This window comes from Anabaena sp. CCY 0017 (assembly GCF_963920885.1).
Taxonomy (GTDB): domain Bacteria; phylum Cyanobacteriota; class Cyanobacteriia; order Cyanobacteriales; family Nostocaceae; genus Nodularia.
In genome coordinates this window covers 1-57,671 of record NZ_CAWUDG010000004.1, presented here as the reverse complement: position 1 = coordinate 57,671, position 57,671 = coordinate 1, and the positions used below count along the sequence as shown (strand labels likewise).

Genomic DNA, 57,671 nt, shown 5'->3' with positions numbered 1-57,671 from the left:
AGAGGTATGTTTGTTTTATTGTCAGAATCGAAACCTAACAGCGATTGTGAGGGCGAGGCAGGAATTTGTCCTGTCTGAACCGATACATCCAATTCAGCTTGTTGACTTGTTAATTGTGCCTCATCAGAGATTGGTTTATTTTTGTGCGCTTGTGTCCCATTGGTATTTTCAACTTCTGTAGAAATAGCAGAAGCTTGAGAGGGGAATGGTTCTGAAAAATTTTGGCTATTTTGGTGCGTAGAATACTCCCTAGCTGGATCTTGGCTATCAGCATTTGTATTTAAACCCTGCCGTAAATGGGTTATCAACTCTTGAAGTTTATCCCCTTGATAAAATTGAACCAATTTCTCAGCAGCTTTCTTTGGATTGTCCATTCGGATCTGCTTGGAACGGTCTTTAATTCCTAGCACGTCTTTGACGTAGCTATTAAGTTCGCGCCTGTAAGCTGGTTCTCTATCCTCATCTTCAGGAATTGGGTTAGTATGTATGTACTGTCTGAGTCTAATAACAATCAAATCTCGCTTATCTACATATTCTCGTTCTTCTGCTGTAAGATTTTCGGGGTCTTTTATGTCGCGTCCTAGTTGTGCTGCAACATCTATTGCTATTAATCCACGGTCTAACAAGTCGGCAACTTCTGGAATTGCTTCTGCTGCGCGGTTTGCGGCTCGAATGCGTTTTTGCTGGGCTGATTGTAGACTTTCATCTAACTTCGGATAGTCACTATCCGAAGTTTCATCAGACAGATCGGTTCTTTGTCCTTGCCGAGACTCATAGATAACTGCCCGAAACTTCCTTTGTACTTCAGGGTCTGCTTGTAGGACTCTATCTATCGTCTCTACACTCGTTTCTAGCCCATTAGGACGCTTGGCAGTGATAAACGCCCTAAAATTTTCAGCATCTGCGCCTTTTGTATAGCAACAGTAGTAGGGCGTGACAACACCTTTTGCAACATACAAACATTCCCACAACTTGTTATCAATAATTTCTCTGATAAAGTTAGGAATTTGATCCACAAAAGCCAAATCTTTACCAATCCCAGAAGCTATACCATCGGAAACAAAGAAAGCTCTGACTGCTTGATCATGCTGTTCGGTTGGTAGTCTGTCATTATCAGACAAAACTTTTTGAACAACAGCACTATCTGGTAAATGAGATTGGCTTGGATCGATAGTATGAAAATTGTTGAGATTCATAAATCCTCAATCCCTTTTATTCGTGTTGGTACTTCAGCGATTCGGTCTAATAGCCACTGATAAATCCTTTCCGAACCTTCATGTCCTATGTAAGTATTGTTGTCAAATCCATTTTTCCATTTGGCTATAGAGAAAATGTGTGCAATTTTTTCTTCTCTTTCCTCGTCAGTAGCATTACCGTATAAGAGGTAAGCTAAACGATTAACTTTTTTATGAACTTGCTTTCTGGAAAAAATATCTTTTTTAGTAGGTAAATAGTCCACATATTCTGAGGGAAATCCATCAGGAATAACTGTAGAGGAAGAATTTTGATTAGTTGGTGTTTGATCTACTACCTTTTCATATTTCTTGCGGTAAAGGTCAAATAAATCCTTTTCCTCAACTAGCAGTTGGGCTAAATGGGCAGGAGTTTTACTCCAATTTCTTCCAAGAGGTGTATTTGCCATAACCCATTCAGCAAGATTGGCATATTCAGATTCAATTTCCTCACCATCTACAATGTGTGTTCCAATTTCGCCTGTAGAAGCAATGGGCATAAAATTAGAATTCAGTTGCTGATTACCCTGGGAATCTCCTTCTCCCTCTGTTCCCCCTCTATTCTCACTGCCTTCTTGTTCTTCTTTTTTTCTGACAACGTGAGCAATTTCATTTAAGGCTCTTACAGCTAAATTTACCAACTGTGGATGAGCCGGAATTAGTGTTTCTACTGGCTCAGGAGCGTCTTCAGGAAAGCAACGTAACAAACGCCCTAAATCTTGCATAAATGTCAGCATGGCACGAATATTGGTGGCATGAATGCGATATTTCAGCCGTTTGATGGAAACGCCTTCACCTAACATTCCCACTCCAATAATCCAAGACCGCGCACTGTGTCCAGTTTCTGCGGCGAACCGTTCAATCTGTTCACTTGAGTCTTGCCCTAACCTAGAGTTAGAAACTGAATTGGGATCATCATCTTGAGATACAACTACTAGGGCATCTTCACCAGTAAGATTGCGAATACGTTCTTTCATCTGCCGTGCCGCAGCAATCGTTGGAACTCTTACATAAGTCGCACATTCAGGAAGTCCCTTAGCTCGGTCTAGTTTCATCCGTCCATGCGCCCACAAAATTGCTTCTTTAGCCCAATCACCTTGAACATCAATGGCTGTATTTAAAGCATCAGCTAAATCTTGCTCGTTAGTTGCATTAGTAAAAGTCCTACCGTTGTAAACAGCACAACCTCGACGGTAAGAAAATTCTCCTTTCATAGTTACAAATGAAAAAGGAGGAATTATTTCGTCACTGAGGGCATCGGCTAATCTATATTGAAAGTCAGGAATGCACTCATAAGCGTTTTCTTCTACTGGTGTATAAGTCAACCAGTTACCCAAAATCTTTTTGTTATCAGAACGGAATGGTGTGCCAGAAGTCATCAATCGGTGAGATATAATCGTATCTGGGAATGCCCTTTCGCAAGCTTGACCAAAAGCTAATCCACAACTAGCATGGTGAACTTCGTCAAGAATCAGAAATACTTTGCCAGATACAGTTTGGGACAAATCATTCTGAAGCAAGCTAGAGTTGTTGGAAGAACTGAGCCATTGATAACTGACCACTAAACCGTGATAGGATTGTTTTAACAACTCTTCTGGTGTGGGTAATCTACCTAAACTTTTAACAGTACCTGAGTAAAAAAGATTAAGACCGAAAAGGTTGAAAGCATCCTGAGCGTATTGCCGCATTAAGTGTTCGGCTGGAACAACAACAACTAAGAAGCGCCAGTCGAGAACATTTTTGAGATAATCAAAAGCGTGCAATGCTCCAGCAGTTTTCCCGGCTGACGTGCAGGCTTCAAGCAAAAAATTCTTTTTGAGATTTGTTTGATACGCTCTTACAAATCGTTCTTGCCAATCTCTTGGCGCAAATGCTTCAGGCATAGTCTTACTCACTTCTGTATTGGGCGTACTTTTATACAATTGTTGACGTGATAAAAATTTTGTATCTCAACAATATCACAATTGTATCTCAAAAGTAATATGTCCAAAATTAGTAAAGATAAAGCTATATCAATCAGATTGTCTCAAACTATGCTGGAAGCCCTGGATGCTCGCGCCATCCTTGATGATAAAGACAGGACTCAAGTCATTAGGGAGGCAATTGCTCTGTATTTGGAGTTACCACAAGATTTGGTTGAAAGCAGAGTGAACTCATTGGAGCAAGATATAGAGAAGCTACGCGAACAAGTTCAACTTACAGACGAAAGAACTGATTTGCTAGAAATGCAGTTGAGCGAGTTGAATCGCTTAGTAGATGTGTTTACAGGACGGCAAAAGAAATAAAATTTTATAATTACTCGTGGCAAGCTTATGATTCTAGCTAAGGCAAAGTTATGGGTAAAGTCACACTGCCTAGATGAACATAGGCAGGTTTAATTGTTTAAATGACTTTACTCAGGCGTTCGTCTAGGGAAGCTAGGGCTGCACCAGCAGTTTCAGCGATAATACTAATGAGACGATAGGAAGCGATCGCACCCAGTATAACCGCAGATGGAAAGCGGTGCTGCAAAAGAGCGATCGCTGTCACTTCAAATACACCCAAACCACCAGGCGCGCCCGGAACCACAAAACCTAACAACCAAGCAAAACTAAAAGCCCCCAGCAATAGAGGTATTTGACTCAGATGCAATGGAGTCAGGGCGAACACAGTTAAAATAAACCCAGTACCACGCAATCCTAAAAAACCTAATTCTCCTAACAAAGGTCGCAGGGGATAACGTTTAACCTTGAAGGGAATACTAGGCTGAGTAGTAACAGCAGACCTTTTCACCTTTAATTTATAAACAAAGCGAATCGCTGGATTCAAAAACCGGGGATGAATGGCACAAAGCACCACAGCCAAACTCAAAAATTGTAATATTTGTACAGACACAGTAGTATGAGTATCTGCAAATTGGCTGCCGAAAATCACAATAATCATTAAAGCCGCCGCCGCCATCAATAGCGGTTCTAGCAACACGCTTAAAGTAGCAGCCCCAGCCGGGATATTAGCATTTTTAGCTGCCACAATTCGCCCATAATGATGCCAGATATTACCAGGTAAATATTTAGCAATATTTGTTTTTAAGTAAACTTGAATAAATTCCGCAGATGGCACAGGTTGATTTAATTCATTGAGAATCCATGTCCATATCCAACCACCCCAAATATGTGCCAGTAAAGTGACACCTGTAGCTATGGACATAATTGCCCATCCGACCGCATCAATTTGGATTGCGATCACTTCAGACCAGTTATCCTTCAGGGCTTTCCCTAAAAAAAATAGCGATCCCCCTAAAATTAGCCAGCGTAAAAATTGCTTCATTTTTTGAAAAATAAAAATATTTTAAATCACCAGAATTTCGTTCATTAATGCCATAAATCTCTCTAGAGTTAGATAAAAGTCCGATTTTAGTAGCAACGATATTGTTACCTACGCTAGAGGCGAGCTTGTTTTTTTATTCGTAAGATTAGTGAGGGTTACAAAATATTTGCTAAGTCTAAAACCAAGGGAAAATTTGCTGAATATCCAAACTACTAAACTAAGCAAATTAATGACCTATTTTGCTGTAAGAGGAGGGCTAAATGAACACTGTAATAGCTTTCTGGAATAACTTAAAACTACGTCAGATTTTAACTATCTTTGTAGCTGGTCTATTATTGATAGTTACCACTGCTTGTAGTGGAGCAAATCCTCAAGGCGCAAATCCTCAAAATCCTGCCGTTCAAGCTGGTGGCGCTAACAATCCTTATAAGGGTGGTGGAGACAAATATACCAAATATAGAATGACCACCGATCCCAAAGCGATTGAAAGGGAAGAGAAAAAAGAAAGTAATCGAGCTAGTCTACAGTCAGATTTACAAGTTTTGATTGCCATAAATAGAGACTCGGAAATACTTTATCCCGGTGCTGAAACACCTGTAGGTAGAGTTGAAAAAGAAAGAGAATTGCCAATCATCACTGACAAAAACTTTCAAAGGCCTGCACCTGGTGGTTTGATTCAACGCGAACCGGATGTAGGAACTCGCATTCAAGAACGTGTTGAAACAGTGCAGGATTCAGTCAAAGAAGCTTCTAAATTTTTGCAAAACAAAGCAGAAGAAGCCAGTTCTCGACCTGAGTTGCAAAAAAATCCAGCCGTCGGTAAATAGAACTTTTGTTGTATACACAGATTTGAGATTTTACGTCAATCCCAAATCCTACCAAACAAGTGCTAAACATCAGATGCAATTAATCACGTCTGAGTGCAGCACAAGTTTAACTTAATCACAAGCATTCAAGGAGTAACACTATGAAAAAAGTCATTACTTGGCTAAAAAATATCCGTCCTGTTAAAATTTTAACAGTCTTTTTGGCAGCCACATTCCTATTGATGGCACAGGCGTGTAATCGTCCGGGAATAGCGCAACAGCCACCCCAACCAAATGCTCAACCACCTAATGCTCAACAATACAATCCCACAAAAAGTTATGAGCTGAATGCCCCAGAGGGTGGAATGAATAACTTTAGTGATGTAGATCCCAGAGCTAAAGCAGCTGAAAGAGCAGCGAATACGAGAGCCGCAGAACTGGCGAGAAATGCGCGGAGAAACGTGGAACAGAAGGGTATTGATAGTTCAGAGCAATATGTCCGTAATTATCGGGAAGGTACACCCTTGGATGAACGAGTCCAGCGCCTGGGAGAGGATATTGGTAGCTCTGCGGAAGAATTAGGTAAAGGTGTGACTAAGGGAACTCAGCGCGGAGTGGAAAATCTTCAGAAAAATACCGGACGCGCTGCTGAAGACTTGAGTAAAAATGTCAAACGCGGCACTCAGGACACCACAAATCAACTTCAACGCCAAGCTGAGGATACAGCTGACGCAGTGAAAAGGACAATGAGAGAAATTGATTTAGATTAATTAGTTTGAGTAAAAGAACCCTGGTTTATTCAATAAATCGGGGTTCTTTCGACTAACGACTCCGTGTAGCGGATTAATTTTGTAGTAAGTAGGTTGGGTTGAGGCTTTGCAAAACCCAACGCCAAAAAACCTCGCTTTTGTTGGGTTTCATTGCATTCAACCCAACCTACAAATATTTTATGTTTTCAGAGTCATATAAGAGCGTTAATGAATCCCCATCGCGGATTAATTTTGTCGATACCAAGTTTGTAATGCTAATCGTTGAACTTCACGCCAGGGAATATTGTGGTTGCGAGCTAACTCTGCACAATCTTCATATTCTGGCTGGATGTTAGCAATAGATTTATCTTTTTCTTGTCCGTTCCATGCTACTTTAACTCGGACTTGGCCATATTCAATTTCTACTGTTTGAATTTCCCGTTGTAAGATGGCGCGTTGTTGGGTACTCCGCCGAATTCCTAAAGTTGTGGTTTCGCGAAATAAAACCGCTTCACAAGCTAGTAAATTTTCAGGATGACAGATTACAGTTAATAAAATTCCTAGACGGGACTTTTTCATTCCTATGGGTTGGGTGAAGACATCCAATGCACCAACGGCAAATAAGGCTTCAAAGACATAGCCAATGGCTTGGGGATTTAAATCATCAATTTGGGTTTCAAGTACGGTGATGGTTTCTAAATTTGGACTGGTATCTTCAGAATTATTAACGCGATCGCCCAGCCAAAGACGTAATATATTAGGGATAGGTAAATTAATAGTTCCAGCTCCCAGTCCTATCTGTTTGATAATCATTGGTGGTGGTGAACAAAATTCTGTAGTTAGGGTAGTAGCGATCGCCGCCCCTGTTGGTGTCACCAGTTCCCGATCAATACCATTACTAAAAACCGGACAACCCCGCATTTCCCACAACTTCAATACTGCTGGTACTGGTACAGCCATCTCACCGTGGGCGGCTCTGACTGTTCCCCCACCTGTCGGCAACGCTGAACAGTATAGTAAAGGTAATCCCTGATGATTGCTATCAATCCCTAACCAATCCAACCCCAAGCAAGTACCCACAATATCCACAATGGCATCGACAGCGCCCACTTCATGAAAATGAACCTTTTCTGGCTCAATGCCGTGTACTGCCCCTTCTGCTACGGCTAGCTGTCGAAATACTGCCAAACTCCAAGCTTCTACCCGTGATGGCAATTCGGCTTTGAGGATCATTTTTTCAATTTCTGGCAGATGGCGGCCGTGATGGTGACTATGTTCGTGGTGGTGGTGATGGTGGTGAACTAAATCTACATGGACTTTCGTAGCCTGCTGACCATGACGTTGCACAAGTTCGACTCGGAGCTGATACTCCTGGGAAATTCCCAATTTATTGAGTTTTTCACTTAAATATTCCACAGGAACACCCAGACTCACTAAAGCCCCCAGACACATATCACCAGAAATTCCCGTCGGACATTGAAGATAAGCAACTTTAATCATATAGATAACTAAATCAACTTTATTTTTAGACTTTGCACGATTATTTCAATGTAAGTTATCGCCTATTTCCGAAAGCAGCTCATCCATCGGTGAAAATATGTGTAACAAGGAATTTTATATTTTCCCTGAAATCCACAGTTTCCCACCTCTCATTTAGAACTTGCTATGGCAAAAATTTTCGTTATCCATCCTGATAATCCCCAAACTCGCCGTATAGAGGAAATAAAGTCAGCGCTCTCCAGTGGCGCAGTTATGCTCTACCCTACAGACACAGTTTATGCTATTGGTTGTGATTTAAATGCCAAGTCGGCAGTAGAAAGGGTGCGGCAAATTAAACAGTTAGCCAATGATAAACCACTGACATTTCTGTGTCCCTCTCTATCCAATGTGGCAACTTATGCCTCTGTCAGTGATACAGCTTATCGGATTATGAAGCGCTTGATACCAGGGACTTACACGTTTTTACTGCCTGCTACGAAGTTAGTGCCAAGACTAGTACAAAGTCCCAAGCGAAAAACTACTGGGATTCGTGTACCAGACCATCCGGTATGCTTGGCATTGCTAGCAGCGTTGGAAAATCCGATTATTTCAACTTCGGCACATCTACCACCAGATGATGAAGCATTCGAGCTAGATTTAGAATCTAGACTATCACGGGTGGAGCTGTTTGATCGTTGGGATAACTTAGTAGATGTCATTATAGACACTGGTGAGGAACCGACTTATGAGGTGTCTACGATTTTGGACTTGACGGGAGACGAACCAATGATCACAAGGCAGGGTTTAGGTTGGGAAGCAGCAGCAGCGTGGGTATAAGAAACACACTTCACAGGCATCTCCTTGATTTTCGGAGAAATTTCCGCAAAAGGCTCCAGTTTTGAGATCGTCATACTTAACAACATCTGGATGTGATAAAACAGAATGGCGATCAATGTGGATAGAACAAGTCTTTTCACCACTTTTAAGGCGTGGCAGATATCTATGTGTCATACTCAATGAGGTTGCTTGTACAAAAAGCGACACACTACTTTCCCTGTAACTTTTTTAATTGCTTACAGTCTTAATATATGAGCAGTGCTTGCAGTGGGTTTTGAGAATGCTAAATACTTCTCCAGCCAAGGCTGGCCTGATTCGCTGTGTCTGCGTTGTAGTTACGGTGCAATACCACACTCAAAGAAAAGTCATGAAAGCCAATCTTGCAAATCTACCAATTTCTCAATCCGCTTTTTTCTGCAATGTTTCGCCGGAAGAATTGCTAGCGGACAATCACAATAGCTTGAGACAACTGCTATATCAAGAAATGCGATCTCAAGTTAAGGCGACATCTGAGTGTGTACAAGCCGTATCACAGCGTATAGCTACAGAAGTTAAAAGAATATGTGATAAAAGTTCCCGCATCCAACAATCTGGCGAAATCGAGTCATGGCAAGTTAATTTAGCGAAACATCGTCTGCAAAAGTGCCTGCATTACTACCAACTGGGTTCTAGACGGGGAAGAGTGGAATTACATAGCACTTTAGGTGCTATGGTTTACCGCCATGTGACTATTGCTGGTTCGGAGTTGGGATTTAATGCTCGTTACAGTCTGATTGAAGATTTTCTCCAAGCTTTCTACATCGAAGCTATTAAAGCTTTTCGGCGGGAAAATGAACTTGCAGATGATTATCAGCCCCGGACTCAATTAGAATTGGCAGAATATATTGCCTTTACAGAGCAGTATGCCAAACGCCGGATTAATTTACCTGGTGGCAATAATCAGCAATTGATTATTCTCCGCGCTCAAGGTTTTGCCCGTCGTCAGCCGCAGGAAACTACTGTGGATATTGAAATGGCGGTGGAATCGGCTAAGAGTGAAGAAGCAGAATCTTACCAGCGTAACTCGGCGGTGCAGCAAATCCGCTCACAGATGGTTGCCCAAACTAATTTCGATCCTTCGGAGGAGTCGGAACGCGATCGCGTGATTGCGGAATTGGCAAAATATTTGGATTCTCAAGGTCAATCTGATTGTGTGGACTACCTGACGCTGAAATTACAAGACCTCTCAGCCCCAGAAATTGACCAAATTCTCGGTTTAACTAGCCGCCAGCGCGATTATTTGCAACAGCGTTTTAAATACCACGTCGAAAAATTTGCTAAAAATCACCATTGGCAATTGGTTCATCAATGGTTAGGTGCGGGTTTAGAACAAAAGTTGGGTTTAACTTCTCAACAGTGGGAAACCTTTGTGAGTGTATTATCTCCTGAGCAGCAAAGAATTTTGCAGTTGAAAGTTAGCCGACAAAGTGATCAGGCGATCGCTAAAACTATAAAATGCACACCTAAACAGCTCCAAAAACGCTGGACTCAAATGCTAGAAGTCGCATGGGATATCCGTAATGGTCATCATGACGTTCAAGCAGGTTAAAACTGAATCTTCATCAGAGGCGCGTCGAATCGTGTCCAAACAAGGAAGACAGGGCTAAATCGAAAAATAGCCGCTACATCCGTGATCGATTTACGCAGTTGATCAGCGATAATTCTTTTCTATATGTGGGAAAATACAGGAATATATTTTCTGTAAAGATGGTGATTTATCGCGTTTCTCTGATCTGGTATTGAAAAAATTAGGAATTCATTTTAAGTAACCGAGCATTTCTTACCAGTTCCGTGGAATCATAGAAGAAATGAGAGTTTTGGCAAAAGGTTGAGAATGGCTCTAACTCAAGGTGGACGGGCAAATCAGGCAGGTAGGATTTTAGAAACAAATGTCGAAAGTATATTAATTGGACATAGTTATTTCCAGGTAGGAAATCATGTCAGCAAAGATTTTTTATTAACTGCTAATTTATTAAAAAAACGCTATGCCAAACAAGTTAGTATCGGTGCAGGAATTTATCAAACTATCCTGAAAGTCGATTTTTATGTAGTCGGAATACCTGTCATGCCATCAGGATTAATTATTGAATGTAAATGGCAAGAAAGTGGTGGTTCAGTTGATGAAAAGTTTCCCTATTTGAATCTGAACATTCAAAACATTTACCCAGCACCAACGATAGTAGTTATTGGCGGTGAAGGCATGAGAACAGGCGCAATTCAATGGCTTAGACATCAAGTGACAGCTAACAATAATTTATTAGCTGTACAAACTTTAGATAGATTTATCGCCTGGACAAATAAAAATCTTTAATATGATGTAATTAATAATTCGTAAATCATCCCCCGGTTTTTGATATTACAATTAATAGAACGGGATGCTGCTATAGGATAAATTTTAAAATTAATTTGATTGTAAAGTTTTCTCACTAGTTCACAATCAGAATTACATACCATAACTTTTACCCCACGTCTAGCCAATTCTGCACAAGTATCTCTCAAGCGTTCTTGGTCTTCCTCAAGAAAAGAAGTTCCATTATAACCTGTGAAATAGCTAGTATTACTTATAGGATGATACGGTGGATCTAAAAAAACAAAATCATCGCTGCTAGTTGCATGATTTAAGACATCTGTAAAATCTGCTTGTTTAATTTTCGCTGCCAAAAGTCCGGCTGAAGCGGCGCGGAGGACATCTTCAGAGCAAATATTAGGATTTTTATATCTCCCTAACGGCACATTAAATTTACCTTGGGAATTAACTCGATAAAGTCCATTAAAACAAGTTTTATTCAGATAAATAAACCGAGCCGCTTTTTCTAAATTACTACCACCAAGATAAGCTCTGACATCATAATAATAGTCTTTATTATGCCGTTTTTGATGTTCTTTTAACAGGTTAATTAATTCCTCAATCTGATCTCTCACACAACGATAAGTAGTAATCAGTTCGGCATTAATATCAGTTAATATGGCGGCTGGAGGATGGAGATGGAAAAAAATAGCTCCACCACCTAAAAATGGCTCATAGTAAGTTTTATATTGTTTGGGAAAATGGGTTTTATATTGTGGAATTAACCGACTTTTTCCCCCAGCCCACTTTAAAAAGGGACGTGGGCAAGTTTCTTTGGGGATTTGACCTACCATTTATTTACGGTTGAACTAAAACTCAGCTACTAAATATAACAAATATAGCGGACAAAGCATATTAGACATTTCCGAGCAATAATCTAGAGAGGTTGTATACAACGTCTCGACAAAGGTTCACCGAAGAGGCATATTTAAATTCCGTCGCTGTCAGTTTTAGATGATATTAGTAATTTTTTGGCTGCATAGATTACAATCGTATAGAATCAAAGCAAATGTAATTGTATAACAAGGCAGTCTATATTCAAATGTTTGACGGATTTTGGGATAACGTCTTTCGCTACCCCCGCTACTTCATTACAATCCTCTTGGGGGTGTTCCTCAACTCGATTGAGCCATTAATGCCACTGCTAAAACGCCCTGTCACCATGATCGCTCTGTTGGGTTTCTTTGTGGGGACTTTAGTTTTTGTGAGTCTGACCGTCCGGGCTATGCTGGGCTTGAGTGCAGTTTAAGCTACTCTAGGCAGCAGCTATGGGCGTTGAATGCGTCAAGCTCGGTTCTGCCCAATTTATATATTATTTATGTCGTACAACCTCTGTGAGGAGGCAAAAATTTATGGCTACTAATCGCCGCATTTCCCGCGTTGCTGAGTTGATTAAACGGGAAGTTAGCCAAATGCTACTCCACGGGATTAAGGATGATCGTGTGGGTACTGGAATGGTCAGTGTTACTTATGTAGATGTTTCGGGTGATCTCCAACACGCCAAAGTCTACGTCAGTATTTATGGTACAGAAGAAGCCAAGACAGAAACAATGGCAGGCTTAAAGTCAGCCACGGGTTTTGTCCGTAGCGAACTTGGTTCACGAGTCAGGCTGCGTCGCACCCCAGAAGTGATTTTTATCGCAGATGATTCCATAGAAGAGGGTAATAAGGTGCTGTCGCTATTGAACAAACTTGAGAATCAGCGATCGCCTGATAGTCTGACAATGGACGACAATATTACCGATGATGAATTGTAACTGATTAACAATGTCACTTTGGAACAATTAACCCCTAGTGAATTCGCTACGGAGTTTACAGACGGGATAATATCACGTCTGTTTTAATGTGACTATAACGAAATGTAAAGAGTTGTTAGTGATAAATAGAGCGCGGGACATTCTTTTGCAAGAAAGAGGAACGAAAAAAGCACCCCCGCTAAAAACCGCTAATACCCACCACGGCCTCTTCACACAGCGTCTCGTAGCAAAAAGTTTTGATCCGCAAGTTAGGAGTTCACAACAAAATCAAATATTTCATGGCTTGATAAATTTATGACTCGCATCAATGATGATTTCAGGCAAAATCTCTCATCCTCTCACTGACTATTTACGTAGCCTTTGGTTACAAATGAGCAGTCTAATCATGGTGATGATTATTTCACGCTAAGTTATGACTCAAATTAGTACTGCTTTGACCTAAATACTGTTATGGCAACCACCAAGGAGGTTAAAACATTGTTGATTACTTGAGTCTTTGAAGAAGAGGGAGCAGGGCTTTACAGCAAATACTACGCTATAACCTGACTATAAGGGCAAAGAATTATATTTTATGACAAGTGTTTACCGACATAAACCATTTATCGTGGGTGCTGTAATTTACAAGTAAAATTGTCTGTTTTCTTAAGCAATTATTCACAGATGTCACATTATGGAGTTTTTCTGATATAATCACACCTCATATTTTGTGAGAGTTGATCGCCACTTTCCTGCTGAAAATAGCCATAACTAAATCCCAGAATACCTCAGCTAGGCTTCTATGTGATTATTGTGTACATTAGCAGTCCACTCTGTGATATAATTCCGCCAACCAGATTATGGTTAAAATTAACAGCAGCAAGAACTTGAGATATATTGAAGATAAATCAAATCATCTTCCCCGCAAGTTAAGTTAATTACGCTCAGATCACAAATTCCAGTACATTTTTCATTAAAGTCAGGATTTGTTGACAATCGTAACATTTCTTTAGATAATTTGAAGGTGTATAGCGTCAAAATAAAATCAGTTCCGTATAGCAAACTACAAAACCCTAGCCACAAGTGTAATCGTTGTCATGTTTGTTCCCAGCATTTAATGGGAACACTATCTACTTGTAAACTTTGTGAGTCAAAACCATGAGTGTGAATACGGTGCCTTCTATCAACTACTACTCTTACTACTCTTTGGATGTCATCCAAGATGAAGCACGACGACTGGTGGAAAGGGGAATGGTCAGTCGCCAACAGCCAATATATACTCTCTGCCAATATATCCCAGCTAGAGAGTGGGTTTGTGTTGAATGTGAATTAGAGAAGTGTGACTTTTTACTACGCGATCGCATTGGCGATTTGATTGGCCGGGAACAATGGGAAAACGACTAATCAGTATGTGATTCAGATTTTGGATTGGGAGTCTATTTTGGATGTCTATATTTGACAGCAAGCAAGTAAATGCTTGATTCGAGGGCTAATCTCTAGTTTTGATGTATATTTCCCCATCCAGAATCTTTAGTGTTTCCATGAACGCAGAAGCATTAAAATCTGAATTTATAGAATTTTTCAAGTTATAAAGGCGTTGAGGCAATTATTGTCTAGACTCGCAGTGATAACTTGAGTAACTGAATATAGAGTAACTGATCGGGGTAGCTTAACATATTAAGCTGCCCCGGTAGTTTTTTCAACCTACTTGTTCTAGATACTGGTTAATATCTTCAATAATTCGCGTCAGTTCGGCTTCTGTAGTTAAGCGAATATTGAGATCGCGAACAGTCAGCAGGACTTTAGCAGCGAAGGGAGTAGGCCAAATATTAGGATTACAAAAAACTTCTAGAAATACATCACCAGTGTAGCGATACTCCACCGGAGGCTGAGGAGTCACTTTACCGCCGCCGGGAGTGGGTTTAGCAGCGACAGCTTTGAGGCGTTCCATTAATTGATCTGTTGCTGCCTTCAATTCCCGTGCTGCCTGGGGTGAAAAATTGAAGGAGACAGAACCTTCAAGCAGATTCAGTGTGAGAGGAGTTGAAGACATAAGTTATTTATAAAGACTGATTGATTTACCTATTTTACCGGAATAGGTAATTTACATCTGTCGTAGGGGCGCAAGGACTTGCGCCCCTACTTGAAAATACCTGTAATTGTGGTGTTTACCGCAGAGTTTTTTCTAGTCATTCCGCAAATTTTGACATGGTGGACTAAAAAAGTTACTCCCGAAAATTACTACTATTAATGATAATAATCGGCTGTTAGTTAACACCAAAAAATTAATTACTCAAACGCTGTAGGGTGGGTATGGCTCCGCTAAAGCAAGAGTGTAACCCACCATTCCTATAATTGAAAATTATGTCACTAAACTATTAAAAAAATAGAGCCTATAGAGATATATAATCCTTACTTCGTAAGACTTTGACACACTTAATCTGAGTTTTAAGTTTTACATTAGTAGTCAAGGCACGGGCAAAAACGACTTGCAGAAATATTGCGCTGTACTTGCGGCGAACTTTCCCTTTGCTAATGAACTTAACTCAATGGCTCGTCAAGCTTCTGCTGAACGAGCTTGGTCTTCTATCTCTAGGTTTTATGACAACTGCAAAAAGGGTATTCCAGGATTAAAGGGATATCCTCAATTCCAGAAAGATTGTCGTTCGGTTGAGTACAAAACGTCAGGATGGCGGATTGCCGATGACCGTAAATCAATAACTTTCACCGATAAAAAAGGTATTGGGCGATTAAAACTTAAAGGTACTCGTGATTTGCACTTCTACCAAATCAACCAAATTAAACGGGTGAGATTGGTAAAACGTGCGGATGGCGTGTATGTTCAGTTTTGCATTGATGTAAACCGTTCCCAGAACATAGAACCTACGGGTAATACAGTTGGGTTAGACGTTGGGCTGAAAGAATACTACACTGATTCTGATGGAACGATGGTTGAAAACCCTAAGTTTCTTCGTGTTGGTGAAAAAGTTCTCAAGCGCTCACAACGTCGAGTTTCCAGAAAGGTAAAAGGTTCAAAAAATAGAGGCAAGGCAAGACTTGTTTTAGGAAAACGCCACCTCAAAATAAGTAGGCAACGTAAAGACCATGCTGTGAAGTTAGCACGGTGCGTAGTTCAGTCTAACGACTTGATAGCCTATGTTCGCGTAGCGTGCGCGTAGCGCATAGATTTGAGGATTAAAAATCTGGTGAAAAATCATTGTTTTGCTAAGTCTATTAATGACGCATCTTGGTATCAGTTCCGTGTCTGGATTGAATATTTTGGCAAGGTATTTAAACGCGTCACGGTTGCGGTTAACCCGCAATACAGTAGCCAGGAATGCTCTAGCTGTGGTGAAATTGTCAAGAAAACACTATCCACTAGGACACACGTTTGTAAATGTGGCTGTGTGATGGATAGGGATGAAAACGCAGCTAGGATAATCCTTAGTCGAGGGTTGGGTACGGTAGGGCATACCGGAACCTTTGCGCTAGACACTTCGGCTCGGCTCAGTGCAAGCGCAAGCAACGCTTGGGGAGATGAAACCTCTACTCATGTTGGTGAAAACCTGCATGAGCAAGTTATGTCTTAGATCCAAGAATCCCCGTGCGTTCACGCCGGGGAGTGTCAAGAACGTCGTGTAGGTAAGCGTGTGGGTAGCCCAATTTTGATTGCTGATGCTGCACATACCATGAGTGATGTTTGGGTAACTATAACTGTAATTGGCGGTTTGATTGGGGTTTGGCTAGGTTATCAATGGCTGGATGTGGTGTTAGCTTTTCCTGTGGCTTTGTTAGTATTTTGGACTGGTATATCAGTTGTCAAAACCAATTTACCTTGGCTGGTAGACCAAATGGCGATCGCCGAAGGCGGGGCTTTGCCCATCGCACCAGAAAAAATTCAAACAATTGTTACTGCTGTTCCAGGAGTAATTAATTGTCATCAAATCGCTTCAAGGGGTGTTCTCGGTCGCCAAGTCTTCATAGAAATGCACTTAATCGTCGATGCACCAGATGTGGAAACCGCCCACCGCATTACCGAAGCGGTAGAAAGCCAACTAGAAGAACGTTTTAGTCCCGTGAGGATTTTAATTCATCTCGAACCGCCAACATACCAGTCCGAGCAGATTAGCTTTTAAAAGCGTGATTGCTATTCACCAAACTGACCAAATTTGCAATTGTTATCACTAATTCTTCGGGATCAACTGGTTTAGCGACATGAATCTGAAAGCCAGCCTCTAAAGCCTGGAGACGATGCTCAGTATCAGTATAGGCTGTTAAAGCCACTGCGGGAATTTGTCCACCTTTGTCTTTTGTTAACGCCCGAACTTTCCGGATGAAGCTGTAGCCATCTTCCATAGGCATAGCAATATCACAGATACAGACATCTGGCTGCAACTCAGGTAAAACTTCCAATGCGGCGGCGGCTGACTCAACTGTTGTCACATTGGCACCATCGGCTGCTAACACAGTAGTAATATAAACGCGGCTATCCTCATCATCATCCACTACGAGAATCCTGAAGCCAGCAAGAGCCAGAGACGCTGGAATAATTTCTGTCATTAGTGTTGGCAAAGTAATAATTATTTGTAACTGATTGCTTGTGTTTTTTCTACACACCATGCCATTGGCAATTGTACTGCGATCGCGTCAAACAATTATTTTAGATTTCGGATGATCAAGTCCACCAAAAAACTTAGCTTCAGTAGATACTCGCTCACTAGCAGTTTTGCCTAAAAGTTTTAGTTACTTATGATACATAAAACTTGATACATCAATTTTTTTATGAAAACGTAATATTAGTTAATGTTATTTAGATTTTGTTTACACAATTATAAACAAGGATTTACGCGAAAATACAGCAATTTTAAATGAATTGTGAACAGCCAATCCAGGCAGTCAGAACTCTTTAGTATCAACTCCATCATTATCTCTGTACTATAGTTATGCTAGGAATGAAACTATTTAATTATTAAGGGTATTTAATAAATTTAACTAGACTGCTATGGGAAAATATTAAGTAGGTGGGCGCGAAAAAAATTTATCACTTTGTCATTGCGTTAGGCGTAGCTATAGCCAAAGGGCTGGACGGAGCAACACGGAGTTAAGCAGTCCCAAGGGTTTTAGACAATTTACATTTTGTTATTTTATTAGTGCCTACTTACTTAGAAGATGTTTCCAAACAACTTGTAATCACCAGGTTTCAAACGTGAGTACTAACGATATTACCATCCCTATACCAATTGACCTCAGCAACTGTAATAAAGAGCCAATTCATATTCCTGGCTCTATTCAGCCTCATGGAGTTCTTTTTGCGCTCCAAGAACCAGATTTAACCATTCTACAAGTTAGTGATAATACATTCAATTTATTTGGTTTGCCAGCCGAAGAATTACTAAATAAAAACCTCAGCGATTTTGTTGAATTAGACCAAATTAATTTACTCAAAGATTCTTTAAATCAAGACGATTTATTAATTGTTAATCCCATTGAATTAACCATAAAACATGGCAATAATCAGCCTGTGCAGTTTGATGGGATTGTTCACCGTTCTGATGGATGTTTAATTTTAGAATTAGAACCGACAAATTTAGATAAAGGTAATTCTTTTTTCAAGTTTTACCATTTAGTGAAAATAGCAATGACAAAGTTACAATCTGCATCTACTTTAGCAGAAATTAGTCAGATTATTGTCAAAGAAGTCAAACAAATTACTGGTTTTGATAGAGTTATGCTCTATCGATTTGATGAAAATTGGCATGGAACAGTTATTGCTGAGGAAAAGCCAGAATATCTGACAGCTTATTTAGGGTTGCGTTATCCAGCTTCTGACATTCCCACACAAGCCAGAAAACTCTACAGCGAAAACTGGCTCAGACTGATACCAAATAGTGACTATCAGCCTGTAGCCATTGTGCCAACCAATAATCCTGTGACTGACGAACCTTTAGATTTAAGTCGCTCAGTTTTACGCAGTGTCTCGCCTTTACACGTTGAGTATATGCACAATATGGGCGTGACGGCATCGATGTCAATTTCCATTATGAAAAATGGCAAGCTGTGGGGACTAATTGCTTGTCATCATCAATCACCTAAATATATTCCCTACGAAATTCGGAATGCTTGTGAATTTTTGGGGCAGATGACATCTTTAGAAATGGCGGCTAAAGAAGATAGTGAAGATGTGGAATCTAAGATACAGGTAAAATCGAACCACTCCAAGTTAGTGGAGTATATGTCATTAGAAAATAACTTCATTGACGGTTTAATTAATAACCAGCCAAATCTCCTCAATCTGGTGAATTCTGAAGGTGCTGCCGTCTGTTTTAATGGTAATTTTTTCACAGTTGGTAAAACTCCTCAACAAAAGGATCTTGAAGATTTAGTGGAATGGATAAATCAGCACCAAAATGAAGATATTTTCTACACTGATTCTCTAGTTGAAGTTTACCCAGAAGCCGAAAAATTACGGAATGTTGCTAGCGGTTTGATGGCACTTTCCATTTCCAAAAGCCAAAAAAACTATGTTTTGTGGTTTCGCCCAGAGGTAGTCCAAACTGTAAATTGGGGCGGTAATCCGAATAAACCGGTAGAAGTGAAAGAAAATGGCAGTATCCACCTATCACCCCGCAAATCTTTTGATTTATGGAAAGAAACAGTCCTATTAAAATCGGTTCCCTGGAAATCTTATGAAGTAAATGCAGCACTGGAATTGAGAAGTGCAATTATTGGCGTGGTACTGCGGAAAGCAGATGAATTGGCACAGTTGAATATTGAATTAGAACGCAGTAATCACGAATTAGATGCCTTTGCCTATATTGCTTCTCATGATTTAAAAGAACCACTGCGCGGTATTCACAATTACTCTAACTTCTTAATGGAAGATTACGCTGAGACTATCAATGAAGAAGGGAAGAAAAAATTAAAAACATTGATTCGTCTGACCCAGCGCATGGAAGATTTAATCGATTCGTTGCTGCATTTTTCTCGTTTGGGCAGAGTAGACCTTTCCATGCAGCCAACCGACTTGAATAGTATCGTGCATCGCAGTTTAGACTTATTGAGCGCCCGCATTGAGGAGATGAACGTAGATATTCAAATTCCTCGACCGCTACCAACAGTGTATTGCGATCGCATCCAAGTTGGTGAGGTCTTTAATAATTTGATTGCTAACTCCATTAAATACAACGATAAAGCCGAGAAATTCATTGAAATTGGTTATATAGAAGAGTCGCCATTACCAATCACATTTTACGTGCGAGATAATGGTATTGGCATTCGAGATAAGCATTTTGAGGTAATTTTTCGGATTTTCAAACGACTCCACGGCCCCAGCAAATATGGTGGCGGGACTGGGGCGGGGTTGACTATTGCCAAAAAAATAGTAGAACGACATGGCGGTAAAATTTGGGTAGATTCCACCCAAGGCGAAGGTAGTACCTTTTATTTCACATTACAGGGAGTTGACTAAACCCATGATTGGTGATTTTTCCCGACCTTTACTAGTAATTGAAGATAGTGATGAAGACTTTGAAGCCTTAACTCGAATCATGGACAAAGAATCTGTTGCCAATCCTATATTTCGCTGTAGCGATGGCGAGGAGGCGTTAGACTTTCTTTACCATACGGGAACTTACAGTAATAGTCAAAACTCTCCTCGTCCGGCAATTATTTTGCTCGATTTAAATTTACCCGGAACTGATGGCCGAGAAGTTTTAGAACAAATCAAGCAGGATAAAGAGTTGAGATATATCCCTGTAGTTGTCTTTACCACTTCATCCAATCCTAAAGATATTGAAATATGTTACCAATATTGCGTTGCTAGTTATATGTTGAAACCAATTGATATTAATAGATTGGTTGAGACTATTCAAAGTTTCATTACTTATTGGTTAGATATTGTAATCCTCCCTGATGCTGTTAACAACTAGTTATGGCGCAACCGCTAACTGTTTTAATTGTCGATGATTGTCCTGAAGACCGCCAGGCTTATCGTCGTTATCTGCTACAAGACCAAGAATATACTTATACGATTCTCGAAGAAGAATCTGGAGAAGGAGCGTTGATATTATGTCAGCAGTTTCAGCCTGATGTTATTTTATTAGATTTCTTACTGCCAGACTTGGACGGTTTGGAATTTATGGCGGAATTAAAACAGCAATCACAAAAAACCATCCCAGCAGTAATTATGTTAACTGGTTGTGGTAACGAAACTGTAGCAGTACAGGCAATGAAAAGCGGTGTGCAAGATTATTTAGTTAAGGGACAAACCACTGGTGAGTATTTGCGCTCAACTATTCACTCAACAATTAAAAATGTTCAACTCAGTCAAGAGTTGCAACGCAGTGAGGAACGTTTCCGCACCTCCGTGGAGAATATGCTGGATTGTTTCGGCATTTTTTCAGCCGTGCGGGATCAGACGGGCGAAATACTCCAGTTTCGGGTTGATTATATGAACGCCGCAGCTACTGAGTTTAGCCAGATAAATTTCGGAAAACAGGGCGAATATCATCTGTGCAAAATTCTGCTGAATATGCGAGAGAATGGCTTTTTTGATGAATGTTGTCAAGTTGTAGCCACGGGTACGCCTTTAGTTAAAGAATCACTCGTTTATACTTCTTTAAATAGTAAACAGAAATCAGCCAGAGTTATTGATATTCGCATCACTAAAATGGAGGATGGCTTTGTTGCGGCTTGGCGAGATGTCACCGAAAAAAAATGGGCAGAAGCCAAGTTACGAGAGAGTCAGCAGTTCATTGAACGTATTGCTGATACCACCCCAGGAATTTTGTACGTTTATGATTTGCGAGAACAGCATAACGTCTATACCAATAGTCAGGTGATTAATCTACTTGGTTATACTTCCCAAGAAATGCAAGGTATGAAAAGTGATTTTCTACCATCTTTAATGCATCCTGAAGATTGGGGGCGATTTCTTGAACATCTGCAATTTATTAATGCATCTGAGAATGGCGAAATTTTAGAATTTGAATATCGGATGCAACACGCCAATGGTGAATGGTTGTGGTTTTTTAGTCGTGACACTGTTTTTAATAGGAATATTGACGGTTCACCTCGTCAAATTGTCGGTACAGCTTTTGATATTACGGCGCGGAAGCAAGCAGAGGAACAGCTAAGTTTAAGTAACGAGCGTTTTCAACTAGCAGCCGCAGCCGTTAATTGTCTAATTTATGATCGAAATATTAAAAATAATACTGTGAGCAGAACTGAGGGGTTAACCCGGATTTTGGGCTATTCCTTAGAAGCAACTGACCCCAGCGCTGAATGGTGGTTAGAGAAGGTTCATCCCGAAGATAGAGAGCGTTTGGAAAATCAATTAACAGATTTTTTTGTAAGTAAAAATTACTATGCCATTGAGTATAGGATGCGTCATCAAGACCAACAATATCGAGATGTATTAGATCAGGGCATAATTGTTCGAGATGCTCATGGTCAAGCAGTGCGAACGGTCGGCAGTGTGACAGACATTAGCAAACGCAAACGTGCTGAAATAGCTTTGCGCGAAAGCGAGGAACGTTACCGTTATTTATCCAATGAAATACCACAACTTGTCTGGATTTGCAATATTAAAGGTGAATATGATCATGTGAATCAACGATGGTGTGAGTTCACCGGGCAACCAGTAGCGGCGGCGATGGGGGTGGGCTGGACAAAAGTTATACATCCTGATGATATTCAAATAGCTATTCAGGCATGGATGAATGCCTTGCAGACAGGAGAACCCTATGAACAGGAAATGCGCTATAGAAGATTTGACGGTAGCTATTGTTGGCATTTAGCCAGGGGTGTGCCGATTAAGAATGAGCAAGGAGAAATTATTAAGTGGTTTGGCACCAGTACTGATATAGACCATCGCAAGCAATTAGAAGCCGAACGGGATAAATTGTTGCAGCTAGAACAATCAGCACGCAGCGCCGCCGAAAAAGCTAACCAAACTAAAGATGAGTTTGTAGCTATGGTATCTCATGATTTGCGATCGCCACTCAATGCAATTCTGGGTTGGGCAAAATTACTGCGGACTCGTGAACTAGATGCAGATACCGTTACCAACGCCCTAGAAACCATTGAACGCAATGCTCAATCTCAGGCAAAACTCCTAGAAGATTTGTTAAATATGTCCCGCATTCTCCGGGGTCAGTTGCAGCTAGAAGTCCGCCCAGTTAGCCTGGTGAATATTGTCAAAGCATCTGTAGAAACTGCTTACCCGCCTGCTAATGCTAAGGGGATTCATTTAGAATCTATCATTGATGAATCCATTCCCCGCATTATCGGTGATACCAACCGTTTGCTACAAGTTTTGGGTAATTTACTCTCCAACGCCATTAAATTCACCCCATCCGGGGGACGAGTGGAAGTGCGACTGAGAAAAAGTGATGATTCTTTAATTCTCATCCAAGTGAGTGACACAGGTCTGGGTATCAAACCGGAATTTATGCCCCATGTGTTTGAAAGATATCGTCAGGCTGATTGTACTGCCAAACACAGTGGTTTAGGTTTGGGTTTAGCGATCGCGCGTCATTTAGTAGAATTACACGGAGGTACTATTCAAGCCCATAGCCGAGGCGAAGGACTAGGGGCGACTTTTACCATCAAATTACCTTGTTCAAGCGAAAAACCTACTATATCGGCATGATAAGTAGCTCACACTTAAAAAACGTAATATCCAGATCCCCGACTTTTAAAAGAAGTTGGGGATCTATATCGTCGTTGACCTACTTAACAGTTAACTGTTCACTGTTCACTGTTCACTGATTTATTAGGTATAGAGATAAAATCTTTCACAGATCCCAAAGAATAATTCTCTAATTTAAAATCAGCAAAAGGTTGATTTTCTAATCTATCCCGTAAAGCTTCATCGATAACAACACCTTCTGATTCTGGTTTTACACCAATAATAATTACACTTCTTTGGTATCTAGTTAAATCCTGATTTTCCTGACAATTACTTGCTTGAAATTGACCAAGATTTAATAACCGATAGCTTTGAACACTAGGTGTATTGCTAAATAAACTTTTTGCTAAACGTTCAACTTCTTGAGCGCGTTCTAAAGCTTTGCGTTGTTGAACTGCTGTGTTCCCGCCACAAGTTGCCACACCTACAGAAATAATTTCACTAGGTTCTTCCATGATTTGCTGTATACCAGCCTGTTCTAATTTTAACTTTAAAACATCAAGACTAATAATTTGATCATTATATTGAACTTGAAAATTACTCCCAGGTAGCCATTTATAATCAACTGATAAGACAGCTATATTAAATTTAGCAACTTTACCTTGACTATCCATCCCTTGTTCATAAGGAAAGTAATCAACCGTCCCTTTTCTTTGTGGTGATTGTGCTGATGTTGCCAAAGTTGCAAACTGGGGTGAACGTGTGGCTAAAGCAGTTAAACTGAGTAAACCTAAAGACACTAACAAGGCTGTAAATAAAGCAATTAACGGGACTTGTTCGGAATGCTTTGCTGATGCTGGTAAAGTCATATTAGTTTTAGACCTATTTACCACATTTGCTGGGATAAATTGTTTTAACCAGTTTACAGACTCTGCTGGGGAAGTCAAACGATTTTGCTGCTGTAGCCACGTATGCAAGTGCGGCTGGTCAATTTTTTCCATGACAATGCAGTGCAGAACCAAACCATTTCTATTTTGATACTGAAAATAACCTGCAAATTTGGGAATCTCTGGACGATTCAGCGTTTCTAAAAGTGATGCTTCTTGGCAAAAAAGTTCTACTGCTTGAGCGTCTTTTGATAGCTCTTCATTCAGTACCTTGAGGATTTTTGGTGTATTTTGTTCATCTGCTGCATAGACTTTGCTAAAGCCAGTTGTATCACTCAAAAGAGTTATCACCCGATAACGTCCTAACAATTCCAATGGGGAACCACAACTTTGACAAAAACGGTCTTGATTATCTGGGTGATGGGGTTGAGGACAAACTGGATTAATACAAAGGCTCATGATGAAATGAAGTCAAAGTCAGACTTGTTTTATTTACATTCTGCTAAGAATGCTGCTATAGTCCGGTTAAATGCTTCAGGTTGAGTCAAAAATGGCCAATGATTGCCAGGAACTTGGCAGAGGCGGAAATTTTTGAGGTGAGTTTTGTAAGGTTTGATTTGCCAATCTTGACGGTTAAGCCCTTGTTCTGGCTGGACGAACAGCGCCGGAGTATCCACAGGGTCAATAAAACCCGGTACACACATCACGTCTTCAAAAATGCGATCGCGCGCTGCTATAGTAAATTTACTACCCCAACTCCCATCAGGTTTTTGTTCAATTCCAGCTTGAAATACTTGCTGTTGTAACGTTGTCCATCCCTGATATTGCTTTAACTCACGTGCTTGGGCTTCGGCTTCTGCATAACTCGCAAAAGGCCCCATACCTTTGAGGAAAGATAAGTAACGGTATAACAGAGGGAAAGTTAACCGCAATAAGCTGGGCATTTTCCAGATAAAAATCGGGTCAACCAATACCATACTGCGTAAACGTGCGGGATTTTTTCTCGCCCAGATAGCGGCTAGTTTTCCCGTCCAGGAGTGACTGACAACGTGTGCAGAAGACCATCCCAGATGATCCATGAGAGCTTCCAGGTCAGCGATCGCACTATCAAAGGTATAATCATCTTCTGGCTTGCTGCTTTCACCATGACCACGCATATCTGGCGCAACTATGTGATAGTCTGCGGCTAGGTCATTTCCCAACTCAGACCAGACGAAGGCGTTATCAGCTAAACCGTGTAACAACAGTAAAGGTTCTCCAGCTTGCTTCCACTCTAAATAGGAAAGTTCGATATCAGGTTTTGATAACGTTTGACGTAAAGGCATCGTCATGACTATTTACAAGATAATTATTAGGTTTATAGCACTTCTGTCTAGAATAGATACACAGAAAAGCGAATTAAGCACAGATTAACACAGATGAATGCTGAGGCAAATTCTCTAATTCAGACACTGAATCACAAATTTATTTAAACTTTCTATATTTGGAAATATAATTATGTAACGTTACAAAAAACATCAGAGTGTAACTTGTATAAATAGCAATGCTGAGAGTAACAAAGGCAGGGAGATTGAGCCTTTTAATTAAAATCACCATGACAACACTAAAAATTATACTAGCTAGAAAAGCTAATAAATCTTTATTCAAAATTATCTCCTAAATCTTAATTGTTGCGACTTAATTTACTAATACTTTATTCATGCGTCTAAATACCGTAAACAATGTTACTTACAAACCTGCTCACGAGTTTATTTAGATTAGTTTTATTATTTTAAATAAAATCATGTCCGCCAAGTCACCCATAATAAACAGTTTTTCATGGGGACTTAAACACCTAAAGCCAACATTTTAAGTAGGGGCGGGTATATAGCATTTCTTGGTCTAATAAAGTACACAATTATCTGCGTTTATCTGCGTTTATCTGCGTCCATCTGCGTTTAATTATTACTGCTTGTACCTCATAGCTGCCGAAATGTTGTCAGGCAAGGCAAACTAATACTGATGCGATCACCAAGGTAATGCAATCAGCTGCGGAGATATTGCAGCTTTTTATGTCTCTGTGAGCCAATAAAATTGATATCCTTGTAAAGTAATGCGACTATCACATTGCTCTGGTTTCATACCACTATATAAATCAACAAAATTACTATAAATATTGAAACCCATAGTTCTAAGTGACTCCAAATGCAAGTCTTGCGGATTTACATCAAAGTTGGCGATGACCAGCACTTTTTCTGATGGGCGTTGATGATTGAAACGAACAAAACATAGCAAATGTTCATTCTCTAGGTGTACCAATTCGCGGTTATTAAAATCAGCAAATGCAGAAATTTCTTTACGGATGGCAATCAATTTTTTTGTAGCGTTAAATACTGTGTATTCTAATGTACCTTGTTTTTTGCGTAAGTCGGCTTTTTCCCAATTAATTTTAGGGCGGTGTACCCAGCGATTGTCATTACTTTTGCTTAGGTCATCAATATAGCTGTAATCATTAAGTACAGCGATCGCATCGCCATTATAAATGAGAGGGATGCCGCCAAAAGATAGAATAATTGCGTGCATTAATAAAATTCTGTTAATTGCCAGGGCAATCAAACCCTCATCAGCAGTTTCTAGCGCAGATTCTAATCCCACCAAAGAAGCTAGTGAACCACAAATACGCGCATCTCCCGTAGCTTCATTAGGCATGAAAACCATTCCCCTAGATGAAGATCCATCAAACTGACCGCTTAAGTAATCAACTAAAAATTTTCTATGCGCTCTCGGTTCATAACCCGCTAAGTGAATATCACTATCGTCAAAACCCAAACCAATGTCATCATGACAACGCACATAGTTTAACCAAGTAGCACGTTCTAATTTATTAGGCAAACTTTTGATGCCTTGATAGAGTAGCTTAGTGTTTTTAGTGGCGATTCCATCCCATATTAAAGCCATTAAAGTAGCATTATAAGCAATCTCACATTCTTTGGCAGCGATCGCATCCTCGCCGAAATACTTAATTACTTCTACAGGGGCAACAATCGCTTCAGCGATAAACAACACACCCGGTGCAGTCACTTGACAACAATCTTTCATTAACTGCAAAATTAAATGTGCATAGCGCTCGTTTTGGCAAGAACTACCGATCTTTTTCCATAAAAAAGCAACTGCATCAAGCCGGAGAATATCCACACCTTGATTTGCCCAAAACAGAATAATGTCGAGCATTTCAATAAAAACTCTGGGATTGCTGTAATTTAAATCCCATTGATAATTATGGAAAACCGTCATCACCCATTTTTCCATCTCAGCATCCCAAGTAAAATTGCCCGGATCTGTTTCTGGGAAAACTTCTGGCATACTTTGCTCAAACATATCAGGGATTTCTCGGTTTTCAAAAATATAATAGTAATCTTGAAAACTGCGATCGCCCATCTTCGCTTTTTGCGCCCATTCATGTTCGTCAGAAGTATGGTTAAGCACAATATCTAGAGTCAACAAAATCTCACGCTTTCTGAACTCCTGAGCAATTTGGCGAATATCTTCTAAACTACCAACGCGCTCGTCAATTTGTCTAAAATCACTGATGGCATACCCCCCATCACTTTGACCATTAGGACACATCAAAATCGGCATAATATGTACCATATTGATGCCTAGCTCTTGAAAATATCCGATTTTGTTTTCTAAATCTGCCAGGTTTTCTGCAAAACCGTTGGAATAAAGGGCCATCCCTACCCATTTTTGCGACAAAAACCAATTGTGGTCTTGCTCACGTTGAATATCCAACCGCTCTAACTCTGGAGAGCGATCAATATAGCCTTTCGCCATTGTTTCAACTAGCCGTAACATTTGCAGTTCAAAATCATCACGATGTCCGTACAGCGTAAAAAATAGCGAATGAATAGCGTAAAAGTTTGCCCCAAGACGGGTATAAAAATGCCGCAAATCTTGCCGACGAATTTCCGGCTTTAAATCATCCAGTATTGAATTTAACAGTGAGTGAGAAATTTGTTCGTACATCGTATTTATCTTAAATTACAGTGAACTACCTACAAGCATACTGCTACGTGAACGCCAACGCTTACACAGTAGGCTTCTTGCCCAACAGAAGGCGTAGTAGTAGTTTTCTTGCGTCCAACCTGACTCCGACTTACATCATTGCAGCATCATCAATACCATAAATCAAACTAGCAGCTATAGCAAAGTGCTGAATTCTGAGTAAAAACCAATTAGGGGCGGGTATGGCTACGCCACGCAAGCTATGACAGATATGTTCAATTACCAATAATAATTTTAATAAACCCGCCCCTACATCAAGGCTTTGGGCAATCAACAATGTCCTAACCACCTTGGCGGTTGCTATATATCTATATTTTGTTGTTTTAACCGAATACTAATACACTTGTGCAAAATCTCAATGTGGTATTGACACTCTCCGGTCTAAAGACACCGAGAGTGTCAATCTATTGTTCCTTCTATTACAGTTGGAAGAATTATTACAGAAATTACTGAATGAAGGAGGCCTGATTATTAAATGGGAGCGCAAAATTAAAAATAAAGGTAATGCTATTTATTAAATTTAGCTGAGTAACAGCTTACTCAACAGATGATTATAATCTACAATTTTTTAGATGAAACGCACCCTTTAATGGAACGATGGAACAATCGGCAGGGCCAGCAGAAAGCTCCACAGATACTTACCGAGGCAATAGTGGTCAAAATTTGCCAATTTGAGCCAGGCGGAATATTTGATTTCGATGATTCGTCTTGTGTGTCTTGAACTAGCTCTTGAAATGAACGAGATAGCTGACTGACTGTACTCACCCCTTCAATTGTTGCTCCAATTAGATAAGCTACCAGGGCAATTCCTAGCCAGTGATTCATATATTTTTTAAGACTTAAATAATGAGAAAATAATTGACCATATATGTTAATTCTATGTAATTATTTAGTTTATTTTCCTATTGATTGCCTTCTCCGAAGGATAGCCGTCCTTCAGCAGTGTCACGAATTAAGGGCAGTTTAGATTCGATGTAAGTATTGATGCTGCTATCTGTATGTATGTCAAGCACTTGCTGAGACTTAAACTTCTGAAGGAGTAGTTGTATTAAGGAAGCATCGTCAAACTGGAGCAAGGTACTGACTTGAGTAGATTCAATGATAGCCCAAATTTGTTGCATCATTTTAGCTGTGATCATGATTCTTGCCTTTCTTAAGCTTTTCTTTATAATCACACAGTTTATCCATTTGTGCTTGGTTTTTATGTCAAGATTAATTAATCAACACAATTGGAGATGCTTCAAACGTGGATTAAAGGCGAAAATTAACTATTTACAGGTATTTTTAGGTAAATATACCACGCGGTAGGGGAGCAAGGCCTTGCTCCCTGACGACAGATGTGGTTCAAATACAATAATTCAAGAAGAAAGCTATACTTCAAAGTCTAGCTTTCTAGATCAGGATGATATACCTGTTTACACAAAAGGTGTTAAACATTCTTTTAGTGGTAAACGCATAAAACGCGGACTTTATAGATCGGCTAATGGGTTTTTAATCAACGCTGATGTAAATGGTAGTTTGAACATCTTAAGAAAAGCAATCCCTAATGCTTTCGCAGAAGGGATAAAGGGGATTGTAGTTTCTCCAGTAAGGGTAAAAACTTACAAACTAGTTAAATAGATATTTGTCTATATAATTAGCAACTATTAGTTTTATTGTTCTCTGTGATTTTTCTTGGTGAATCTTTGAGTTGGAAAATTGTTTTAGGAAATTTATTAGTAGCTATAGGAACTTTGGTATTAATTCTTTAAAATTTTTTCAGACCACAGGTCTTGTAACTTTTCGTACACGTTTTATGGAATCCGATTTGGTTTTTGCAAAAATATGAAAGTTCAAGCCGGATTCCTAGAAATTAACTAGATATAGTTTCCTGAAACTGATCTTCTAGGTTGGCACGTAAGTGCAATTCTGCTATCGACCAAACGCCCAACTTATTTGTAGACACGGCAAAATCTTCTGGGTGATGGGTGACAATTGCATTTAGTTGCCAATAGCTGGCACAGGATAACTCTACAGCAGATTCAAAATCTTTTAGGGGTAATAAGCGTGCTTTTTGGAGAATGATGTGGTCAACCTCGCAAACTTCTATCTTCGCTTGCAACCAATATACTACTATTTCAGCAATATTTCTATTCTTTAAGCATCTGGCATAGGTATAAATTTTTTGCCAGCCTACATCTGTGATGTACATCTGGATCAATGGGTGTACGTTGTCTAATAATTCTCTAATATCTTCTGTAAATTCTTGGCGATTTATCAAAGCTTCCAATATTACATCAGCATCTAATAAAATTCTGATCACTTGAAATCCCCTTTTTAGTCTGATAACGATAGCGTCAGAAAGCAGCTGATACGCATTTAATTTGCATCCCTGATACTGAGAGTTTGCGATACTTACTTTTTGACAATTGAACCAGTAACACGGGGAATTGAAAAAACGTAAGATGCAAGTATGAACGTGCTTTAGCTATCTCAATTGGGTATGGACATAATTAAATACAAGCTGAACAAGTCGGATTTCAGATAAGATGCAAAATTTAAGTAAATATATAGATTGTGGATCAATAGACACAGGCCGTCATATCATCACGCAAGGCAGACTAGTCATTGCTATTTTCAGGTAAATAGACCACGTGGTAGGGGCGCAAGGCCTTGCGCCCTGACGAGAGATGTGGTTCAAATACATGAAAACTGATGTAAGACTAGACGAGCCATTATTTGTTCTGGTTCCAAACTAGTGCTTGATTGCTAAAAGCCTGGAAAAAGAGGCAAGCGTGCAGGGGGCAGGGGCAGGGGGTAAGGGGAAAGAAACTTACTCAGCACTCCTGTACGGGCGGGGGGCGGGTTTATTAATAATTTCGACGGAACCACAGACGGACTGCTTAAACCCGCCCCTACACTCTCAGCACTCTCTTGTACAGACGCGATAAATCGCGTCTCCCAAGTCCCTAAAAATTTAAACTCGGCCAGTCTGGTTCACGGTAATAGTGCGTCATATCGTCAAATTTCCGGAGTTCCACACGGTGGATTAAAAATTCAGGAGAATTCAGCAGCCATTCCTGATTCAACTGAGAAAGCATAGTGCCGAGATTTGTCCGGTCTAAATCTGGCGAAACCTCCCCAAAATAACCTAATGTAACGTGGGCTGTAAAATGGTGATAATGCTGTTCAATACCCAAAGCCATTAACTTGGGATTTTGATAAATTTGACGACGAAATTGAATAATCTGCTCATAGCAGCGTTCATCTTGGGGGATTAAACAAACACCCACTGCTCTGGGCATGACTATCAATCCCAGCATTTGCCATTGAATCGGAGGAGTTCCGTTTGTCATGGATTCTTGATACTGCTGTAATATTTCAGCACAACAAGAACGTAAATGTTGATCAAATTCAGGGTCTTTTTCACACGCGTGAAGATAAGCACTGTCCCAAATCAAGTCAGCTAAAGTCAAATGAAAACTAGCTGGGGGTACAGGAACAATCAAATCACTGCCCACAGGCAACTGTAAAAGTTCCTGCTGGTAAGATTGTAATTTGGCATGGAACGTGGCGTTTTTCGTTTGTTCTTCTGCTGGTGGGGTAATTAGTGAATACCCAGGAAAAGGTGTGGCTTGTCTGGAGCCAGAATGTAACCGAAACTTAGCAGATGCCTGAATATGCTGAATTTGGGATCTGTAGGCTTCTGGCAGCGTCATTCTGGCTACCCGATTCAGATAAGTTTGATAGTTGTCGTCCAATCTTCGTAGCCTCGCGCTCTCACTTGATAGATTTTAGGGAAATTTAGTCAGATTAGCAGAGTGACTTCAAAAGTGTTTAGCTTTTTTAAAATGATGATAGACGACAAGGGTGGCAAAAACCCGGATTTCTGTGTAAAAGAAAACAAAATATGAACTATGACGAAAACATTAGATACTCTAATTAACTCTCTCGAAGGCATAGAAATCATTACTGAAACCACACAGGTGGCTAAATTATCCCAGGATTATCACACCTTTAGTCCGGTTCTAGTCCCAAAACTGGAGGGGAAAGTTGGGGATATCGTGGTGCGTCCTGCGAATGAGGAAGAAGTTATCAAGGTTGCAGCCGCTTGTGTCCAATGCCAAATACCTGTGACGGTCAGAGGCGCAGGAACTGGTAATTATGGGCAGTGTGTGCCTTTACATGGCGGCGTAATTTTAGATATGTCGAAGATGCAGGGAATACCTTGGGTTAAGCCTGGGGTGGCGCGGGTAGAGGCTGGGGTGAAGTTGGCAGCTATCGATAAAAAAGCGAGGGATATTGGCTGGGAAATCCGCATGGCTCCTTCCACATACCGCACAGCGACTATTGGGGGATTTATTGCGGGTGGGAGTGGGGGTATTGGGTCAATACAATATGGGTTATTAGGCGATCGCGGTAATATTTTAGCCCTGCGAGTGGTAACTTTAGAAAATCAACCCCGTGTGATCGAATTGCGTGGCGATGATGTGCATAAAGTTACCCATGCCTGGGGAATTAATGGCATTATCACAGAGGCAGAAATTCCTTTAGGGCCTGCTTACCCTTGGGCAGAAGTGATTGTCACATTTGATGATTTTATGGCAGCAGCCAAGTTTGGGCAAGCCCTGGGTAATGCTGACGGGATGATTAAAAAATTGATTGCGGTATTTGCATCACCAATTCCCCAATACTTTCATCCTCTGCAACAGTATATTCCTGAAGGTAATCACTCAGTTTTGTTAATGCTGGCTGAATCCAGCTTAGAATTATTACCCGGTTTAGTGCAGCAATACGGTGGCGAGATTACATATCAAAAATTAGTTACAGAAAAAAGTATCAACTTGGGAGAATTTACTTGGAATCACACCACTCTTCACGCCCGGACTGTAGATACTTCAATTACTTATTTGCAAAGTATGTTTCCGGCTGATGCTAACTTAGAACTGATAGAGCATCTGTATCATTATTTTGGTGATGAAGTGATGATGCATTTAGAATTTTTTCGCGTCAATGGTCGGGTAATTCCTGGTGCTTTACAACTTGTGCGTCACAGCACAGAAGAACGCCTGAATGAAATTATTCGCTATCACGAAGCTAAGGGTGTATCTATTGCGAATCCGCACACATATATTATTGAAGATGGCGGTAGAAAAGTTATTGACCCTGAGCAGTTGAAATTTAAAGAAATGGTTGATCCTTATGGGTTAATGAATCCGGGTAAGAGCAAGGTTTTACAATTTAAAGTTCCTCATTGATATATAGCGGTTATCAGTTAATTGAGATACAAGAACCCCACCCCCAACCCCCTCCCCGCAAGCGAGGAGGGGGCTATGATGTACCTTATATGATTAGGAAACGCTATACTCCCCCGAATTCTATTCGGGGACTTTAGGCATTACGACTGGTAATAGAATATATCATTGTTAATTTTTGCCGCCCACGCAGTTGCATCTGCTGCACTTTTTGAGTAGAGAAATGTTGCTTAATTAGCTGATATGTTGTTTCGCTGACTAAAATATTATAAGGATTTTCCTCTTTCACATTTTTGTTGAGTTGTTCCAAACGAGCAGCAATATTTACCGCATCTCCCAATACAGAATAATTCAATCTTTGAGATCCCCCAATACTGCCAGCAACCACTAGACCAGTATGAATGCCAATGCCAATACTAATAGTAGGTTTTCCCTGTTGTGTTAATTCTTTATTTAACAATACTAATCGTTCTTGCATAGCAATTGCCGCAGATACAGCCTTAATAGCATCCTCTTGGATTTCTCCTGGAAGAATGTGGGGAAAGGGAATGCCAAAAACAGCCATAATAGCATCGCCAATGTATTTATCAACTACTCCGTGATGCTGTTGAATGCACTCAGCCATAGCACCCAAATAAGAGTTTAACCAGTCGAGTAATTCTCGTGGTTTCATTCCCTCAGAAATAGTAGTAAATTTGCGAATATCAGTAAATAAAACTGTCGCCACCATTTCTTTAGCATCTAACTGACCATTTTGAAAAATCTCATTTCGATGCTGCCAGATTAATGTCGCTGTTTCTTGGGAAACATGACGGGCAAATAAATTCATCAATTGTTGTTTTTCTTTCTGTTCTTGCCACTGAACACTTAAGCCACTCAAAATAATTGTGCCAATGGGCGCAGATGTCGGCAACCAAAAATTAAATCTTGTTAAAGCTAGTAGAGATATACCGAACCAAAGAATTGGCAACAATCCCAAAATAAAAAGTCTTTGAGGAAATTTCAAAGGTGTGAGGATCAAAGTTGAACTGATGACCACAATAAATAATAGCCAAACTTCAAATCTTCGGGGTAAACATTGCAGAAATCGCTGGTTGAGTAGATTATCAATTACAGCCGCATGGAGGTAGACACCAAATGTGGGCGATATTTGCTCAAAGGGAGTTTTTAAGGGATCATGTGTACCTGTGGCAGTCAATCCCACTAACAAAATTTTGTTTTTTAGTTTGGCTGTATCTACTTTTCTCTGAATCACATCAGCTAGGGAATAGGTGGGGATTCCTTGCTTACCCTGTGTTGGTGCTACCCAGTTAATCCATGCTGTTGTTACTTCTGATTGCAGAGATGGTAAAGGAATTAGTGATTGCTTAGAGGTAGTGGTATCTAAGGTGAAGGTATACTGCAAGCTGTGATTGTATGCTTGTAGCAACGTCAGACCAAGACTGGGGACTTGATCGATGTAGAGGGCAAATTGACGTGTCACCCCATCCAAATCGGCATTGCTGACAATATGCCCTTTGCTGGTAACACGATCTAAAACTGGCACTGGGCGAAGGGTTTGTTGCTGTAAACTGGGTGCGATCGCTAAAACAACTTGACCATTGATTTCCATTGCTTCAGCTAGTTCTGCATCGTGATGGCTGGGTTCGATAAACAGAATATCAAAGCCAATAGCGGCGGGGGAAGCAGCTTCTAAAGTGGTTAATAATTGAGTATAGCGATCGCGTGTAAGCGGAAATTCTCCATACTGACTCAATGTAGCATCGTCAATGCCAATTACAGCCAGGCGCGAATCCCAATTATTAGGGGCTAAAGAATGACGCACGTTGAACAATAAATTAAATCCTAATAGCTCTAGGGGTTGCCAAGCGCCTATTTGCCATAACCCCAAAGATAACAGCGTCGTTAATATACCAGGAAACAGCAAATGGTGTTCTAAAATGGAACTTCGGAGGTACTTGGGAATATCTCTCAGAGATTTTCTCCATTCGGGAATGATCATTTCATCACATTAATGACACTAAGGAACCGCCAACTCATACAATTGTCTTGTTCCTAAAGGAGTCACCACAACAGCTTCTACTCTGCGGTTAGGGAGGAAAGGAACAGTAATATCAAATTTGCCATTCACATCGGTATTCTGCTCCTGTTGGGCAATTATCAGCAGGTTTACCGGATCAACAGTACCAACAATCCTCACCAGATTACCACTAGCTGAAAGTTCACGGATATTCAGAACAGTACTTTCTTGTAGAGGTACTGGTTTTGAAGGCGGCTCACCGGGAACTATCAAATTTTGGAAACCAGCCCGAACTAGAACCGTCCTCCCTTGAGCATTTGTAGCTACACCACCCGTTAGAGTTGCCACGCCCATTGTGCCATTTTGCTGTACGTTCACACCAAAATCAGTACCCCGCACCCCAGCCACCCCAGCAGGTGATTTAATCTCTAACCGAGAGGCGGGATTAGTAAATGGACGAGTCTGGAGACGAACTTGCCCGCCGCTAACTTGGAGTTGTGTAATTTGTTCTCCTCGTCTTCCCCTATCTAGTCTCTGGATCTTGATATTTGTATTCTCTGAGACTCTGACAAAGCCTGTACCAATATCTATGGCTAAAACTGCACTGGAGTTTTGCTTAGTGATGATTGTATCTCCCACTGCTTGGAGTCTCAGTCCGTTGCGAGCTGGTTGAGATTTGTTTCCACGGGAATATATTACTTCTCCCACGGGTTGGCGTAACTCTAACCAGCGTTTTACTGTTACCTGTAATCGAGCATCTGCGGACGAAGCATGAAGAGTACCAACTAACACGACTTGCAGCACAATAAATTTACCAATCCACCAATGTTTCATCATGTTTTGACCAATTTAAGGCAGAGATTCTCAGCAACAATACCTTTCAGCGAAAATAAACAACTCGTGCATCTAGCCCGTGATATCTCAACAAATTAGACCAGCACTGTGCTTGCGCCCTGTGTGCAAATCCTCCGGCGTGTATGTAAGGCCCCAGTTTATGCTGTGCTAGAAAGGCATCGCCAATATATCTCTTGACCGTATCTAATACTGTGTCTGAATTGCTGGGAACAACAACCACATAAGGACGGGTTGCAACTCTGCCAATGACGATAACATTGCCCTGGCTGACACTATTATTGCCTGATTGGGTAACTGCGGGTGAACTATTGGCAATGCAATTGGGAGGCTGCGCCGAAGTTTTGCTGATTAAAGCTTGCCCTAAAAAAGTTACGATAATTACTCTAATCAGATATCTGTTCACTTACGTACAAAGTTCTTATAGCATTTTTGAATACCCAAGAAATTTCTCATCCCTAAAGGTTTTGACTTTGCTTAGGTTGGTAAAAAAAATACCACATAAGTGAACTTGGGCGCAACGCGATTTTAGGAAATAGCCTTCGGATTCTCTTATTTTTCCATAAAACTAGGTATTTTAGCTGCAATGGTTACATTCGCCGCAGACATCGCATCGTGAAATTAACATTTAGTATTATTGCCAGCAGTTTTAGCGTCAGATAAAATTTAGTCCAGAGTGGCTGAGTCAAGTACACATTTGACTTGATGACAAATGCTACAATAATTACACAGTTTTGGCTGGCGCAGCTTAGATTTGCGTGAATTAGAAACAATGGGACAAGCTATGCTATTGATTAATTAGATCCGCAATTGGTGTTCTGTCATGGAACTATTCACTATTGGTCACTCCAATCACAGCATTCAAGATTTTATTGAGCTTCTGCAAAAACATGATGTAACTGCACTGGCTGATGTGCGATCGCATCCTTATAGTCGTTACTTACCCCATTTTAATCGTTCATTGCTTAAAGATGCCCTTGTAAGTACAAATATTCATTATGAATTTCTAGGGCAAGAATTGGGGGCTAGATCGGAAAATCCAGAATGTTATGTTGATGGTAAAGCTGTATATGAAAAAATAGCTGCTACTGAATTATTCGGCAAGGGTATTAAACGTGTACTTAAAGGTATAAAGTCTTATAAAATAGCCCTGATGTGTGCAGAAAAAGACCCGATTTTTTGCCATCGAGCAATTTTGGTTTGTCAACATTTACGAAATGTTCCTCATTTGGCAATTAATCATATTAAAAGTAACGGTGAACTAGAATCACATCACCAACTTGAAGACAGATTATTAGGTAAACATGGATTGAAACAATTAGCTCTTGTACCAGCTTCCGTGCAGTTATCTCTTTTTGATGAAACTCCAGCTAATAATCAAAACCAGAATTGGCTCACAAGAGAGGAGTCTCTCCAAGAAGCCTACAGGTTACAAGGTGATGAAGTTGCCTATGTAGATAAAAGAGGAGTTGAACATGAATAATTCGGTTAACTTATTTACCATCGGTTTTACCCAAAAAACTGCCCAAAAATTCTTTGAAACTCTCGTTAACTCTGGAGTGAAGCGAGTTATAGATACAAGGCTAAATAATGTCTCTCAATTAGCAGGATTTAGCAAAAAGTCAGATTTAGAATACTTTCTGCAAAAAATTGGGAATATTGAGTATATCCACAGTATTGAATTAGCACCGACAAAGGATATCTTAGACGAATATAAAAAAAATAAAGGTGATTGGGAAGTTTATGAGCAAAAGTTTTTCCAACTAATGGCTGAACGAGAAATTGAGAAAAAAATTAACCCAGAGATATTAGATGGTGGTTGTCTTTTATGTAGTGAAGCCAAACCCCATCACTGTCATCGCCGCTTAGTGGCGGAATATTTAAATGGTAAGTGGGGAAACATCAAAATATGCCATCTTTAAAACGAATTGTTTGTCTTGCCAATTCCTGGAAACTTAAAGAGCGCTGCATTGCGGGAATTGATTTGGATACTGGCAAATGGATTCGTCCTGTATGTGAAAAATATACCGAAGATGGTCGCGTTCCGAGAGAAGTTAGGCTTGTAGAAGGTAAAGAACCAGAATTATTAGATATTCTTGGTATTCCTTTGGCAGATACAGGTACTGATTTTGGATTTGAATGTGAAAACTTAACCATACTATCGGGCAGATGGCAAATATTAGGCAAAGCTTCACCCGCAAGCTTACTATCTTTTTTGGAAAAAACTCCTGTTAATTTGAACTATGAAGACTATATTCTTCATAATTCAATTAAATATGTCAATGTTTCCTATCTACAATCCCTGCCTTTCCCAGAAAGACGTACACTACAACTAATTCATGCTACCAAGTTTTGTGTACAGCAAAAAGAAGGTAATAAAGGATTCAGAGAGTGGAAAGGTACACTAGAAACATCTGATGGTAAACGTTTAACTGATGCTAAAATCACTGATCCAGTATTTATCAAAAAACTGGAAAGTGGATATCAAATCAAAGGTGAATACTTGGTAACAGTAAGCTTAAGTTTACCTTGGGCGTATAATAATTGGGAAGGTGAACCTCCTTGCTGGAAACTCATAGCAGGTATGATAGAAATTTCTGAATCTCCAAATGAACAAAATGATTTAATTGTTCAAACAGACCAGGAAATAGAGCGAATAGGTTGGGATGTAACCCAAGGACGTAGATATTTACAGCACAAGTTTAATAAGCAATCGCGTCAACAGTTGACTTTGTGGGAATTAACCCAATTCTTAAATTATCTGAAATCTCTCCCTGATGACTCTGATCCGCCTTCAGAATCCAAAATCTATTAGAAATCTCCTACAAAAAATTTAAGGACAATTCATGTATTGTCCCTACAAGGGTTGTGGAAAAAGCATATTTCAATGCGGTCGATATCTATTGGGTAAAAACTTTGACAGTATTACCTGGGATAGATACTTGCACTCGTGCGCCTATAGGTAGAGGAATATCAGCTATGGTGCGAGCGTGAATTTCTTTCCCAGAAGCGGTTTTTAAACAATAGAGATACTCACGTCCTAAAAATCTGCGACTGTGGATAAATACAGGCGAATCAGTGGCTGCTTCTAATCTTAAACCTTCTTGACGGATCATGATTTCGCCTGTGTCGTTTGTGTAATCAACTGGTACTTCAAAATTACCTACTTCGGTTTCCCAGATATTACCTTGACGACGGGCGGGAAGGAAGTTAGCCTGAGTCACAAATTCGGCGACAAATCTGGATGCTGGATGAGTATAAATTTCTTCTGGTGTGCCTAGTTGCTCTAAGTGTCCTTGCTTCATTACCCCCACTATATCGGAAATAGCTAATGCTTCTTCTTGGTCATGGGTAACAAAAATGGCTGAAGTACCCGCAGCTTTCAGGATGTCTCGGATTTCTTCGCGCAACCGTAACCGCACTTGAATATCAAGGTTGCTGAGGGGTTCATCCAACAGCATCAGTTGCGGTTGGCGTGCTAAGGCGCGGGCGAGGGCGACTCGTTGCTGCTGTCCACCTGATAGTTCGTAAGGGTAGCGTTTTTCTAAGCCTTGCAGGTTTACTAATTCAATGACTTCGGCGATACGTTTTTGGATTTGCTCTTTTGTGGAATTTCTCAGCCCAAAGGCGACATTTTCGGCGACGTTCAAATGGGGAAACAGGGCGTAGTCTTGAAAAACAATGCCGATATCTCTCTGTTCGGCTGGGACAGAAATAGAACCCTCGCAAACTATTTTACCGCCAATTTCAATTTTTCCTGATTGCACGTTCTCAAAACCCGCGATCATTCGCAACAGTGTAGTTTTACCGCAACCAGATGGGCCGAGCAATCCCAATATATCCCCTTGTTGCAGCGTTAAGGAGACATTATCGACGGCGGGCGCGACATTTTGGGAAAACTGCTTGGTGACATTCTCTAATTGGACAATTGCTTGTTGCATAGTAGATAACAGGGGAAATAAGGCGATGAGTAAATTAAAATTTTGGTTGTGTTTCGGCTTTAGGTGTGACTTTCTCTTTTTTAACGTTTTCTTGAGATAACACTAATAAGGTGGAACCCATAGAAACGAGCAGCATTGCTAGAGAGGAGGCCGCAGCGTCGGCAAAATCGACGTTTTCTGTGGCTTGCCAAATTTGTGTTGCTAAGGTGTTGAAGCCTATGGGTGCTAACAGCATGGTTGCAGGTAGTTCTTTAATGGCTGTGAGAAAGACCAAGACTGCACCACTGATTACTCCAGGTCTGACTAGGGGTAAAGTCACTTCTCTAAGGGCTTGCCAAGGATTTCTGCCTAAGCTGCGTGCTGATTCTTCTAGCTGGGGATTTACTTGTAAAAGGCTGGTGCGGATTGCTCCGACTGATTGGGGCAGAAATAACACTAAATACGCAAATACCAACATTGGCAATGTTTGATAGAGGAATGGTAAGTAGTTAGCACCAAAAAAGACCAAGGATAAAGCTACTACAATTCCTGGTACGCCAAAACTTATGTAAGAGCAGCGTTCAATTATGGCGGTGATTTTAGTGGGGAATCTGACTGATAAAATGGCTACAGGTAATGCAAATATTGTAGCGGCGATCGCAGCTAATCCTGCTGCTGAAATTGAGTTAAAAATGCTGGGTAATAAGTTGGGAAAGCTATATCCTACATTGAGTCCCCGAATTAGCCAAAATAAAGTAATCCCGACTGGTAAAACTACACCGAAGCTAGTAATCAGGAAGCAAAAACCGAGGGCTGGCCATTTCCAAATGCCCAATTTGACAATTTTGGGCGGACGCAAAGACGCAGAACCACGACTATAATATGCAGCACGCGATCGCACTCGATACTCTAGCCATAAAATCAACAGTACCAGTGTCACTAACATTAACGATAACACTGCGGCTGTATTGCGGTTAAAGCTAGCTTTATATTGGATAAAAATTACTCGTGTAAAGGTATCAAACCGCATTAGCGTCGGTGAGCCAAAATCGCGTAATGAATACAAAGCTACCAATAATCCCCCGGCAATCATGGATGGTTTCAGTTGGGGTAAAACTACCTTAAAGAAGGTCTCCTTACTGCTATAACCCAAACTGCGTCCAGCTTCCTCTATCGAAGGATCTATACCTTGTAATCCAGCACGGACACTTAGTAATAGATAAGGATAAGTAAACAAGGTGATGGCTAAAACAGCCCCTGGAAAACCATAAATTGAAGGTAACTCTTCTACCCCCAAAGGTTGTAGCAATAACTGTAAAAAACTCCCTCTTGGTGCTAAGGCAGCAATTAAAGCAAAACTGCCCACATAGCTCGGAACGGCTAAGGGTAATGTTGTTGCTACTAACCAAAATTTACGTCCAGGTAAGTCTGTCCGCACGGTTAAAAATGCTAATGGTACAGCAATCAGTGTGGAAAATAAAGTCACTGTTGCCGCCATCGCCGCACTATTCAAGAAAACACCGATATTGCGGGGACGAGAAATTAATGCCCAGAACTCATCCCCACCAATACCTACTGCACGGATAACTAAGTATACTAAAGGCAGCATAATAGCCAATGCTACTACCGCCGCCGCTAAAATTAGAAATAATGGAGGGCGAACCGATGATTTCAACTCTTAAAAAACTCCTGCCTTTTGTAGCAATTCTCAGGTTCCTGGCACATCATTCAAGTTTGTCAGGTTAACTTTGGGTGTCTTAATCTGGTTCAATGATACTTTTATTTAATCAGGAATATTTAGCAATAGTTCTGCTATCCTCAATTATTATCACTAAGTGTTAGTGGTAAGCAAGAAAACTTCTCAAACTTTTCCAGATTTTGAAGTTTTGCCTGCATTACCTGACTAACTTATAGTGTTGATAACAGCTTAAATGATTGCTACTTCCTGCAATAGTTTCAGTGTATTATCCAAATCATCGAGGTTACTCAAATCAATTTGTTTGTCTTGTTTGCGAACTTCACTGAGTGATTTCAAATTCCCTTTAGCAGCAACTCCAGAAGCTAAAGGATACTCAAAGGTTTCATTAGCAAAGTAGTTTTGAGCATCTTCATTGAGCAAAAATTCGGCAAAACTTTGAGCAATATTTGGATTCTTGGCACTATTAAGAATTGCTACGCCTGCGACATTAACTAAAGACCCAATATCTTCAGTAAAATGATGCGCCACTGGAACTTCAGGATTATCTGTTTTGATTCGTTCCAGATAGTAATGATTAACAAATCCTACAGCTATCTCACCACGGCTTAAAGCTTCTACTATTGATGTGTTGTTAGGATACACTTTGGCATCGTTAGCTTTGATACCTTCTAACCATTCCTTAGCTCTCTCCTCTCCCTCAGCAACTCGCAAGCCTGTAACAAAGGATTGAAACGAGCCATTTGTAGGGGCCCAACCAATTTTACCTTTCCATTTCGGGTCAGTCAAACCAAAAATAGATGAGGGTAACTCCTCAGCTTTGACCAAATTTGTGTTGTAATCTATTGTACGTACTCTACCTGTAACACCTACCCATTGTCCTTCTGGAGAACGGTAAGCACTATCTACCTTATTCACCAGAGAACTTGGTAACTGTGCGGTTCTACCTGCTTTTTGCAAAGCTCCCAAAGCGCCTGCATCTTGACCAAAAAATACATCTGCGGGACTATTTGTGCCTTCTTCCAAAATTGCTGATGCTAATTCAGCCGTATCACCATAACGGACTTGAATTTTAGCACCAGTTTTTTCTTCAAACTGCTTAATTAGTTCACCGATGAGTTTCTCATTACGTCCTGAGTAAATGACTAATTCTTGCTCTAACTCTGTAGCGGCTTGTCCTAAATCTGTGGCGGTTTGATTAGAATTAGCATCACAAGCAACGGCTAATCCACCGCTAGCAGTTGCTATTCCGACTAAATAAACAAATTGGCGACGCTTCATACCTTTCTCCAAACAAAAAATCTGAATATTATCTATTTCTCAAATAGATTTTCACGAAAAAATAAATCGGCATGATCACCACTTGAGATAGTAGTTGTGATCTCCTTGCCAATTCAATTCAAAGTCACTTATTTTCTGGTGTTATTGCAATTTTTTTAGCTCACACTATTGATAACTATTGGAAATTAAGTTCCAATGTATACATGACATTATTTTCTATTAAATCAGAATTTTTGTGTAAAAGCAATCATATACAGATAGGAATTATTCTTCTATAGTCATGGGGTGTGAGGTCAAAAGAAGCAGGGGAGAGACTGGGACAAGGCTTGTACTCCAGATCAAGCGTCCTAGAACCAGCGCACTGAGCAGTTCTACTGGCTCACTGTATCACTTGCCGAAGTGGACGGGGCTTGATACCCATGTTCCGCTTCTCTACGAGACGCTACGCGGTAAGCGGAAGCTATGCCGAAGGCTTTACGCTCCACAGCAGTGGAATATTTTTTAAATTGGAAGTCCCTTATGGTTGTATACAAAGTCTCTACAAGGATTCAGACACCAAGAAGATTTTAGATGGGTTTGTCGAGGTAGAATTTACTTACAGGTATTTTCAGGTAAATAGACCACTCGGTAGGGGCGCAAGGCCTTGCGCCCTGATCACAGATGTGGTTCAAATACATGAAAACTGATGTAAAGAGCTTAATTTTAGGAGTAATATTCTGTCTCTGCAATTTATTTCCCTTCCCCCTTCTACTTCTCAACCACCCGCAGGTTTAATTGTCTGCTTACATGGTTGGGGATCTAATGCTGAAGATGCTGCATCTCTAGCACCTTTTTTCAATTTACCTAATTACCAGTTTTTATTTCCCAATGCACCTTTTCCTTTTCCCAATTCCCCTACAGGTAGGGCATGGTATGACCTGAGACAGGAAAATATGTATGAAGGTCTGGCAGAAAGTCAGCAATTGTTAATAAACTGGTTGCAATCCTTGGAGAGTAGTACTGGTGTACCGTTGTCACGCACTATTTTGAGTGGATTTTCTCAAGGTGGGGCGATGACTTTGGATGTGGGGCTAAAATTGCCTCTAGCCGGATTAGTTGTGATGAGTGGATATTTGCATCCTGATATAGCCACAACAGCTAAAGGTGATTTTCCCCCGACTGTAATTATGCATGGTAGATATGATGAAGTTGTGCCACTGCGAGCTGCCTTAAAAACACGGGAAGTTACAGAGACTCTGGGAATTGCGGTAGAATATCACGAATTTGATACGGGGCATGAAGTTCGCCCTGAAATGTTAGATATACTACGCAATTTTGTGATAAATCTCATTGTCTAGGACAACAAGGCATAAATATTACAACCATTTGTAATAAAAAGCTTTTTTATGGCTTCTCCCCTGCCCCCTGCCCCCTGCCCCCTTTCCCCTTTTCTAGTCTGAAGTCCAAATTTTTTGCAAAATATGGTAAAAAGATTGCAAGGTTTTCGGAAATGTACGCCATCTAGTGAGTAAGATAGATTGGGTAGCAGCGTCAAGCGCAACTCAAATTCGTGCTGGGTGAGAATTCTGCATAAGGGAGGGGCAAAGATTATGACAACTTTAAGCATTTCTAAGAAAGATATTTCTGCTATGAGTACGGCAGATGTCCAAGAGTTGGCTAATCGTCTGGAAGAAGATGATTATAGCAATGCTTTTGAGGGTTTAAATGATTGGCATCTATTACGTGCGATCGCTTTTCAACGTCCTGAGTTAGTTGAACCCTATATCCATCTCTTGGATTTAGAAGCCTACGACGAAGCATAACAATTTTAACATTAGGAGTGAAGGGTTATATTTCTAACTACTTGCTCCTAATTTTCACTATGTTAAATCTCCAACCCCAAAGCCCAAACCGGACAAAAAGGGTGATAATTGGTGTAGGTGGTGGTATCGCTGCCTACAAAGTTTGTGAATTAGTTTCTACGCTGTTTAAAACTGGGGTAGAAATTCGCGTCATTCTCACCCAGTCAGCACAACAATTTATCACGCCTTTAACTTTAGCTACCCTCTCTCGTCATTGTGCATACACAGATGATGATTTTTGGCAAGCAAGTCACTCGCGCCCGTTGCATATTGAGTTGGGAGAATGGGCGGATTTGTTGGTAATTGCGCCGTTGACGGCTAACACATTAGCAAAGTTAGCTTATGGTATGGCTGATAATTTACTGACAAATACAGTGTTAGCTTCTACTTATCCGGTGTTGTTAGCACCAGCTATGAATACAGATATGTGGGAACAGTTAGCGGTGCAGCGCAATTGGCAACAACTGTTAACAGATAGCAGATATCATGGTATGGATACAGCATCGGGGTTATTGGCGTGCGATCGCATCGGTGCTGGAAGAATGGCAGAACCCCCAGAAATTTTAACTTATATTCAATCACTTTTACACACTGGCGGACAGCGAGATTTAACAGGTAAGTGTGTATTAATTAGCGCTGGCGGAACCAGAGAATATTTTGATCCCGTGCGGTTTATTGGTAATCCTTCCACGGGAAAAATGGGATTAGCTTTAGCCCAAGCCGCACTGCATCGAGGGGCAAACGTTACCCTGGTACATAGCCCAGCTACTTGGGATGTACCATTAGGAGTGCAAGCTGTACCTGTAGTTAGTGCCGTAGAAATGCAGATGGCAATGCAGTCACATTTACATAATGCTGATGTAATTATTATGTCCGCCGCAGTGGCAGATGTGAAGCCTAAAGATTATAGTTCAGAGAAATTACCCAAGCGATCGCTTCCCCAATCTCTACCTTTAGAACCCGTACCAGATATAATTGCTCAATTAGCAAAACTCAAACAACCCCATCAGCTGTTAATTGGGTTTGCTGCACAGACTGGAGATATTATCACCCCAGCTATGGCAAAGTTGCAGAATAAAAATTTAGATATGATTGTTGCTAATCCCATAGATAAACCTGATAGTGGTTTTGGTAGTGACAATAATCAGGCGATATTCTTAGATAAACAAGGAAATCAGCGAGAAATTTCACCTTGTTCTAAATTGCAAATGGCACATTATTTATTTGATTTTTGTCCTAAAATTTAACACTTCTGACGAACTGCGAACTTTGTGCATACTTAATACAATTCCGCCCATCTAATTTAGCAGCATATAAAGCCTGATCTACAACTGCTAGTAAATCATGGGTAGTTTCTCCATGATAAGGAAACACACCCAACCCAGCCGAAACAGTCGCGGATATTTCCTGGTCTACAAATTGCACTCGCATAGCTTGAAACGATAACCGGATGGCTTCAGCGTGGTCAAAAGCCCTCTCGATTGTCATATCGGGAAACACTAAGACAAACTCTTCACCACCATATCGGTAGACAATACCGTGAGAATCACTATGTTGGCGAAGTAATTCTCCAAATCTCTGGAGTACGCGATCGCCTGCCTGATGCCCAAATGTATCATTAATATGCTTAAAATAATCAATGTCCATAATCATCACCGCTACTGAATAACAATCTCGCGTCGCTCGTAACAATTCTTGGGGAAGTGTCTCGTCGAAATAACGCCGATTGAATAAACCCGTTAATCCGTCTCGGATAGCTTGTTCGCGGAGTTGCGCCTGTAACTTCTCAATTTTGATTACCTGTTTTTGTAAATATTTATTCGCCCGTCGGAGTTCCAGATCAGCTTGATATTGTTGCGTAATATCACGTAAAGTTATCAGATAACCCGTTAATTTTCTGCGGTTATTGTGTAAGTTACTAACCAGTATTTCTACATGACGAGGCGTGACTGCATCGATGAATATCTGCGTTTTGACGCTTTCATCTTTTTGGTAAAGCTTGACGATTTCTGGCAATTGGGGCAGAATTTGCTCGGCAAATTGTCCAATATGCACTTTTTTAGCCCCAATCAAATGTTTTGCCGCCGGATTAATGTCAACAATGCGGTTTTTGTGATCCAACACCAGCACGCCGTCACTCATCTTTTCAATCAAGGTGTCTCGTGCTACAGGAAGCAGGTCAAACATCCGAAAGCGAAAGAGGTTTACAAAACAGGTCAGTCCGGTGAACATAAAACTCATGGGTGTAATATTCAGACCGGGGGGAGTTATCTTTAGCATATATAAGCTAGCTCCCAACAGTGGTAGACCTGCACCAGCTAATACGATCCAAGACTGCTGACGATAGAGAACTGAAGGTAGTAAGGCTTTTTTCAATAGGATAATTATGCCTGCAATTGTATAAACATAAACACAGACCATTACCCAGATAAAACCGATTCCATGTTGATAAATCACAACATTGCTGCCATTGGGATCAGGCAAAAAGCCAGACCAGACCAGACTATGGAATTCGTTCGTTGCCACTAAAGCCACATTAAATGTAGGGATAGCCCATAGCAACGCTGTATTCCGAGGTGTTAGCCAGCGATTTTTGTTGGTAAAGTGTAACGCAAACGTTAAGAAAAACGTAATTACACTACCTGAGCCAACATACTCCAGCTTTGACCAAAATATTTTTTCTGGAAGCATGACAACTACTGCTTCCATAGCTGCAACTGTAGCGTATCCGGCGATCGCCAGCATCATCAAAATGAAAGGATTGCTAGCAGTACAAATTGAACGCCTCTGCCAAGCAGCAAAGGCAACAATAGCTGCAACTATTGCAGTCAGGCTAAGAATAAAAAAATATATGTTCTGCTGCACGAGCATCATCACGGATTATCTAACGGTTAATATTCAACTTATTTCATCAAGTTAAATCAGTAGTTATATTTACATAATAAGTTAAGTATTTCGTCACAAGTGCCATAACTCACCCCGAAAGCTAAAACTTGCATAATTTGGGCAGACTACAGGCAGCGTCAAAGATTAAGAGATAATAGCTGTAACACCTGACTAATTCGGGCTTTGTTTTTCACAGCGAAGGGTTTGGAAATGTTTACCTCGTCAGAGACTCCCGTTATTGGGATAATTTTGTTAATTGCTTTAAGTATTTTAGGTTGGGGCTTTTATCGCGCTAGACCTTTTGGAAAACTGGGAATCTTAGCCTGGTTGCAGTCGGTGGTGTTAATGACTCCCTGGCTGCTGTTCTTTGGTTTATTTGCCGCCGGAATTTACATCAATATCCTTGGTATATTGATTTTAGTCGTAACTTCTGCTGGGTTGTACGTCTTCTTAGGCAGACAATTACGCGCCGCAGGACAAGACGCAATTATTCAGCAAAAAGCAACAGAAAGGCTAGCTGCTGAAGAATCAGCAGGCGAAAATACTCCCAAAGTCGTAGTAGCAGAACTCAAAATTGAAGCACTGCCAATTCCTGAAGAAGACTTAAGTGCTATTAAAAGCATTTTCGGAATTGACACATTTTTCACCACAGAAACCATCTCTTACCAAGAAGGGGCGATTTTCAAAGGTAATATGCGGGGGGAACCAGAAGAGATTCACAACCGCCTCACTGCAAGTTTGCAAGAAAAGTTAGGTGATAAATATCGACTGTTTTTAGTGGATAGTACAGACGGTAAACCTGTGGTGATTGTCTTACCTAGCCGTAATGACCCACGTCCGATGACGTTACAGCAAAAATCCTTTGGGGTGATTCTGCTGATAGCCACAATCGCCACTTGTTTGGAAACTGGGGGATTATTGCTGAATTTTGATTTATTTAGCAATCCAGAAAAGTTTGCAGCAGCTATACCCATAGCGACTGGGATATTCGCAATTTTGGCAACGCATGAAATTGGACATTGGTTGCTGGCTCGTCGTCACCAAATCCGCCTCAGCTGGCCTTTCTTTTTACCAGCTGTGCAAATCGGTTCTTTTGGGGCAATTACTCGCTTTGAGTCTCTGCTGCCCAATCGTAAGGTACTATTTGATATTGCTTTGGCAGGGCCAGCAGCAGGTGGTATCCTTTCATTGCTAATGTTAATCGTCGGTTTGATACTTTCCCACCCAGGTAGTTTATTTCAATTACCCAATCAGTTTTTCCAAGGTTCAATTTTAGTCGGTAGCTTGGCACGGGTTGTTTTGGGTTCAGCTTTACAATCAGATGTTGTCAGCGTCCATCCTCTGGTAGTGATTGGTTGGCTAGGTTTAGTTATCAATGCTTTGAATTTGATGCCAGCCGGACAGTTAGATGGTGGTCGGATTGTACAGGCTATTTATGGACGCAAAACCGCAGGACGAGCCACTGCGGCTACTTTAATTCTACTGGGGCTAATTTCTCTGGGTAATTCTCTGGCTATTTATTGGGCGGTTGTGATTTTCTTTTTACAAAGAGATTTAGAACGCCCCAGTTTAAATGAAATCAGCGAACCAGATGATGCTAGGGCGGCTTTAGGTTTATTGGCGCTGTTTTTAATGATTACGACTCTTCTACCTTTAACTCCCGGTGTGGCGGGAAGGTTAGGAATTGGCGGATGAGCAGGGAGTGGGGGAGAAGCTTCGACTTCTCGATTACTAAACAAAATTCTTTTTTTAACGAACCGCCAAGTACGCCAAGTACGCCAAGTGAAGAAAGAGAAGGAAGAAATACTTCAGTGAATTTTAGCTCTATTCCCACACTCCCCACACACACTCCCCTGCCCCCTGCCCCCCTGCCTCTTTAAGGTTTCCAGCCTGTGAGTAAGTTTGGATAAGTCTTTGGGGTGGGGAATATTTTTTTGAAGCCAATTTGACGTTTTAGGGGCTGTTCTTGGCTGAGGTTCCACAGGGTTTCGTAGAAGAAGAATGAGACTCCGGCAAATTTGCGATCGCGCACTTTTTCTACTTGTGTTTTAATTTGTTCTATGGGTACGGTTCTACTTTTTAAACCGGATAAAATGCCGATACTCACAGGAATATGGCTACGGGCGGCTTTGACTTCTGGATACTCTAGTTCTTTGATAAATACGTTCAAATCATCTCGATATATCTGCAATACTAAGTCTTCTACCAGTCCCATTCTTTCCCATCTCTGCCAGTCGGCTAGATAATATTCGTAGGAGAAACGCTGGGGGTTAGGTGCAACGGAAACTATACAATCTTTTTGATTGGCTTTGATGGCTGTAAATACCCGCTTCATGAAGTCGGTAATTTTGTTAGCTCTCCATCTCACCCATGCGGGATTTTTAGGGTCTTGTGGGGGTGCTTGTCCACGGTGTTCTTTTTTGTACAGGGCTACTGTGTAGGCATCATAGCCTAAATCTGATGGTAAGCCGAAATGGTCATCAAATTGAATGCCGTCAATATCGTAGTTTCTAACGATTTCAACGATTAAATCTTGGATAAATGTTTGGACTTCTGGGTTAAAGGGATTTAGCCACACCCGTTCGTGTATGCCTTCTTTAACAATTTTACTACCATCGCTACGACTGGTAAGCCATTGGGGACGGTTTTTAGCTAGCAGGGAATCAGCCGGAGCCATAAAGCCAAATTCAAACCAGGGAATCACTTTTAAGCCTTTTTTATGTCCCTCGGTGACAATTTCTTTGAGCATATCTCGCCCTTGTAATCCGGGTTCGGGGTCGAGCGATCGCCCAATAACTTTAGCTGCTACTTTGCTAGGATATAATGTATATCCCCAATTCCAGACTACAGGGTAAACTGTATTAAAGTTTAAGTCATTCAGGCGTTGTAAGGCATTTTTTAGGCGATCGCGTTGAAATAAGACGTTACTATCAATATTTGTTAACCACACGCCTCTTAATTCTGGCTTTGCTGTAGTTTGAGCGTTCAGGGGCAGCGATAGCATGAATGTAGCAATCATGCTCAAAGAAACTATCACCGCAAACAAGGCTGGCTTTTGACGGTGAAAAAATTTCCCTCCAATCAACTCCACACACCACTTGAGATATTTTTTCATAACTTTGCTACGGATAGGCTAAAACATAATTCATGACCAGTCTATTTAGACATAAGTTGCGTTACTTTTTGCAAGTTAGAAAACTGACGATTTTTTTCGTAAATTTTTGTAATATTTATCTGAGTTCTGTTCACCCAGTCAATGGATTTAAGTGCATGGGTTGATCTGCGATCGCTCCGTATAGTTCCTGTAAAAAATCAGGAACAAATCATCATAATGCCCGCGTCTACTTAGACACTAATCAATACAGGCATCTGCTTATGAAGACTTATTTAAAACAATATTGTATTAACTATCGATCTAGAACGATCACTGCTTTAATTTTGACTGGCATTTTATCTGTTGGTAGTGGATATATAATGCTCGAAAGTGCCACTGCTGGTTCTACAGATTTCACACCAAAAACCAAGAATGAAGTATTAGCAAGAAATCACAAAAACCGCTTGCCACCTAACATAGCTAATGCAGTCCAGCGAGATTTAGCCCGTAGACTGAGAATTCCCAATAAAGACATAAAAATAATTGATTATCGTCAACAAACTTGGAAAAATGGTTGTTTGGAATTGCCTCAACGTAATGAGCTTTGTACTCAAGTGTTAGTTCCTGGTTGGCGAATTGTCCTATCTAATAACAAACAAAACTGGATATATCACACCAATGACAACGGGCGTTCTTTACGGTTAGCTTCCGCAAATACACCCAGAGATACACCCAGAAATCCATCCAGAAATCTACCTGAATCTGTAAAAAATGCGGTTTTCCAAGCCGCTTCACAACGTTTACAAATACAAACTTCTCAGCTAACCATCATTGAGGCTCAACAACAGACTTGGAATAATGGCTGTTTAAACTTAGCTGCTGCTGATGAATTCTGTACCCAAGCTTTAGTTCAAGGTTGGCGCGTCACTGTCGGCGCAGGTAATCAAACTTTGGTGTATCACACTAATCAAACTGGTTCTGCAATCAGACTCAATGAACAAGCTAGCAAAATCACAGATAAACAATTACCCCAAAGAGTCAAAAATGCAGTTATACAAGCCGCTTCGCAACGTTTACAAATACCCACTTCTCGACTAAGCATTATTCAAACTCAACAGCAAAATTGGCGGGGTGGCTGTTTGGAATTGGCGAATCCTGGTGAAGGTTGTACTCGAAATATAGTACAGGGTTGGCGAGTAGTTGTTGGTGCTGGTAATCAAACTTTGGTGTATCACACTAATCAAACTGGTTCCGCAATCAGGCTCAATGAACAAGCTAGCAAAATTGCTAACCAGAAATTACCCCAATCAATTAGCGATGCAGTTTTACGGGATGCATCCAATCGAGCTAGAGCCAAGATTGCGGTAAGTACCAGAAATATTACTCAAGCCGAAAAGGTAGTTTGGACTAACGGCTGTTTAGATTTAGGTAGTGGCCCTTGCACACTAGCATTAGTTCCAGGCTGGCGGGTGACTGTGGCGATCGCTCAAGAAAGATTTGTGTATCATACTGATGAAAGCTCTTTGATTAAATTTAATTCCGCAGCTAGTAAAGTTGTTGGTAATCCAGGAAATGTCGGGGTTGTAGCCATTCCCTCTCGTGAATTGCCTCGACCTTTAACTCAAGGTATGGTGTTTCGACAAATCTCCAGTGGTGGCTTGTTGGGGAAAACCTATGAAACTGTTTTACTTAATGATGGGAATTTAATGCAGGTAAGGATTGGCGACGCTAATGATTCTGAGCGGAGGGTATGGCGCATTTCTAGTCAACAAGTGCAACAGTTTCAGCAATTGCTAGAACGTTCGAGATTTCCGAATCTCAGTTACCCAGCACCTAGAGGTGCGGCTGATTACGTTACCTACACCCTCACCAGCCGAGGCGGTACCATTAAGTATAACGATGTTTCTCAAAATAACCTCCCGCCAGACTTACTTCAAGTAGTCAATACCTGGAATCGGATTATTACCAGCGCTCAAAGGTAAATATGCGTTATCCAGAATCCTTGTAGAGACTTGATAGCAACCCCCAAGACAGTTACAGCTATTTTCAGGTAAATATACCATGCGGTAAGGGCGCAAGGCCTTGCGCCCCTGCGACTCAGGACTTTGCTATCCATGAAGGAGAATTGACTTGATATTTGCCCGTAATTTAAAACTACACTTCATCTATCGGAATATAGTTGTATTTTGGGTAATTTATGATAAAATATTATTTATATAAATACTTCCAAAGATAGTTCACCAACCTAACCCTTAAAAGGTGAGGATTGCCCAAACCAATTTGGGTGACGTAAGAGGTGAATGCCGCATTGAGACAAGGTTTGGTACACACGGCTAAATACTTCCCTAGTTTAGCCTCCTGTAAGCTTAATTGGTTAAGCGTTGGGTCAAGCCAAGACATTCTAACCTTGTTGCACCGAAGGGACTTAAACAAGTTTGCTGGTTCTTGGGCTTATCGCCACTTAAAAACCAGTATTTAAAGCCGTCTTACAAAGACGGGGTTTCAGACCCAGGAGTTTTGATGAGTCATCAAAGCGATCGCTCACACCATAGTTGGGTACAATCTCATAATCCTGCCAAACTAGAGTTAAAACTGCAACAACAGCAACAGAAAGAGCCGATGTTTTACTATTTTGCTTATGGCTCTTGTATGTGTCCCGTAGACTTAAAGCGATCGCTTGGTGAAAACACTCATTCATATATTATCGGCCCGGCAATTTTAAAGAATTATCGCTTAGGGTTCTATTCCTATTCTCCCACTCGCCACTGTGGGGTTTTGGATGTGATACCAGATCCCAACGCCAGCGTTAAAGGTGTACTGTATCACCTACCCTGGCGATTGAGCGCATATCTAGATAAACGCGAAGGTGTTTCCGAAAGTTTATATCGTCAGGAAGCAGTAGATATTCACTGTCAAAATCAGGTATACACAAAAGCGCGTACCTATATAGTAGTTAACAAGCTCACAGAAGAACTCGCGCCAAATGACTGGTATTTTAATGTTGTCCTCCGGGGTGCTGTTACCTGTGGACTACCAGAGGAATATTGCTGGCATTTATTCGATCATATGTACAAATTACAACAACGTCATCAAGAACAGCAAATTTTGCCAACTGCTGAGAAATCTCTATTGCAACTTAGTCCTACGTTGAAAACGACACCGTAACCGCTACGCGGAAGTCAAAAGTCAAACAGCTAATTAAAAAACCTCAAACCGATTTCGGCTTGAGGTTTTTGAGGTTATAACCTTTTTTACTTCCAGTATTTAGGAGAGAAAAGGTTTAATCTAGATTATTTAGTAGCTGTTACGGAAATTACCGCCACCGCCACCACGGTTTCCGCCACCAAAGGAACCTCTATTATCTTCTCTGGGTTTCGCCTTATTTACTTTCAAGTCGCGTCCCATCCATTCAGCACCATCGAGAGCTTCGATAGCTGCTGTTTCTTCTTCATCTGTACCCATTTCTACAAAGCCAAAACCGCGCAGTTGTCCTGTTTCACGGTTAGTAGGTAGCTGTACGCGCTTTACAGAACCATATTCTGCAAACACAGCACTAAGAGTGTCTTGTGTAACTTCGTAAGATAGGTTGCCTACGTAAACTGACATAGATTTTCTCCAAAATCGTAAGAGTGTAGAGATTTCGATTTCGGGGAAAAGTCTGTAAATACCAAAAGGAAAAAGCCTGTCAATACTAAAAACAAAAGCTGATCGCCGAATAAATTCTCACCCCCCCACTATGACACAAAAGCCAAGCACCGGGGGGAATTAATCAAGATTGTTATGAAAAGTCACACAAGCCATTCATAATTAAGTATGACATATCTAGCGATCGCACGTTCACTTTTTTTTAAATAGCTCTGATATTTCCGCACCACCGCCAAAAATATAGTCAAAATAACCATTAAATTAGATATAGGGACTAAAAAAAGAAACTGATGAACGCGATCGCCTCTTCTCTTGCATCTATCATCGCAGAAAAAGCCATTTATCCTTGGGAAAACCTCGAACTCAGCCAGCAAAAACAAATCCAACAAGCGATTATTGCATCGGCAAAACCGCCCAATTGTATCGTCTATCCCAGCACCCAAGACCAACTAGCCGCCGTCATCGCCGAGGCGCACCATCAGAACTGGCGTGTCCTCCCCTGTGGAAAAAGCAGTAAAATTAACTGGGGTGGTTTAGTCAAAAGTGCCGATATCGTAGTCAGCACAGAACGCATCAATCAACTAATTCAACACGCCGTTGGTGATTTAACCGTCACTGTAGAAGCCGGGATGCAGTTTTCCCATCTCCAGGCAATTTTAGCAAAATCGCGGCAATTTCTCGCCCTTGACCCCAGTAAACCCGAATTAGCCACTATTGGCGGTATTGTCGCTACAGCTGATACCAATTCCCTCAGACAACGTTATGGTAGTGTCCGCGACCAGTTACTAGGTATTACTTTTGTCCGTGCTGATGGACAAATTGCTAAGGCTGGAGGGCGAGTTGTGAAAAATGTTGCTGGATACGATTTGATGAAGTTATTCACTGGCTCTTACAGCACATTAGGGGTAATTAGTCAAGTAACTTTTCGGGTTTATCCCCTAGCCGAAACATCTAGTACTGTGGTATTAACTGGCACAGCAGAAGCTATATCCCAAGCTGCAAATACTCTCCGCAGTTCCGCGTTAACACCAACTCAGGCTGATTTGCTCTCCACGCAACTAACTTCTAAGTTAGGCTTAAATCAGGGGTTGGGATTAATTGCACGTTTCCAAAGTATTAGTGAAAGTGTTAAGGAACAGTCAAATCGATTGTTAGCAGTGGGAGAAAAGTTAGGTTTAGATGGGACAATTTATGTGCATGAAGAGGAAGGCTCTCTATGGCAAAGATTGCGAGAACTAATGGATGATTCGGTTACAGATTCTGCTATTACCTGCAAAATAGGAGTATTACCGACTGCGACCGTGGAGATTTTAAATCAAGCTGAATTGGGTTTGATTCACTTGGCTAGTGGTTTAGGTTGGTTGCAATTTGAGGATAAAAATCAGGTTTTAAAAATGCGTCAGCAGTGTGAGGTTAATAGGGGTTTTTTGAGTATTTTAACAGCACCAAATCCGATTAAGGAATCAATAGATATTTGGGGTTATTCTGGTAATTCTTTACAGGTGATGCGCCAAATTAAGGCTCAGTTTGATAGTAAAAATATTTTAAGTCCTGGTCGCTTTGTGGGTGGAATTTAATTTAACAAACCGCCAAGTCGCCAAGGTCGCCAAGGAAGAGAGGAAGAATTTAAATATGCAAGTTTCTGATAATTCTGTGAATGATACTGCTAAGATTAAAAATTTAAAGGGTTTTGATGTTAGTCAGCCACCTGATCCAAAGTTGATTGATAGTTGTGTACATTGTGGTTTTTGTCTGTCTACTTGTCCGAGTTATCGGGTGATTGGTAAGGAGATGGATTCTCCGAGGGGACGCATCTATTTAATGGATGCTATTAATGAGGGTGAAATTGCTCTGAATACTGCAACTGTTCAACATTTTGATTCTTGTTTGGGTTGTCTGGCTTGTGTGAGTACTTGTCCTTCTGGTGTGCAGTATGACAAGTTGATTTCTGCGACTCGTCACCAAGTTGAACGCAATTATTCTCGCAGTTTACCAGATACTTTAATTCGTAAACTGATATTTTCTTTGTTTCCCAATCCTGATTTATTAAGATTGTTTTTGTTTCCTTTGCTGGTTTATCAAAAATTAGGTTTACCAAAGTTGGTGCGGGCTACAGGTTTACTGAAAAAAGTATCTCCCCGTTTGGCTGCAATGGAATCAATTTTACCAAAAATTACTCTTCAATCTTTTCAAAATAATTTACCCGATGTGATTCCCTCCCAAGGTGAGAAGCGTTACCGAGTTGGGGTAATTTTGGGGTGTGTGCAACGGCTGTTTTTCTCTCCTATTAATGAAGCAACTGTACGAGTGTTAACGGCTAATGGTTGTGAGGTTGTAATTCCGAAATCTCAAGGTTGTTGTGCGGCGCTTCCGGAACACCAAGGACAAACGGAACAGGCGAAGACTTTAGCGAGACAAATGATTGATAGTTTTGCTAATACCGATGTCGATTTTGTAATTATCAATGCTGCTGGTTGCGGTCACACTTTAAAAGAATACGGTCACATTTTACAAGATGATCCAGAATATAAAGAAAAGGCTGAGGCGTTTGCTGCTAAGGTGAAAGATGCTCAAGAGTTTTTAGTCAATGTGGGCATGACAGCCAAACTATCACCTTTAACTGATAAACCTTTAAATTTAGTTTATCAAGATGCTTGTCATTTATTACATGGTCAAAAGATTAGTGTGCAACCCCGTCAGATGTTACGCCAAATTCCCGGAGTCAAGTTAAGCGAACCCATAGACGCAGCTTTGTGTTGTGGTAGTGCCGGGGTTTATAATATGCTGCAACCACAAGTTGCTGAAGAATTAGGACAGCAAAAGGTGCAGAATTTATTAAATACTGGTGCAGAGTTAATTGCTTCTGCTAATCCTGGTTGTACGTTGCAAATTACCAAGCATCTGCAATTACAAGGGAAAAGTATTTCTGTGATGCACCCAATGGAGTTATTAGATTATTCAATTAGGGGTGTAAAATTGGATAAATAATCAACGCAATACCCATATTGTAGAGACGCGATTCATCGCTTCTTGATTCATGTTGAACCCCACCCCCAACCCCCTCCCCGCAAGCGAGGCTACGGTGTACACACAAGTGATCTGATCCCCCTAAA

At 40.7% G+C, this 57,671-nt stretch carries 49 protein-coding genes and 3 pseudogenes (1 of these 52 running past the window's edge); 27 read left to right on the top strand and 25 right to left on the bottom strand.

Annotated elements, in window-relative coordinates; all coding sequences use genetic code 11:
- Together ACM0OW_RS06590 and ACM0OW_RS06585 are read right to left on the bottom strand one after the other, a co-directional pair.
- A protein-coding gene (locus tag ACM0OW_RS06590; protein ID WP_414549235.1) for a hypothetical protein crosses the window boundary here: on the bottom strand, window positions 1–1,196 show its 5' portion. The gene continues 295 nt to the left of window position 1, outside the view; 1,196 of the gene's 1,491 nt are visible here — the first part of the coding sequence; its start codon is at window positions 1,194–1,196; its stop codon lies beyond the left edge, outside the window.
- Window positions 1,193–3,115 carry a DEAD/DEAH box helicase gene (locus ACM0OW_RS06585; RefSeq protein WP_414549234.1) on the bottom strand — a complete coding sequence of 641 codons (1,923 nt, stop codon included), beginning with the start codon at window positions 3,113–3,115 and terminating at the stop codon, window positions 1,193–1,195. Before ACM0OW_RS06585 ends, ACM0OW_RS06590 begins: the two co-directional genes overlap by 4 nt.
- A 99-nt stretch (window positions 3,116–3,214) precedes the next feature.
- On the opposite strand from ACM0OW_RS06585, the gene ACM0OW_RS06580 reads away from it, so the two are divergent.
- Window positions 3,215–3,517, top strand: a complete 303-nt coding sequence (locus tag ACM0OW_RS06580) for a ribbon-helix-helix protein, CopG family (protein ID WP_414549233.1) — start codon at window positions 3,215–3,217, stop codon at window positions 3,515–3,517.
- A 97-nt stretch (window positions 3,518–3,614) separates the two neighbouring features.
- Here ACM0OW_RS06580 and ACM0OW_RS06575 read toward each other — a convergent pair whose 3' ends face one another.
- A complete protein-coding gene (locus ACM0OW_RS06575) occupies window positions 3,615–4,538 on the bottom strand; it encodes a lysylphosphatidylglycerol synthase domain-containing protein (RefSeq protein WP_414549232.1) in 924 nt (307 codons plus the stop codon).
- Window positions 4,539–4,798: 260 nt separating this feature from the next.
- Here ACM0OW_RS06575 and ACM0OW_RS06570 point away from each other — a divergent pair, with 260 nt between their 5' ends.
- On the top strand, window positions 4,799–5,365 hold the full coding sequence (locus tag ACM0OW_RS06570; protein WP_414549231.1) for a DUF6658 family protein: 567 nt from the start codon (window positions 4,799–4,801) through the stop codon (window positions 5,363–5,365).
- A gap of 140 nt (window positions 5,366–5,505) precedes the next feature.
- The gene (locus ACM0OW_RS06565) at window positions 5,506–6,114 is read left to right on the top strand and encodes a hypothetical protein (protein WP_414549230.1); all 609 of its coding nucleotides are present in this window, start codon (window positions 5,506–5,508) and stop codon (window positions 6,112–6,114) included.
- Window positions 6,115–6,339: 225 nt separating this feature from the next.
- Here ACM0OW_RS06565 and larC read toward each other — a convergent pair whose 3' ends face one another.
- Window positions 6,340–7,593, bottom strand: coding sequence for a nickel pincer cofactor biosynthesis protein LarC (larC, locus tag ACM0OW_RS06560; protein ID WP_414549229.1), 1,254 nt, complete (start codon window positions 7,591–7,593; stop codon window positions 6,340–6,342).
- Window positions 7,594–7,758: 165 nt separating this feature from the next.
- Here larC and ACM0OW_RS06555 point away from each other — a divergent pair, with 165 nt between their 5' ends.
- The 3 genes from ACM0OW_RS06555 (at window position 7,759) to ACM0OW_RS06545 (ending at window position 10,759) form a co-directional block, all read left to right on the top strand.
- Window positions 7,759–8,409, top strand: coding sequence for an L-threonylcarbamoyladenylate synthase (locus ACM0OW_RS06555; protein WP_414549228.1), 651 nt, complete (start codon window positions 7,759–7,761; stop codon window positions 8,407–8,409).
- 367 nt (window positions 8,410–8,776) lie between these two features.
- Window positions 8,777–9,997 (top strand): HetZ-related protein, encoded by a 1,221-nt coding sequence (locus ACM0OW_RS06550; RefSeq protein WP_414549227.1) that lies wholly within the window; start codon window positions 8,777–8,779, stop codon window positions 9,995–9,997.
- A 285-nt stretch (window positions 9,998–10,282) separates the two neighbouring features.
- Window positions 10,283–10,759, top strand: coding sequence for a PD-(D/E)XK nuclease superfamily protein (locus ACM0OW_RS06545; protein ID WP_414549226.1), 477 nt, complete (start codon window positions 10,283–10,285; stop codon window positions 10,757–10,759).
- Here the strand turns inward: ACM0OW_RS06545 and ACM0OW_RS06540 are convergent.
- Window positions 10,756–11,589 (bottom strand): DNA adenine methylase, encoded by an 834-nt coding sequence (locus ACM0OW_RS06540; protein ID WP_414549225.1) that lies wholly within the window; start codon window positions 11,587–11,589, stop codon window positions 10,756–10,758. The two genes, ACM0OW_RS06545 and ACM0OW_RS06540, sit on opposite strands and share 4 nt — an antisense overlap.
- A gap of 248 nt (window positions 11,590–11,837) precedes the next feature.
- On the opposite strand from ACM0OW_RS06540, the gene ACM0OW_RS06535 reads away from it, so the two are divergent.
- The 3 genes from ACM0OW_RS06535 (at window position 11,838) to ACM0OW_RS06525 (ending at window position 13,932) form a co-directional block, all read left to right on the top strand.
- The gene (locus tag ACM0OW_RS06535) at window positions 11,838–12,044 is read left to right on the top strand and encodes a DUF751 family protein (protein WP_414549224.1); all 207 of its coding nucleotides are present in this window, start codon (window positions 11,838–11,840) and stop codon (window positions 12,042–12,044) included.
- Between the two features lie 103 nt (window positions 12,045–12,147).
- On the top strand, window positions 12,148–12,552 hold the full coding sequence (rbfA, locus tag ACM0OW_RS06530; protein WP_414549223.1) for a 30S ribosome-binding factor RbfA: 405 nt from the start codon (window positions 12,148–12,150) through the stop codon (window positions 12,550–12,552).
- Between the two features lie 1,134 nt (window positions 12,553–13,686).
- Window positions 13,687–13,932: a DUF4327 family protein gene (locus tag ACM0OW_RS06525; protein WP_089090143.1), complete on the top strand. Its 246-nt coding sequence runs from the start codon at window positions 13,687–13,689 to the stop codon at window positions 13,930–13,932.
- A gap of 295 nt (window positions 13,933–14,227) precedes the next feature.
- Here ACM0OW_RS06525 and ACM0OW_RS06520 read toward each other — a convergent pair whose 3' ends face one another.
- The gene (locus ACM0OW_RS06520) at window positions 14,228–14,581 is read right to left on the bottom strand and encodes a hypothetical protein (RefSeq protein WP_414549222.1); all 354 of its coding nucleotides are present in this window, start codon (window positions 14,579–14,581) and stop codon (window positions 14,228–14,230) included.
- Between the two features lie 415 nt (window positions 14,582–14,996).
- Between ACM0OW_RS06520 and ACM0OW_RS06515 the strand changes: the two are divergent.
- Together ACM0OW_RS06515 and ACM0OW_RS06510 are read left to right on the top strand one after the other, a co-directional pair.
- Window positions 14,997–16,118: pseudogene (locus tag ACM0OW_RS06515) on the top strand (RNA-guided endonuclease InsQ/TnpB family protein); the annotation flags it as partial.
- Window positions 16,119–16,157: 39 nt separating this feature from the next.
- A pseudogene (locus ACM0OW_RS06510) lies at window positions 16,158–16,664 on the top strand (cation diffusion facilitator family transporter); the annotation flags it as partial.
- Here ACM0OW_RS06510 and ACM0OW_RS06505 read toward each other — a convergent pair.
- Window positions 16,654–17,088, bottom strand: coding sequence for a response regulator (locus ACM0OW_RS06505; protein WP_414549221.1), 435 nt, complete (start codon window positions 17,086–17,088; stop codon window positions 16,654–16,656). The pseudogene ACM0OW_RS06510 and the gene ACM0OW_RS06505 sit on opposite strands and share 11 nt — an antisense overlap.
- 646 nt (window positions 17,089–17,734) lie before the next feature.
- On the opposite strand from ACM0OW_RS06505, the gene ACM0OW_RS06500 reads away from it, so the two are divergent.
- The 3 genes from ACM0OW_RS06500 to ACM0OW_RS06490 are packed head-to-tail and all read left to right on the top strand — an operon-like array spanning window position 17,735 to window position 23,179.
- A complete protein-coding gene (locus tag ACM0OW_RS06500; protein WP_414549220.1) occupies window positions 17,735–19,996 on the top strand; it encodes an ATP-binding protein in 2,262 nt (753 codons plus the stop codon).
- A 4-nt stretch (window positions 19,997–20,000) separates the two neighbouring features.
- Window positions 20,001–20,456, top strand: coding sequence for a response regulator (locus ACM0OW_RS06495; protein WP_414549219.1), 456 nt, complete (start codon window positions 20,001–20,003; stop codon window positions 20,454–20,456).
- A gap of 2 nt (window positions 20,457–20,458) precedes the next feature.
- On the top strand, window positions 20,459–23,179 hold the full coding sequence (locus tag ACM0OW_RS06490; protein ID WP_414549218.1) for a PAS domain-containing protein: 2,721 nt from the start codon (window positions 20,459–20,461) through the stop codon (window positions 23,177–23,179).
- Between the two features lie 98 nt (window positions 23,180–23,277).
- Here the strand turns inward: ACM0OW_RS06490 and ACM0OW_RS06485 are convergent, their stop codons facing one another.
- The 6 genes from ACM0OW_RS06485 to ACM0OW_RS06460 form a co-directional block, all read right to left on the bottom strand.
- The gene (locus ACM0OW_RS06485) at window positions 23,278–24,504 is read right to left on the bottom strand and encodes a 4-Cys prefix domain-containing protein (protein WP_414549217.1); all 1,227 of its coding nucleotides are present in this window, start codon (window positions 24,502–24,504) and stop codon (window positions 23,278–23,280) included.
- A gap of 29 nt (window positions 24,505–24,533) precedes the next feature.
- Window positions 24,534–25,370: an alpha/beta fold hydrolase gene (locus tag ACM0OW_RS06480; RefSeq protein WP_414549479.1), complete on the bottom strand. Its 837-nt coding sequence runs from the start codon at window positions 25,368–25,370 to the stop codon at window positions 24,534–24,536.
- A gap of 724 nt (window positions 25,371–26,094) precedes the next feature.
- The gene (locus tag ACM0OW_RS06475; protein ID WP_414549216.1) at window positions 26,095–28,050 is read right to left on the bottom strand and encodes an alpha-amylase family glycosyl hydrolase; all 1,956 of its coding nucleotides are present in this window, start codon (window positions 28,048–28,050) and stop codon (window positions 26,095–26,097) included.
- A gap of 130 nt (window positions 28,051–28,180) precedes the next feature.
- Window positions 28,181–28,378, bottom strand: a complete 198-nt coding sequence (locus ACM0OW_RS06470) for a hypothetical protein (RefSeq protein WP_414549215.1) — start codon at window positions 28,376–28,378, stop codon at window positions 28,181–28,183.
- Between the two features lie 269 nt (window positions 28,379–28,647).
- Window positions 28,648–28,914, bottom strand: a complete 267-nt coding sequence (locus ACM0OW_RS06465; protein WP_414549214.1) for a hypothetical protein — start codon at window positions 28,912–28,914, stop codon at window positions 28,648–28,650.
- 77 nt (window positions 28,915–28,991) lie between these two features.
- On the bottom strand, window positions 28,992–29,228 hold the full coding sequence (locus ACM0OW_RS06460) for a hypothetical protein (RefSeq protein ID WP_414549213.1): 237 nt from the start codon (window positions 29,226–29,228) through the stop codon (window positions 28,992–28,994).
- A 181-nt stretch (window positions 29,229–29,409) separates the two neighbouring features.
- Here ACM0OW_RS06460 and ACM0OW_RS06455 point away from each other — a divergent pair, with 181 nt between their 5' ends.
- Window positions 29,410–29,709 carry a hypothetical protein gene (locus ACM0OW_RS06455; RefSeq protein WP_414549212.1) on the top strand — a complete coding sequence of 100 codons (300 nt, stop codon included), beginning with the start codon at window positions 29,410–29,412 and terminating at the stop codon, window positions 29,707–29,709.
- Between the two features lie 232 nt (window positions 29,710–29,941).
- Here ACM0OW_RS06455 and ACM0OW_RS06450 read toward each other — a convergent pair whose 3' ends face one another.
- Window positions 29,942–30,391 carry a PIN domain-containing protein gene (locus tag ACM0OW_RS06450; protein WP_414549211.1) on the bottom strand — a complete coding sequence of 150 codons (450 nt, stop codon included), beginning with the start codon at window positions 30,389–30,391 and terminating at the stop codon, window positions 29,942–29,944.
- 646 nt (window positions 30,392–31,037) lie between these two features.
- On the bottom strand, window positions 31,038–31,829 hold the full coding sequence (locus tag ACM0OW_RS06445) for a DUF1868 domain-containing protein (RefSeq protein WP_414549210.1): 792 nt from the start codon (window positions 31,827–31,829) through the stop codon (window positions 31,038–31,040).
- Between the two features lie 156 nt (window positions 31,830–31,985).
- Between ACM0OW_RS06445 and ACM0OW_RS06440 the strand changes: the two genes are divergently transcribed.
- Window positions 31,986–33,326, top strand: a complete 1,341-nt coding sequence (locus ACM0OW_RS06440) for an FAD-binding oxidoreductase (RefSeq protein ID WP_414549209.1) — start codon at window positions 31,986–31,988, stop codon at window positions 33,324–33,326.
- A gap of 133 nt (window positions 33,327–33,459) precedes the next feature.
- On the opposite strand, the gene ACM0OW_RS06435 is transcribed toward ACM0OW_RS06440, so the two are convergent.
- The 3 genes from ACM0OW_RS06435 to ACM0OW_RS06425 are packed head-to-tail and all read right to left on the bottom strand — an operon-like array spanning window position 33,460 to window position 36,601.
- Window positions 33,460–35,325, bottom strand: a complete 1,866-nt coding sequence (locus tag ACM0OW_RS06435) for a CHASE2 domain-containing protein (RefSeq protein ID WP_414549208.1) — start codon at window positions 35,323–35,325, stop codon at window positions 33,460–33,462.
- A gap of 18 nt (window positions 35,326–35,343) precedes the next feature.
- Window positions 35,344–36,180 carry a FecR domain-containing protein gene (locus tag ACM0OW_RS06430; RefSeq protein WP_414549207.1) on the bottom strand — a complete coding sequence of 279 codons (837 nt, stop codon included), beginning with the start codon at window positions 36,178–36,180 and terminating at the stop codon, window positions 35,344–35,346.
- A gap of 43 nt (window positions 36,181–36,223) precedes the next feature.
- Window positions 36,224–36,601, bottom strand: a complete 378-nt coding sequence (locus ACM0OW_RS06425; RefSeq protein ID WP_414549206.1) for a hypothetical protein — start codon at window positions 36,599–36,601, stop codon at window positions 36,224–36,226.
- A 417-nt stretch (window positions 36,602–37,018) separates the two neighbouring features.
- Between ACM0OW_RS06425 and ACM0OW_RS06420 the strand changes: the two genes are divergently transcribed.
- From ACM0OW_RS06420 to ACM0OW_RS06410, 3 genes are read left to right on the top strand one after another with little or no spacing between them, the layout of a single operon-like run.
- Window positions 37,019–37,678: a DUF488 family protein gene (locus ACM0OW_RS06420; RefSeq protein ID WP_414549205.1), complete on the top strand. Its 660-nt coding sequence runs from the start codon at window positions 37,019–37,021 to the stop codon at window positions 37,676–37,678.
- Window positions 37,671–38,117, top strand: a complete 447-nt coding sequence (locus ACM0OW_RS06415; RefSeq protein ID WP_414549204.1) for a DUF488 family protein — start codon at window positions 37,671–37,673, stop codon at window positions 38,115–38,117. The genes ACM0OW_RS06420 and ACM0OW_RS06415 overlap by 8 nt, the downstream gene beginning before the upstream one ends.
- The gene (locus ACM0OW_RS06410) at window positions 38,105–39,010 is read left to right on the top strand and encodes a dual OB domain-containing protein (RefSeq protein ID WP_414549203.1); all 906 of its coding nucleotides are present in this window, start codon (window positions 38,105–38,107) and stop codon (window positions 39,008–39,010) included. Before ACM0OW_RS06415 ends, ACM0OW_RS06410 begins: the two co-directional genes overlap by 13 nt.
- 85 nt (window positions 39,011–39,095) lie before the next feature.
- Here ACM0OW_RS06410 and ACM0OW_RS06405 read toward each other — a convergent pair whose 3' ends face one another.
- The 4 genes and pseudogenes from ACM0OW_RS06405 to ACM0OW_RS06390 form a co-directional block, all read right to left on the bottom strand.
- Window positions 39,096–40,136 carry an ABC transporter ATP-binding protein gene (locus ACM0OW_RS06405; RefSeq protein ID WP_414549202.1) on the bottom strand — a complete coding sequence of 347 codons (1,041 nt, stop codon included), beginning with the start codon at window positions 40,134–40,136 and terminating at the stop codon, window positions 39,096–39,098.
- A 34-nt stretch (window positions 40,137–40,170) separates the two neighbouring features.
- Entirely contained in the window at window positions 40,171–40,701 is a 531-nt protein-coding gene (locus ACM0OW_RS06400) for an ABC transporter permease (RefSeq protein WP_414549478.1), read from the bottom strand.
- A 315-nt stretch (window positions 40,702–41,016) separates the two neighbouring features.
- Window positions 41,017–41,613 (bottom strand): annotated as a pseudogene (locus tag ACM0OW_RS06395) (ABC transporter permease); the annotation flags it as partial.
- Window positions 41,614–42,042: 429 nt separating this feature from the next.
- Window positions 42,043–43,092 carry an iron ABC transporter substrate-binding protein gene (locus ACM0OW_RS06390; protein WP_414549201.1) on the bottom strand — a complete coding sequence of 350 codons (1,050 nt, stop codon included), beginning with the start codon at window positions 43,090–43,092 and terminating at the stop codon, window positions 42,043–42,045.
- Between the two features lie 722 nt (window positions 43,093–43,814).
- Here ACM0OW_RS06390 and ACM0OW_RS06385 point away from each other — a divergent pair.
- The 3 genes from ACM0OW_RS06385 to coaBC all read left to right on the top strand — a co-directional run bounded on the left by ACM0OW_RS06385 (window position 43,815) and on the right by coaBC (window position 46,180).
- Window positions 43,815–44,429: an alpha/beta hydrolase gene (locus ACM0OW_RS06385; protein ID WP_414549477.1), complete on the top strand. Its 615-nt coding sequence runs from the start codon at window positions 43,815–43,817 to the stop codon at window positions 44,427–44,429.
- A 252-nt stretch (window positions 44,430–44,681) separates the two neighbouring features.
- Window positions 44,682–44,894: a DUF2555 domain-containing protein gene (locus ACM0OW_RS06380; protein WP_414549200.1), complete on the top strand. Its 213-nt coding sequence runs from the start codon at window positions 44,682–44,684 to the stop codon at window positions 44,892–44,894.
- 59 nt (window positions 44,895–44,953) lie between these two features.
- On the top strand, window positions 44,954–46,180 hold the full coding sequence (gene coaBC / locus ACM0OW_RS06375; RefSeq protein ID WP_414549199.1) for a bifunctional phosphopantothenoylcysteine decarboxylase/phosphopantothenate--cysteine ligase CoaBC: 1,227 nt from the start codon (window positions 44,954–44,956) through the stop codon (window positions 46,178–46,180).
- On the opposite strand, the gene ACM0OW_RS06370 is transcribed toward coaBC, so the two are convergent.
- Window positions 46,170–47,804 carry a histidine kinase N-terminal 7TM domain-containing protein gene (locus ACM0OW_RS06370; protein WP_414549476.1) on the bottom strand — a complete coding sequence of 545 codons (1,635 nt, stop codon included), beginning with the start codon at window positions 47,802–47,804 and terminating at the stop codon, window positions 46,170–46,172. The two genes, coaBC and ACM0OW_RS06370, sit on opposite strands and share 11 nt — an antisense overlap.
- Window positions 47,805–48,029: 225 nt before the next feature.
- On the opposite strand from ACM0OW_RS06370, the gene ACM0OW_RS06365 reads away from it, so the two are divergent.
- On the top strand, window positions 48,030–49,514 hold the full coding sequence (locus ACM0OW_RS06365; protein WP_414549198.1) for a site-2 protease family protein: 1,485 nt from the start codon (window positions 48,030–48,032) through the stop codon (window positions 49,512–49,514).
- A 181-nt stretch (window positions 49,515–49,695) separates the two neighbouring features.
- Here the strand turns inward: ACM0OW_RS06365 and ACM0OW_RS06360 are convergent, their stop codons facing one another.
- Window positions 49,696–50,934 carry a glycoside hydrolase family 10 protein gene (locus ACM0OW_RS06360; protein WP_414549197.1) on the bottom strand — a complete coding sequence of 413 codons (1,239 nt, stop codon included), beginning with the start codon at window positions 50,932–50,934 and terminating at the stop codon, window positions 49,696–49,698.
- A gap of 260 nt (window positions 50,935–51,194) precedes the next feature.
- Here ACM0OW_RS06360 and ACM0OW_RS06355 point away from each other — a divergent pair, with 260 nt between their 5' ends.
- Both ACM0OW_RS06355 and ACM0OW_RS06350 read left to right on the top strand, forming a co-directional pair.
- Window positions 51,195–52,895, top strand: coding sequence for a hypothetical protein (locus ACM0OW_RS06355; RefSeq protein ID WP_414549196.1), 1,701 nt, complete (start codon window positions 51,195–51,197; stop codon window positions 52,893–52,895).
- 538 nt (window positions 52,896–53,433) lie between these two features.
- On the top strand, window positions 53,434–54,078 hold the full coding sequence (locus ACM0OW_RS06350) for a gamma-glutamylcyclotransferase (protein ID WP_414549475.1): 645 nt from the start codon (window positions 53,434–53,436) through the stop codon (window positions 54,076–54,078).
- A gap of 129 nt (window positions 54,079–54,207) precedes the next feature.
- Here ACM0OW_RS06350 and ACM0OW_RS06345 read toward each other — a convergent pair whose 3' ends face one another.
- Window positions 54,208–54,519, bottom strand: a complete 312-nt coding sequence (locus ACM0OW_RS06345; RefSeq protein WP_414549195.1) for an RNA recognition motif domain-containing protein — start codon at window positions 54,517–54,519, stop codon at window positions 54,208–54,210.
- Between the two features lie 329 nt (window positions 54,520–54,848).
- Between ACM0OW_RS06345 and ACM0OW_RS06340 the strand changes: the two genes are divergently transcribed.
- Both ACM0OW_RS06340 and ACM0OW_RS06335 read left to right on the top strand, forming a co-directional pair.
- Complete coding sequence (locus ACM0OW_RS06340) at window positions 54,849–56,135, top strand: FAD-binding oxidoreductase (protein ID WP_414549194.1); 1,287 nt, start codon at window positions 54,849–54,851, stop codon at window positions 56,133–56,135.
- Between the two features lie 55 nt (window positions 56,136–56,190).
- Entirely contained in the window at window positions 56,191–57,546 is a 1,356-nt protein-coding gene (locus ACM0OW_RS06335) for a (Fe-S)-binding protein (RefSeq protein WP_414549193.1), read from the top strand.
- Window positions 57,547–57,671: the final 125 nt, after the last annotated feature.

What these genes read in the sequence shown, in the direction of transcription:
- ACM0OW_RS06435 (WP_414549208.1), bottom strand. Translation starts at nt 35,325, where the DNA reads ATGATCATTCCCGAATGGAGAAAATCTCTGAGAGATATTCCCAAGTAC.
- ACM0OW_RS06430 (WP_414549207.1), bottom strand. Translation starts at nt 36,180, where the DNA reads ATGATGAAACATTGGTGGATTGGTAAATTTATTGTGCTGCAAGTCGTG.
- ACM0OW_RS06490 (WP_414549218.1), top strand. Translation starts at nt 20,459, where the DNA reads ATGGCGCAACCGCTAACTGTTTTAATTGTCGATGATTGTCCTGAAGAC.
- ACM0OW_RS06460 (WP_414549213.1), bottom strand. Translation starts at nt 29,228, where the DNA reads ATGATCACAGCTAAAATGATGCAACAAATTTGGGCTATCATTGAATCT.
- ACM0OW_RS06360 (WP_414549197.1), bottom strand. Translation starts at nt 50,934, where the DNA reads ATGAAAAAATATCTCAAGTGGTGTGTGGAGTTGATTGGAGGGAAATTT.
- ACM0OW_RS06335 (WP_414549193.1), top strand. Translation starts at nt 56,191, where the DNA reads ATGCAAGTTTCTGATAATTCTGTGAATGATACTGCTAAGATTAAAAAT.
- ACM0OW_RS06565 (WP_414549230.1), top strand. Translation starts at nt 5,506, where the DNA reads ATGAAAAAAGTCATTACTTGGCTAAAAAATATCCGTCCTGTTAAAATT.
- ACM0OW_RS06505 (WP_414549221.1), bottom strand. Translation starts at nt 17,088, where the DNA reads ATGACAGAAATTATTCCAGCGTCTCTGGCTCTTGCTGGCTTCAGGATT.
- ACM0OW_RS06485 (WP_414549217.1), bottom strand. Translation starts at nt 24,504, where the DNA reads ATGAGCCTTTGTATTAATCCAGTTTGTCCTCAACCCCATCACCCAGAT.
- ACM0OW_RS06345 (WP_414549195.1), bottom strand. Translation starts at nt 54,519, where the DNA reads ATGTCAGTTTACGTAGGCAACCTATCTTACGAAGTTACACAAGACACT.
- ACM0OW_RS06545 (WP_414549226.1), top strand. Translation starts at nt 10,283, where the DNA reads ATGGCTCTAACTCAAGGTGGACGGGCAAATCAGGCAGGTAGGATTTTA.
- ACM0OW_RS06370 (WP_414549476.1), bottom strand. Translation starts at nt 47,804, where the DNA reads ATGCTCGTGCAGCAGAACATATATTTTTTTATTCTTAGCCTGACTGCA.
- ACM0OW_RS06540 (WP_414549225.1), bottom strand. Translation starts at nt 11,589, where the DNA reads ATGGTAGGTCAAATCCCCAAAGAAACTTGCCCACGTCCCTTTTTAAAG.
- ACM0OW_RS06420 (WP_414549205.1), top strand. Translation starts at nt 37,019, where the DNA reads ATGGAACTATTCACTATTGGTCACTCCAATCACAGCATTCAAGATTTT.
- ACM0OW_RS06380 (WP_414549200.1), top strand. Translation starts at nt 44,682, where the DNA reads ATGACAACTTTAAGCATTTCTAAGAAAGATATTTCTGCTATGAGTACG.
- ACM0OW_RS06535 (WP_414549224.1), top strand. Translation starts at nt 11,838, where the DNA reads ATGTTTGACGGATTTTGGGATAACGTCTTTCGCTACCCCCGCTACTTC.
- ACM0OW_RS06480 (WP_414549479.1), bottom strand. Translation starts at nt 25,370, where the DNA reads ATGCCTTTACGTCAAACGTTATCAAAACCTGATATCGAACTTTCCTAT.
- larC (WP_414549229.1), bottom strand. Translation starts at nt 7,593, where the DNA reads ATGATTAAAGTTGCTTATCTTCAATGTCCGACGGGAATTTCTGGTGAT.
- ACM0OW_RS06580 (WP_414549233.1), top strand. Translation starts at nt 3,215, where the DNA reads ATGTCCAAAATTAGTAAAGATAAAGCTATATCAATCAGATTGTCTCAA.
- ACM0OW_RS06570 (WP_414549231.1), top strand. Translation starts at nt 4,799, where the DNA reads ATGAACACTGTAATAGCTTTCTGGAATAACTTAAAACTACGTCAGATT.
- ACM0OW_RS06440 (WP_414549209.1), top strand. Translation starts at nt 31,986, where the DNA reads ATGACGAAAACATTAGATACTCTAATTAACTCTCTCGAAGGCATAGAA.
- ACM0OW_RS06415 (WP_414549204.1), top strand. Translation starts at nt 37,671, where the DNA reads ATGAATAATTCGGTTAACTTATTTACCATCGGTTTTACCCAAAAAACT.
- ACM0OW_RS06405 (WP_414549202.1), bottom strand. Translation starts at nt 40,136, where the DNA reads ATGCAACAAGCAATTGTCCAATTAGAGAATGTCACCAAGCAGTTTTCC.
- coaBC (WP_414549199.1), top strand. Translation starts at nt 44,954, where the DNA reads ATGTTAAATCTCCAACCCCAAAGCCCAAACCGGACAAAAAGGGTGATA.
- ACM0OW_RS06575 (WP_414549232.1), bottom strand. Translation starts at nt 4,538, where the DNA reads ATGAAGCAATTTTTACGCTGGCTAATTTTAGGGGGATCGCTATTTTTT.
- ACM0OW_RS06355 (WP_414549196.1), top strand. Translation starts at nt 51,195, where the DNA reads ATGAAGACTTATTTAAAACAATATTGTATTAACTATCGATCTAGAACG.
- ACM0OW_RS06410 (WP_414549203.1), top strand. Translation starts at nt 38,105, where the DNA reads ATGCCATCTTTAAAACGAATTGTTTGTCTTGCCAATTCCTGGAAACTT.
- ACM0OW_RS06475 (WP_414549216.1), bottom strand. Translation starts at nt 28,050, where the DNA reads ATGTACGAACAAATTTCTCACTCACTGTTAAATTCAATACTGGATGAT.
- ACM0OW_RS06365 (WP_414549198.1), top strand. Translation starts at nt 48,030, where the DNA reads ATGTTTACCTCGTCAGAGACTCCCGTTATTGGGATAATTTTGTTAATT.
- ACM0OW_RS06495 (WP_414549219.1), top strand. Translation starts at nt 20,001, where the DNA reads ATGATTGGTGATTTTTCCCGACCTTTACTAGTAATTGAAGATAGTGAT.
- ACM0OW_RS06520 (WP_414549222.1), bottom strand. Translation starts at nt 14,581, where the DNA reads ATGTCTTCAACTCCTCTCACACTGAATCTGCTTGAAGGTTCTGTCTCC.
- ACM0OW_RS06390 (WP_414549201.1), bottom strand. Translation starts at nt 43,092, where the DNA reads ATGAAGCGTCGCCAATTTGTTTATTTAGTCGGAATAGCAACTGCTAGC.
- ACM0OW_RS06550 (WP_414549227.1), top strand. Translation starts at nt 8,777, where the DNA reads ATGAAAGCCAATCTTGCAAATCTACCAATTTCTCAATCCGCTTTTTTC.
- ACM0OW_RS06350 (WP_414549475.1), top strand. Translation starts at nt 53,434, where the DNA reads ATGAGTCATCAAAGCGATCGCTCACACCATAGTTGGGTACAATCTCAT.
- ACM0OW_RS06555 (WP_414549228.1), top strand. Translation starts at nt 7,759, where the DNA reads ATGGCAAAAATTTTCGTTATCCATCCTGATAATCCCCAAACTCGCCGT.
- ACM0OW_RS06340 (WP_414549194.1), top strand. Translation starts at nt 54,849, where the DNA reads ATGAACGCGATCGCCTCTTCTCTTGCATCTATCATCGCAGAAAAAGCC.
- rbfA (WP_414549223.1), top strand. Translation starts at nt 12,148, where the DNA reads ATGGCTACTAATCGCCGCATTTCCCGCGTTGCTGAGTTGATTAAACGG.
- ACM0OW_RS06525 (WP_089090143.1), top strand. Translation starts at nt 13,687, where the DNA reads ATGAGTGTGAATACGGTGCCTTCTATCAACTACTACTCTTACTACTCT.
- ACM0OW_RS06585 (WP_414549234.1), bottom strand. Translation starts at nt 3,115, where the DNA reads ATGCCTGAAGCATTTGCGCCAAGAGATTGGCAAGAACGATTTGTAAGA.
- ACM0OW_RS06465 (WP_414549214.1), bottom strand. Translation starts at nt 28,914, where the DNA reads ATGAATCACTGGCTAGGAATTGCCCTGGTAGCTTATCTAATTGGAGCA.